Annotated in this window: 54 protein-coding genes and 1 tRNA gene (1 of these 55 running past the window's edge); 23 read left to right on the forward strand and 32 right to left on the reverse strand. The window is 72.8% G+C overall.

The window, feature by feature from the left end; all coding sequences use genetic code 11:
* Positions 1-93: 93 nt before the first annotated feature.
* Positions 94-282, reverse strand: coding sequence for a hypothetical protein (locus tag IF83_RS31835; RefSeq protein WP_078843306.1), 189 nt, complete (start codon positions 280-282; stop codon positions 94-96).
* 275 nt (positions 283-557) lie between these two features.
* Here IF83_RS31835 and IF83_RS0108835 point away from each other — a divergent pair.
* The 7 genes from IF83_RS0108835 to IF83_RS0108860 all read left to right on the forward strand — a co-directional run bounded on the left by IF83_RS0108835 (position 558) and on the right by IF83_RS0108860 (position 3,982).
* Positions 558-631: transfer RNA gene (locus IF83_RS0108835), tRNA-Gly, on the forward strand.
* A gap of 138 nt (positions 632-769) precedes the next feature.
* Entirely contained in the window at positions 770-991 is a 222-nt protein-coding gene (locus IF83_RS33665; protein ID WP_158711018.1) for a hypothetical protein, read from the forward strand.
* Entirely contained in the window at positions 978-1,238 is a 261-nt protein-coding gene (locus IF83_RS34255; protein ID WP_051722605.1) for a type II toxin-antitoxin system VapC family toxin, read from the forward strand. Before IF83_RS33665 ends, IF83_RS34255 begins: the two co-directional genes overlap by 14 nt.
* Positions 1,239-1,712: 474 nt before the next feature.
* Complete coding sequence (locus IF83_RS34260; RefSeq protein ID WP_208605857.1) at positions 1,713-2,018, forward strand: ApeA N-terminal domain 1-containing protein; 306 nt, start codon at positions 1,713-1,715, stop codon at positions 2,016-2,018.
* Positions 2,015-2,548, forward strand: a complete 534-nt coding sequence (locus IF83_RS34265) for a HEPN domain-containing protein (protein ID WP_051722607.1) — start codon at positions 2,015-2,017, stop codon at positions 2,546-2,548. Before IF83_RS34260 ends, IF83_RS34265 begins: the two co-directional genes overlap by 4 nt.
* Positions 2,549-3,368: 820 nt before the next feature.
* Positions 3,369-3,722: a DUF6247 family protein gene (locus IF83_RS0108855; protein WP_030543522.1), complete on the forward strand. Its 354-nt coding sequence runs from the start codon at positions 3,369-3,371 to the stop codon at positions 3,720-3,722.
* Positions 3,719-3,982 carry a hypothetical protein gene (locus tag IF83_RS0108860; protein ID WP_030543523.1) on the forward strand — a complete coding sequence of 88 codons (264 nt, stop codon included), beginning with the start codon at positions 3,719-3,721 and terminating at the stop codon, positions 3,980-3,982. Before IF83_RS0108855 ends, IF83_RS0108860 begins: the two co-directional genes overlap by 4 nt.
* Positions 3,983-4,419: 437 nt before the next feature.
* On the opposite strand, the gene IF83_RS0108865 is transcribed toward IF83_RS0108860, so the two are convergent.
* Positions 4,420-4,950: a hypothetical protein gene (locus IF83_RS0108865; RefSeq protein WP_030543524.1), complete on the reverse strand. Its 531-nt coding sequence runs from the start codon at positions 4,948-4,950 to the stop codon at positions 4,420-4,422.
* Positions 4,951-5,509: 559 nt separating this feature from the next.
* A complete protein-coding gene (locus IF83_RS0108870; RefSeq protein ID WP_030543525.1) occupies positions 5,510-5,833 on the reverse strand; it encodes a helix-turn-helix domain-containing protein in 324 nt (107 codons plus the stop codon).
* Between the two features lie 182 nt (positions 5,834-6,015).
* Between IF83_RS0108870 and IF83_RS0108875 the strand changes: the two genes are divergently transcribed.
* Positions 6,016-6,219 carry a ribbon-helix-helix protein, CopG family gene (locus tag IF83_RS0108875; protein WP_051722608.1) on the forward strand — a complete coding sequence of 68 codons (204 nt, stop codon included), beginning with the start codon at positions 6,016-6,018 and terminating at the stop codon, positions 6,217-6,219.
* A gap of 101 nt (positions 6,220-6,320) precedes the next feature.
* Positions 6,321-8,231 carry a TerD family protein gene (locus tag IF83_RS0108880; protein ID WP_030543527.1) on the forward strand — a complete coding sequence of 637 codons (1,911 nt, stop codon included), beginning with the start codon at positions 6,321-6,323 and terminating at the stop codon, positions 8,229-8,231.
* Positions 8,232-8,620: 389 nt separating this feature from the next.
* On the opposite strand, the gene IF83_RS0108885 is transcribed toward IF83_RS0108880, so the two are convergent.
* From IF83_RS0108885 to IF83_RS34650, 6 genes are all read right to left on the reverse strand, one after another.
* Entirely contained in the window at positions 8,621-9,661 is a 1,041-nt protein-coding gene (locus tag IF83_RS0108885; RefSeq protein ID WP_030543528.1) for an NAD(P)-dependent alcohol dehydrogenase, read from the reverse strand.
* 207 nt (positions 9,662-9,868) lie between these two features.
* Complete coding sequence (locus IF83_RS0108890) at positions 9,869-10,330, reverse strand: MerR family transcriptional regulator (RefSeq protein ID WP_030543529.1); 462 nt, start codon at positions 10,328-10,330, stop codon at positions 9,869-9,871.
* 141 nt (positions 10,331-10,471) lie between these two features.
* A complete protein-coding gene (locus tag IF83_RS0108895) occupies positions 10,472-11,416 on the reverse strand; it encodes a DPP IV N-terminal domain-containing protein (protein WP_158711019.1) in 945 nt (314 codons plus the stop codon).
* A 136-nt stretch (positions 11,417-11,552) separates the two neighbouring features.
* The gene (locus IF83_RS0108900) at positions 11,553-11,885 is read right to left on the reverse strand and encodes an SCO4225 family membrane protein (RefSeq protein ID WP_030543531.1); all 333 of its coding nucleotides are present in this window, start codon (positions 11,883-11,885) and stop codon (positions 11,553-11,555) included.
* Between the two features lie 256 nt (positions 11,886-12,141).
* Positions 12,142-12,822, reverse strand: a complete 681-nt coding sequence (locus tag IF83_RS0108905; RefSeq protein ID WP_030543532.1) for a response regulator — start codon at positions 12,820-12,822, stop codon at positions 12,142-12,144.
* The gene (locus tag IF83_RS34650; protein ID WP_037679313.1) at positions 12,819-15,509 is read right to left on the reverse strand and encodes a histidine kinase; all 2,691 of its coding nucleotides are present in this window, start codon (positions 15,507-15,509) and stop codon (positions 12,819-12,821) included. Before IF83_RS34650 ends, IF83_RS0108905 begins: the two co-directional genes overlap by 4 nt.
* A gap of 359 nt (positions 15,510-15,868) precedes the next feature.
* Here IF83_RS34650 and IF83_RS0108920 point away from each other — a divergent pair, with 359 nt between their 5' ends.
* Positions 15,869-16,318 carry a DUF5707 domain-containing protein gene (locus IF83_RS0108920; RefSeq protein WP_030543533.1) on the forward strand — a complete coding sequence of 150 codons (450 nt, stop codon included), beginning with the start codon at positions 15,869-15,871 and terminating at the stop codon, positions 16,316-16,318.
* Positions 16,319-16,381: 63 nt separating this feature from the next.
* Here IF83_RS0108920 and IF83_RS0108925 read toward each other — a convergent pair whose 3' ends face one another.
* Positions 16,382-18,622, reverse strand: coding sequence for an MMPL family transporter (locus IF83_RS0108925; protein WP_051722609.1), 2,241 nt, complete (start codon positions 18,620-18,622; stop codon positions 16,382-16,384).
* 111 nt (positions 18,623-18,733) lie between these two features.
* Here IF83_RS0108925 and IF83_RS0108930 point away from each other — a divergent pair, with 111 nt between their 5' ends.
* Together IF83_RS0108930 and IF83_RS0108935 are read left to right on the forward strand one after the other, a co-directional pair.
* Positions 18,734-19,465: a response regulator transcription factor gene (locus IF83_RS0108930; protein ID WP_051722610.1), complete on the forward strand. Its 732-nt coding sequence runs from the start codon at positions 18,734-18,736 to the stop codon at positions 19,463-19,465.
* Complete coding sequence (locus IF83_RS0108935) at positions 19,462-21,063, forward strand: sensor histidine kinase (RefSeq protein WP_051722611.1); 1,602 nt, start codon at positions 19,462-19,464, stop codon at positions 21,061-21,063. The genes IF83_RS0108930 and IF83_RS0108935 overlap by 4 nt, the downstream gene beginning before the upstream one ends.
* A 60-nt stretch (positions 21,064-21,123) precedes the next feature.
* Here the strand turns inward: IF83_RS0108935 and IF83_RS0108940 are convergent, their stop codons facing one another.
* The 4 genes from IF83_RS0108940 to IF83_RS0108955 form a co-directional block, all read right to left on the reverse strand.
* Entirely contained in the window at positions 21,124-21,540 is a 417-nt protein-coding gene (locus IF83_RS0108940; RefSeq protein WP_030543537.1) for a YeeE/YedE thiosulfate transporter family protein, read from the reverse strand.
* Positions 21,540-22,328, reverse strand: a complete 789-nt coding sequence (locus IF83_RS0108945) for a YeeE/YedE family protein (protein ID WP_030543538.1) — start codon at positions 22,326-22,328, stop codon at positions 21,540-21,542. The genes IF83_RS0108940 and IF83_RS0108945 overlap by 1 nt, the downstream gene beginning before the upstream one ends.
* Positions 22,325-22,879 carry a hypothetical protein gene (locus IF83_RS33670; RefSeq protein ID WP_158711020.1) on the reverse strand — a complete coding sequence of 185 codons (555 nt, stop codon included), beginning with the start codon at positions 22,877-22,879 and terminating at the stop codon, positions 22,325-22,327. Before IF83_RS33670 ends, IF83_RS0108945 begins: the two co-directional genes overlap by 4 nt.
* Positions 22,880-23,944: 1,065 nt before the next feature.
* Entirely contained in the window at positions 23,945-24,154 is a 210-nt protein-coding gene (locus tag IF83_RS0108955) for a hypothetical protein (protein WP_030543540.1), read from the reverse strand.
* A 502-nt stretch (positions 24,155-24,656) separates the two neighbouring features.
* Between IF83_RS0108955 and IF83_RS0108960 the strand changes: the two genes are divergently transcribed.
* Positions 24,657-25,277 carry a TetR/AcrR family transcriptional regulator gene (locus tag IF83_RS0108960; protein ID WP_051722612.1) on the forward strand — a complete coding sequence of 207 codons (621 nt, stop codon included), beginning with the start codon at positions 24,657-24,659 and terminating at the stop codon, positions 25,275-25,277.
* Positions 25,274-26,467, forward strand: a complete 1,194-nt coding sequence (locus IF83_RS0108965; RefSeq protein WP_030543542.1) for an FAD-dependent monooxygenase — start codon at positions 25,274-25,276, stop codon at positions 26,465-26,467. The genes IF83_RS0108960 and IF83_RS0108965 overlap by 4 nt, the downstream gene beginning before the upstream one ends.
* Positions 26,468-26,546: 79 nt before the next feature.
* Here the strand turns inward: IF83_RS0108965 and IF83_RS0108970 are convergent, their stop codons facing one another.
* The gene (locus tag IF83_RS0108970; protein ID WP_051722613.1) at positions 26,547-28,310 is read right to left on the reverse strand and encodes a cellulase family glycosylhydrolase; all 1,764 of its coding nucleotides are present in this window, start codon (positions 28,308-28,310) and stop codon (positions 26,547-26,549) included.
* Positions 28,311-28,568: 258 nt separating this feature from the next.
* On the opposite strand from IF83_RS0108970, the gene IF83_RS0108975 reads away from it, so the two are divergent.
* On the forward strand, positions 28,569-30,038 hold the full coding sequence (locus tag IF83_RS0108975; protein WP_051722614.1) for an erythromycin esterase family protein: 1,470 nt from the start codon (positions 28,569-28,571) through the stop codon (positions 30,036-30,038).
* 70 nt (positions 30,039-30,108) lie between these two features.
* Here IF83_RS0108975 and IF83_RS0108980 read toward each other — a convergent pair whose 3' ends face one another.
* Both IF83_RS0108980 and IF83_RS0108985 read right to left on the reverse strand, forming a co-directional pair.
* Positions 30,109-31,380: an alkaline phosphatase PhoX gene (locus tag IF83_RS0108980; RefSeq protein ID WP_037679315.1), complete on the reverse strand. Its 1,272-nt coding sequence runs from the start codon at positions 31,378-31,380 to the stop codon at positions 30,109-30,111.
* A 241-nt stretch (positions 31,381-31,621) separates the two neighbouring features.
* Positions 31,622-32,578, reverse strand: a complete 957-nt coding sequence (locus IF83_RS0108985) for a DUF3048 domain-containing protein (RefSeq protein WP_030543546.1) — start codon at positions 32,576-32,578, stop codon at positions 31,622-31,624.
* A gap of 480 nt (positions 32,579-33,058) precedes the next feature.
* Here IF83_RS0108985 and IF83_RS0108990 point away from each other — a divergent pair, with 480 nt between their 5' ends.
* Entirely contained in the window at positions 33,059-33,940 is an 882-nt protein-coding gene (locus tag IF83_RS0108990) for a D-alanyl-D-alanine carboxypeptidase family protein (RefSeq protein WP_037679460.1), read from the forward strand.
* Between the two features lie 48 nt (positions 33,941-33,988).
* Here IF83_RS0108990 and IF83_RS0108995 read toward each other — a convergent pair whose 3' ends face one another.
* Positions 33,989-34,825 (reverse strand): helix-turn-helix domain-containing protein, encoded by an 837-nt coding sequence (locus IF83_RS0108995; RefSeq protein ID WP_037679317.1) that lies wholly within the window; start codon positions 34,823-34,825, stop codon positions 33,989-33,991.
* A gap of 378 nt (positions 34,826-35,203) precedes the next feature.
* Between IF83_RS0108995 and IF83_RS0109000 the strand changes: the two genes are divergently transcribed.
* Positions 35,204-36,124, forward strand: a complete 921-nt coding sequence (locus tag IF83_RS0109000; RefSeq protein ID WP_030543549.1) for an MBL fold metallo-hydrolase — start codon at positions 35,204-35,206, stop codon at positions 36,122-36,124.
* Positions 36,125-36,270: 146 nt separating this feature from the next.
* On the opposite strand, the gene IF83_RS0109005 is transcribed toward IF83_RS0109000, so the two are convergent.
* The 4 genes from IF83_RS0109005 to IF83_RS0109020 form a co-directional block, all read right to left on the reverse strand.
* Positions 36,271-37,206 (reverse strand): hypothetical protein, encoded by a 936-nt coding sequence (locus IF83_RS0109005; RefSeq protein WP_030543550.1) that lies wholly within the window; start codon positions 37,204-37,206, stop codon positions 36,271-36,273.
* On the reverse strand, positions 37,190-37,747 hold the full coding sequence (locus IF83_RS0109010; protein WP_030543551.1) for a sigma-70 family RNA polymerase sigma factor: 558 nt from the start codon (positions 37,745-37,747) through the stop codon (positions 37,190-37,192). The genes IF83_RS0109005 and IF83_RS0109010 overlap by 17 nt, the downstream gene beginning before the upstream one ends.
* Before the next feature lie 44 nt (positions 37,748-37,791).
* A complete protein-coding gene (locus tag IF83_RS35275; protein ID WP_279617215.1) occupies positions 37,792-38,553 on the reverse strand; it encodes a class F sortase in 762 nt (253 codons plus the stop codon).
* A 480-nt stretch (positions 38,554-39,033) separates the two neighbouring features.
* On the reverse strand, positions 39,034-39,897 hold the full coding sequence (locus IF83_RS0109020; RefSeq protein ID WP_030543553.1) for a DUF4397 domain-containing protein: 864 nt from the start codon (positions 39,895-39,897) through the stop codon (positions 39,034-39,036).
* 391 nt (positions 39,898-40,288) lie between these two features.
* On the opposite strand from IF83_RS0109020, the gene IF83_RS0109025 reads away from it, so the two are divergent.
* Entirely contained in the window at positions 40,289-41,281 is a 993-nt protein-coding gene (locus IF83_RS0109025) for an alpha/beta fold hydrolase (protein WP_244176951.1), read from the forward strand.
* A gap of 210 nt (positions 41,282-41,491) precedes the next feature.
* On the opposite strand, the gene IF83_RS0109030 is transcribed toward IF83_RS0109025, so the two are convergent.
* From IF83_RS0109030 to IF83_RS0109050, 5 genes are all read right to left on the reverse strand, one after another.
* Entirely contained in the window at positions 41,492-42,091 is a 600-nt protein-coding gene (locus IF83_RS0109030; protein WP_037679320.1) for an FMN-binding protein, read from the reverse strand.
* A 125-nt stretch (positions 42,092-42,216) separates the two neighbouring features.
* The gene (locus IF83_RS0109035; protein ID WP_107046730.1) at positions 42,217-43,545 is read right to left on the reverse strand and encodes a ferredoxin reductase family protein; all 1,329 of its coding nucleotides are present in this window, start codon (positions 43,543-43,545) and stop codon (positions 42,217-42,219) included.
* A gap of 146 nt (positions 43,546-43,691) precedes the next feature.
* Positions 43,692-44,423 (reverse strand): peptidoglycan recognition protein family protein, encoded by a 732-nt coding sequence (locus IF83_RS0109040; protein ID WP_030543557.1) that lies wholly within the window; start codon positions 44,421-44,423, stop codon positions 43,692-43,694.
* Between the two features lie 211 nt (positions 44,424-44,634).
* Complete coding sequence (locus IF83_RS0109045; RefSeq protein ID WP_030543558.1) at positions 44,635-46,104, reverse strand: FG-GAP-like repeat-containing protein; 1,470 nt, start codon at positions 46,102-46,104, stop codon at positions 44,635-44,637.
* A 279-nt stretch (positions 46,105-46,383) separates the two neighbouring features.
* Positions 46,384-46,749: a hypothetical protein gene (locus IF83_RS0109050; RefSeq protein WP_208605858.1), complete on the reverse strand. Its 366-nt coding sequence runs from the start codon at positions 46,747-46,749 to the stop codon at positions 46,384-46,386.
* A 411-nt stretch (positions 46,750-47,160) separates the two neighbouring features.
* On the opposite strand from IF83_RS0109050, the gene IF83_RS0109060 reads away from it, so the two are divergent.
* Positions 47,161-47,409, forward strand: a complete 249-nt coding sequence (locus tag IF83_RS0109060) for a GntR family transcriptional regulator (protein ID WP_030543560.1) — start codon at positions 47,161-47,163, stop codon at positions 47,407-47,409.
* Positions 47,410-47,454: 45 nt separating this feature from the next.
* Entirely contained in the window at positions 47,455-47,691 is a 237-nt protein-coding gene (locus tag IF83_RS0109065) for a winged helix-turn-helix domain-containing protein (RefSeq protein WP_030543561.1), read from the forward strand.
* Here the strand turns inward: IF83_RS0109065 and IF83_RS0109070 are convergent.
* On the reverse strand, positions 47,664-48,605 hold the full coding sequence (locus tag IF83_RS0109070) for a dihydrodipicolinate synthase family protein (RefSeq protein WP_030543562.1): 942 nt from the start codon (positions 48,603-48,605) through the stop codon (positions 47,664-47,666). The genes IF83_RS0109065 and IF83_RS0109070 overlap by 28 nt on opposite strands.
* A 70-nt stretch (positions 48,606-48,675) precedes the next feature.
* Between IF83_RS0109070 and IF83_RS0109075 the strand changes: the two genes are divergently transcribed.
* Positions 48,676-49,641: a LysR family transcriptional regulator gene (locus IF83_RS0109075; protein ID WP_030543563.1), complete on the forward strand. Its 966-nt coding sequence runs from the start codon at positions 48,676-48,678 to the stop codon at positions 49,639-49,641.
* Positions 49,642-49,802: 161 nt separating this feature from the next.
* Here IF83_RS0109075 and IF83_RS0109080 read toward each other — a convergent pair whose 3' ends face one another.
* From IF83_RS0109080 to IF83_RS0109095, 4 genes are all read right to left on the reverse strand, one after another.
* Positions 49,803-50,273 carry a DsrE/DsrF/DrsH-like family protein gene (locus IF83_RS0109080; protein WP_030543564.1) on the reverse strand — a complete coding sequence of 157 codons (471 nt, stop codon included), beginning with the start codon at positions 50,271-50,273 and terminating at the stop codon, positions 49,803-49,805.
* A 125-nt stretch (positions 50,274-50,398) separates the two neighbouring features.
* Positions 50,399-50,716 carry a TusE/DsrC/DsvC family sulfur relay protein gene (locus IF83_RS0109085; protein WP_030543565.1) on the reverse strand — a complete coding sequence of 106 codons (318 nt, stop codon included), beginning with the start codon at positions 50,714-50,716 and terminating at the stop codon, positions 50,399-50,401.
* A 22-nt stretch (positions 50,717-50,738) separates the two neighbouring features.
* Entirely contained in the window at positions 50,739-52,037 is a 1,299-nt protein-coding gene (gene sqr, locus IF83_RS0109090) for a type III sulfide quinone reductase, selenoprotein subtype (RefSeq protein ID WP_030543566.1), read from the reverse strand.
* A 386-nt stretch (positions 52,038-52,423) separates the two neighbouring features.
* A complete protein-coding gene (locus IF83_RS0109095) occupies positions 52,424-53,101 on the reverse strand; it encodes a peroxiredoxin (protein WP_051722615.1) in 678 nt (225 codons plus the stop codon).
* A 462-nt stretch (positions 53,102-53,563) separates the two neighbouring features.
* On the opposite strand from IF83_RS0109095, the gene IF83_RS0109100 reads away from it, so the two are divergent.
* Both IF83_RS0109100 and IF83_RS0109105 read left to right on the forward strand, forming a co-directional pair.
* Positions 53,564-53,845, forward strand: coding sequence for a hypothetical protein (locus tag IF83_RS0109100; protein ID WP_030543568.1), 282 nt, complete (start codon positions 53,564-53,566; stop codon positions 53,843-53,845).
* Positions 53,842-54,986: the 5' portion of an aminotransferase class V-fold PLP-dependent enzyme gene (locus tag IF83_RS0109105; RefSeq protein ID WP_030543569.1), read on the forward strand. It continues 577 nt past the right edge of the window; the window shows 1,145 of its 1,722 coding nt (coding positions 1-1,145); the start codon lies at positions 53,842-53,844; its stop codon lies off the right edge, out of view. The genes IF83_RS0109100 and IF83_RS0109105 overlap by 4 nt, the downstream gene beginning before the upstream one ends.

Here is a 54,986-nt window from a genome sequence, read left to right on the forward strand (position 1 = left end):
TGACAAACGCGACTACATCTTCAATGGCACTCTGACCGTCACCGCGATCGTCATCTGGCTCCGAGACACCGTCCAAGAGCCATCAGAAACGACCTAGCGCTTCCCCTGCCCCACCGGCACCGAGTGCCGCAGCCGGGCGCAGCGCGGACAGCGCAGCAGCCGGGCGGGCCCGAGCCTGCCGCTGCCGAGGTTCTGCATCGGGAACGAAGCCGTGCTGAAGACGTGCCCTTCGGCACAGCGGACGACGGTGTGCTGCATCGAGTCCTTTTCCCCAATCCCCATGAAGCGTGGACGGACGAAGGCCACATTAGGGGATGGACCCGGCATCGCCGGAGGCGGCTCTCCGCCCCACCGTATGCCCCAACTCCCCCACCCGATAACCGCTCCACACCCACGGCCGGGCTCCCGCACACCCCTATCCCGCCGAACCCCGGACCGCCCCGAACAAGCCGGCCCGGCCCTCTCCCGAACAACGCAAAAGACCCCACGGCTCATACGCCGGGGGTCACGATGGGGTACAGTATGCGACGGTGAGGCGCCTCCAACGGCCCCACCTTGCGGGTGTAGTTTAATGGTAGAACATGAGCTTCCCAAGCTCAGAGCGCGGGTTCGATTCCCGTCACCCGCTCCACACGAAAGCCCCAGGCCGGCGGCCCGGGGCTTCTTTGTCGTCCGGCTCTGCCACAGGCGTGGAACATCTGACGCTCGCGGCGACTTCCGTCGCCGAGCGTTATCGTGGCAGCAGAGACGGCCGACAGGGAGAGTCAGCATGACTGCCGCCCACGACTACAGCGATCTGCATGATCTCATCGAACGCCTTGAACCCGAGCAGGCCGAAGAACTGCGTCGGCATGCGCTGCGCCTGGTGAAGGAACCCCCGGCAAGCCGTTTCCGCGTCCTGCGGAGCTTCGACGGGCCGCCGGAAGATCTGGGTGCCCGGGCCAAGCACATCGCTCGCGAGGAGCTCGGCGAGGCCGATGCTGATCGTTGACACCGGCCCCCTTGTCGCCCTCCTGAACCGCAACGACCCCGACCATCAGAGCTGCGCCGAGCTGCTGGAATCCCACAACGGCGAACTGCTGGTCACGCCCTACGTACTCACCGAAGCCTGCTACCTGCTCGCCAAGTACGTCAGCCCGGACGCCGAGATCAACCTCATCGAGGCCGCCGCCGCTGAAGACCTGATCCAGGTCCCCACCGAACGCCACGATCTTTTCCGCATGGCGGAGCTTATGTAGCAGTACCGTGGCTTCCCTCTCGGTGTTGCCGACGCCTCGGTGGTCGCCCTCGCAGAGCGCCTCAAAGCACCCGCCGTGGCCACACTGGATCACCGCCACTTCCACGCCATCAGGCCTCTTCATGTGCCGGCGCTGACCCTTCTGCCATGAGACCGGGTCGCACTGCGCCGCGCCGGATGCGTGCCAGAACGGTTGGAGAGCCACGGTCAGCAGTGGTCGTGAAGTGCCGGAGCCAAGACGATACGGGGAGCGTTGTCCCGCAGGGCGAGGCAAAGGTGCCCGGACTGCGTCTCAATGGCCGGGCGACCGACGGGAGCGTGTGGGTTCGCCCAAACTTGTCGTCCGTCGAACTACGAGAAGCTTCATCGCACCGTGGAGCCGCGCAACTGGCGGACACGGCCAGCAGATTGGAAGAGGCTTTGATTCTCTGTGAGTCCCAAGAGACGCAGGGGGATACTTTTGGCGAGTAACCCGTTGAACCTTGACGAGGTCCGCGAGTGGTCAGGCATTTGGTGGCTACCCGACAACCCTGACCAGCCGTTGCCCGGTGTCCTCCGATACTCGCCGGACAACGGCCTGGTGCTTTCGCTGATCGGCGCGTTCGAAGACCGCATCATGTCGACGCCCTCTCCTGGCCTTACCGTGTTCCACGAGGGGAGCCGGAACTGGGACGTCATCCATGGCGCTGCCGAGCAACAGGAGATCTCCCTCCTCGACTGTTTCCCGAAGGGCGGGAAGCGAACAATCGGCGCACGGGTGAAAAGCCTGCTACCAGCATGATCCTGGGCCTCCGCTACGCGCCGGCCCGCTACGTGGAGAACAACCTCCTGACGGCAGTGGGAGCCGCCGAGGTGCTGCACCGCGGTCTCCGCATCGACGAGAAGCCGTTTCCAAGGACGGAATTCAAGACGATGCGCGACGCCATGCTCGAGCAGGTGCCTGAGAGGCACCGGGAGAGGTTCAAGGGAGTCATCCGCAACGACCCAACGCTCCGGGACCGGCTGTACGCCCTCGCCGCGCGTCCCGACCAGGACGCGATTGCGCTTCTCATCCCAGACGTGGACCGGTGGGCCGAAAGGACCACTCGGGCCCGCAACGACCTGACGCACGAGGGAAAAACGCCGAATCACTGCATAGAGGAGCTAATTGCCGTCGTGGAGGTGACCACGGCAGTCATCATTCTCAATCTTCTGCACGAACTCGGCCTGCCTGCTGAGCGGCAAAGCGGTATCGTCCGGGAGCATCCCCAGCTCAGAGCGACCGCCAGCACTGCTCGCGAATGGCTGGTCTCGCCCGATGCCGTCTCCTGAGCCGCAGCGTGGCTGACGCCCTCAACCTTGCTGAGATTTCAGGTAGTCACCCGCTGTACTCCTCCTACACCGTGTTCCAGTCTTCAGGGTGGGAGGTGAGCAACAGTCGGTGCTGCCGCTTGGCGTGCTGTCGTACAACGTCTCCGCCCCGAAGGTGGAGGTCGGCTCGTATCTCGTAGCGGATTCGGAGGCGTTTGAACTGGTGGGGCCAGGCCGGGCCCCCGAATCAAAGTCATTGCAGTTCAGAGGCAGGGCAGAGGGTTGCAGTTCGGGTTGCATTCAAGGGCGTTCATACTGCCGACCCGCTACCCCTGCGCCGCAGGTCAGAAGGCTGACGAACCCGTCCGAATGCCCGCACGAACAGTTGGAAAGCGCGTGGGTCGTGCAGCTCTCTCCTTGGCTGGAGCCGTCGTGCCCGATGCGTGCCCGTTGGGGCAGCGAACCTGGGTCAACCACGGTCAGCAACGAGTGGCATCACAGCCACTGAATCGGATCGTTCCAGCAGGTCAGGCGCCATTTTGCCGCCCAAGCGCCCGGTGATTCCCAAGCTCAGAGCGCGGGTTCGATTCCCGTCACCCGCTCCACGACGAAGCTCCAGGTTGACAACCTGGGGCTTCTTTGTTGCCCTGCGCTGCCGCATCTCTCCGTCAGCCCACGATGCCGACCAAGATCCGGCGAAACACCATCGCACTTGAAGCAAGACGGTCGAGAGGCGTCAGGTGTCACGTAGCCGGCGAAGGGGGGCGTAAGCTCAACCCAGCGACCGCAACAACGGCCAGGCTCAGATGATCGCGTAGACCGCCGCCCAGGAGACGTTCCGATGACCGAACAGCCTTCTGCCCCCGACGGGCCCCTGATCCCCATGCCGGCGCTCACCCCGGCAGCCCTCCGCGCGGCGGTCGCCCAGATCGCACCCGCCCAGCTGCCTGCTTTCGTTGAGCACCTCGACCGCGCGGTCGAACAAGCCGCCGCCCAGAGCACCATCGCTCCCCTGCGTACCTTTCTGCAGTGGTGGGGGGAGTTCGTCGCTGTCCAGCGCTACCCGGCCCGCGCCGCCCGCCTGCACGAACTGGAGGCGTTGGCGGAAGAGGCCACCGACCGCGAGACCCTTCGCTCCACACTCTCCGAGATCCGACAGATCACGGAACTGGCCCACCACGAGATCTCCGCGTGAGCGATACCTGGACCTGGGACTACGACCCCGACGCCGAGCACGTCGTAGGCGGTCTGCCGTACGAAGTCGTGGCCGAGGTAGAGCGCTTGGCTGAGCAGCTGACGATCTTGGGCCGGGACGCGGTCAACGTTGGCCGCGGAAATCCACACGGGGGAGGCCTGCGGACCCAGGACGTCTTCGGGGGACGGGGCTTCTTCATGTTCCTGGCACTGGAACGCCTTGAGCTGGTGGTGATCACTCGCGTCACATGGCTCGGCTGATCAGTCGCTGCGGCGCCGGCTCGCCACGGGTGAGAGCCGCAAGGGCCCGGGGTCACAAGTCCGCCCGAGTTGCTTCCGGTCGCAAAGATCGGAGCACGTGCCCGTGTCGGCATCGGTGGTTCTGGCTGGGGGCGACGTGAGCATGGGTCGGTCTGAGCGTTGGTGGACGACGGCTCTCGTAGCTGTGGCGCTGACAGGCATCGTGTCCGCCCGGTGTGCCGTCTCCGCAGCGTGCCCGGTCAAGCGGGGAGCCACGGGAAACACCGAGTGATGCCAGCGAACCGGCACGCGAACAGCCCTCGACCGAGGTACCTGGTCAGGGGCCGTTTCACCTGGCGGTGGGTGTGGGATGTGAACCCACGGTGACTCGCGCCACGACGGTTTTTCAACCGCTGGTGGCAAGGGCACCTCGTTTCAAGGCTCCGTCGGCCAGATGGCTAGGAGACGCGTATCTGCCGATCGCCAAGGACGTCCGATGCCGCTGCGCGGAGGCCTTTGACCGCCTGGTACAAAAGGTACTCCCGCTCGGCGGCGAGTGCGAAGTCCGCGGCCTTGCGGGAAGCGTCACCCGCATGGGCATCACGCACCATTCGGCGCATGACCTCGGCCAAATCGTCGGCCGCGTGCACCGCGCGATAGAGCGCCTGCACCACGGATTGCGGACCTTCGAGGATGACGAACTCGGCAGCCCGGTGAACGCCGCGGACCTGGGCGCGGAAGCGCTCCATATTGTCGTCGACCTCCCGCAGGTCCGGGGGGTCTGCCCGCAGCGCGTCGCGCACAGCATCCAGGGCCACATCGCGGTCGTACAGCGCCGCCAGGTAGTTCGCGTAGGCGTCCCGCCGGTGCTGTCGGCGCCATTGAGCGAACTGCGAGCGCGCAGCCGCCCGCCCAGTGACCATCGCGGAGCCGAGGGTGGCGAGTGAGCCCACGGCGGCGCCCAGCAGTGCAGTCAGTCCAGCATCCATGGGCCAATTCTGCCGATGCCATCGGCACAGCACCGAAGTACAGCAACTACAGCAACTACAGCAACCGAGCGCACCCAGCAGCGCCCCTGGGAGGCACCCGAGCGGCCTGTTTGTCCTTCACTGACCACTCCACATAGAGCTACGGATCAGAGGGCGTGCCCGATCCGTGCCCGACAGGTCGGTAAACCACGGACAACAGCGGGTGCCAGGGAGAGCCCAAGACTTCGCCCTGACACCCGTTGCCGCTGGTCGGGTCACCAACTAAGCCCAGAGGGCCGGTGATTCCCAAGCTCAGAGCGCGGGTTCGATTCCCGTCACCCGCTCTACGACGAAGGCCCAGGTCGCAGACCCGGGGCCTTGTTTGTTGTTCGGGTGAGCTATGCCACGCCGATGAAACCCATAACTGCGAAGGGGCCGACCTCATTGCGTGCCATCGCTGTGGAAGACCCAGCCTCGGGACCCACCGAAGGGAACGCTCTCTTCCGCATCACGCAGCCTCAAGCCCGGCCCCCTACGACGCGCAGGACGCCGTCCTCGGCGGACCGGGCGGAGCTCGGCTTCAGGCAGCGTGCGGAGTGAAGGTGACGTAGGAATCGCCCTCGTCGATGGCCAGGTTCAGGGTGCCGTCGAGTGCCTTGGCCAGGCGTCGCAGCAGCGGGAGAGTGGGCACGGTGTCGCCGCCCTCCATCCGGGATACCTGAGGCTGCGTCATCCCGGCCCGCTCGGCCAGTTCGGACTGGGACAGTCCGAGCTCGATCCGGCGGTCGTAGACCGCCTGTCCGAGATCGCCGGCCAGCCGCGCGTCGACGTACTCCTGGTCATACTCCACGACCTCGCCCGCAAGCTGCCGGGTCCGGCGCGTCCTCCACGTGCTGTGGTTCATCAGCTCTCCTTGCGCCGATCGTAGGTGTGCTCGGCCCGGCCCCTCCTGCCGGATCCGCGCCCGACGGGCCGGTCAACCACGGTCGGCAGCGAGCGGCGAGGGGAGTCCCATGGGGCGCCCCGAGGACTTCGCGGCTGGTCAGTTTTCGGAAGGGCTGGTTATGGCTGAGGCACCATAGCCACATGGCTCTGAAGAAGAAGACCGTCATGGTCGACGAGGAGGACCTCGCGCTGATCAAGCAAGCAGCCGCGCGAGAGGGACGACCTGCATCGGAGTACTTTCGTGAGGCGCTTCATCTCGTGGCCCTGCGCACCCGACGCCGGTACGAGGACTGGGACATCCCGAGCCTGGACTTCGGCGGTGGTTCGGACCGGCTGAGAGCCTGACGCCAAGTGAGTAGCAGGAGTCCTCTCATCAGCTTTCCGGGCGAGTGCAATCCGCCCATGCAGGTTGAAGGAGAGCCGCATATCGGATCATCCTTGGCATCATGAGTCTCGTCTCCCCCTCCTTCGACGTGCCCACCACGGGTGACTACGCTTACGACTGGGCCCTGGTCGATGTGGAGACCTCGGGGCTCATGGCCCGGCAGGACCGGGTGCTGTCCATTGCGGTGATCACGGTCGGCCCGGACGGTGAGCAGACCGGGGAGTTCTCGACGCTCCTCAACCCGGGGTGCGATCCGGGCCCGGTGGACGTGCACGGACTCACCGTCGAGCGGCTGCGGGGGGCACCGACCTTCGACCAGGTCGCCGGGCGGATCGGAGCGATGCTCCAGGACCGGGTCCTGGTGGCCCACAACGCCCAATTCGACTACGACTTCCTGGCCCACGAGTTCGCCCGTGCGCGGCTGTGGCTGCCGGTGTCGCAGCGGCTGTGCACCCTGGCGCTCAACCGCCAGGTGGATCCGCCGACGGAGGACATGAAGCTCGGCACCCTCGCCGCCCACTACGGCATCCCCCAGCAGCACGCTCACGACGCACTGGACGACACCCGGGTGCTCGCCGGAATCCTGCGGGCGTCGCTGAGCGCGGCGGCCCGGCTTGATCTGCCCTTGCCACTGGTGACCTGCCCACCACGGGCGGAGTCCCAGTTCACGCCGAAACCGCCGAAGACCCCCTGTGGCTACCGCAATCCGGGACGTCTGACTCCCGGTGGGCCGCTCCGGCAGGGAATGAAGGTCGCGATCACCGGTGAGACCGCCCACGCTCGGGCGGAGCTCGTCGGGCGGGCGGTCGCCGCCGGACTGAACATGATGACCTCCGTCAGCCGGCACACCAGTGTGCTGGTCACCAACGAACCGGCATCCGGTTCGGCGAAGGCCCGGCGCGCGCTGGCCGAGGGCGTACCGGTCATCGACGAGCACTCCTTCCTGCGGCTGCTGGCCGACGTACAGCCGGGGGCAGCGCATGAGGCGACGGCTGCCAAGGTCAACGCTCCGGTCGCCGGGCCGGATGCGGAGCGGGCCGGTCGCCTGGAGCCGGCGTCCCCCACAGCCTCTGCCGCGACCGCCCCGGATGCAGCCGATCCCCCCGCGGCCTCACCCGGTGTGGCAGTCCCCGCTCCCCGCCGGCCGGATCCCTCCGCCGGCACCGTGGACAAGCCCTTGGCGGGACGCCGGGTGCTGGTGCTCGGTGGTGGCCATGCCGATGCCGTGGCAGCTCGTACCCGGGTCGTCGACCTGGGCGGTTCCGCAGCGGTCAACCTGTCCGCCGGCGTCACCGACGTCGTGCTTCTGCCCGGAGGGGAGGGCGACCGCCGCATGCGGCGCATCACCGCACTCGCGCTCCCTGTGCACAACCTGCGGTGGCTCACCTCTCCGACCGCAACGGACCGGAACGCGGTGGCGCCCAGGCCTCAGGAGCCACTGGTGCTACCGAGGGGCGGCGTCATCGACCTGCCCATGCCCCACGGAGGGCCGGCGCCCGAGTGGTACGTCACCGCCGGATGGGCCCCGCAATCCGACTGCGAGATCGACATCGTCGCCTTCCTTCTCGACGAGGACGAACAGGTCACCTTCGACGAGGACTTCGTCTTCTACGGAGCCCCGGAGAGCCCTGCCGGGACGGTGCGCCTGCTGACCGGAGGCCCTGCCGAACAGACCATCGCCCTCGACCTGGCGTCCCTGCCGCCCGCGACGCGGAAGGTCGTCGTCGCCGCGGCCATCGACGGTGCCGCCACCTTCGGAACGGTCGGCGCGATCCAGATCGGTGCGGCCCCCGGCAGCAGCGGGGCCCCTCTCGCCCGGGCGACCCTGGACGCCGCCACCACCGAACGCACCATGCTGCTCGCGGAGATCTACCGCAGGGGCCCGGTCTGGCGCCTGCGCGCCGTCGGCCAGGGCTACGACCATGGCCTTGATGCCCTCGCACGCGGATATGGGGTCGACGTCGCCGACTGAACGGTGCCGGATGCGGACGTCTCGTCCGTGCCCGGCTGTGCCCGATGGGGCGCGGGAGCGGTCTGCTGGTTCGTCGCGGCGGTGCTCGGCCGGCCTGTTGCGGGGTGGACGACTGATCTCAGGCGCGGCCCAGGTCGTAGGCCCCGGCCCGAACCGTTTCCCGGAACGGGTGGGAAGCGTGTGGGCAGGTGAGGAGGGGGGTGGGGTTGCGGCTTCCGGCATGGTCCCGAGGTGGCTCCCGGGGACCTTTGTGCCCACCCCCCTTGACCGCGGACCTCGAAGGTTCTCTGGCCGGTCTCACTCTGCCGGGGAAGCTAGCAGGCGGCACTGACATCGATCCTGAAAGTCAGGTCCCGTGGACGCGAGAGCGCCGGCTGCCGGTGGGTCGGTCAGGCGAGGGTCTTGGTGTCAATGACGAAGCGGTAGCGGACGTCGGAGGCCAGCACCCGCTCGTAAGCCTCGTTGATCTTGTCCGCGGGGATGATCTCGACCTCGGCCCCGATGTTGTGCTCGGCGCAGAAGTCGAGCATCTCCTGGGTCAGGGCTATGCCGCCGATCATCGACCCGGCGACGGAGCGGCGGGCGCCGATGAGCGACATGACGTGGAGGCTGAGCGGCTCGCTCGACGCGCCGACGTTCACCAGCGTGCCGTCGAGGTTCAGGAGGCCGAGATGGGCGCCCAGGTCGATGCCCGCGCTGACGGTGTTGATGATCAGGTCGAACCGGCCCGCGAGCTGCTCGAAGGTCTCGGGGTCCGAGGTGGCGTGGTAGTGGTCGGCGCCGAGGCGGAGCCCGTCCTCCTGCTTCTTCAGCGACTGCGACAGCACGGTGACCTCGGCGCCGAGGGCGTGGGCGATCTTGACGGCGATGTGTCCCAGTCCGCCGAGTCCGACGACGGCGACCTTCTTGCCGGGGCCGGCGTTCCAGCGGCGCAGCGGGGCGTAGGTGGTGATGCCCGCGCAGAGGAGCGGTGCGGCGGCGGCCGCGTCGAGGCTCTCGGGGACGGAGAGGACGTAGTCGGCGTCGACGACGACGTGGGTGGAGTAGCCGCCCTGGGTGGTGGTGCCGTCGCGGTCGGTGCCGGCGTAGGTGGGGACCATGCCGTGGACGCAGTACTGCTCGTCGCCGTTGCGGCAGTTGGCGCACTCGCCGCAGGAGTTGACCATGCAGCCGACGCCGACGCGGTCGCCCGCGCGGTGCCTGGTGACGGCGGATCCGGCCTCGGTGACGATGCCGACGATCTCGTGGCCGGGCACGACCGGGAAGGGCTGCGGGCCCCAGTCGCCGTTCACGGTGTGGATGTCGGAGTGGCAGATGCCGGCGTACTGGATCTCGATGAGGACGTCGTTGGGTCCGACGTCGCGGCGCTCGACGGTGGTGGGGGCCAGGGGCTGTCCGGCGGCGGGGGCGGCGTAGGCGTTGACGCGCATGTGGGGGTCCAATCGTCTGTGGTGTGGTGGGGGGAGAGAGGTGTGAGTGCGGGCGGGGCGGGTGCGGGGCGGCGGACGGCATCCGGGCGGCTTCGGCGTCGGTCGGCGTCGGCGCTCGCTTCGGCGTCGGCGCTGGCTCCGGCGTCGCGTCGGCGTCACCGTTGTCATCCCGCGCCGTCGCGGTCCGGCGGTGGGCGCGCGGGCGGGCTACGGCTTCCCGGCCCGCTTGAGCTCGTCGGCGAGCTCGCGCGCCGCGGTCGACAGCGTCTCGGCGCGGGCGTCGTCGCCCGCCTGAACCGCCTGCCAGTAGTCGATCTTCACGCGGACGTAGCGCCGGCGCAGAGCGATGTGCTCGGCCTCACGTGCCAGACGCCGCTCCTGCTCCGCGAGCAGTTCGATCTGCTCGCCCGCGGCGGAGGGACCCAGCTGCCCGTTCGACATGTACTGCCGCATGTCGCTCACCGACATGCCGGTGGCGGCCAGGCACGCGACCCACATCAGCTGGTGCAGGTCGTCCTCGTCGTACACCCGGTGCTTGCTGCTCGCGCCGCGGCTGATCGGGCCGATCACCCCGATCGACTCGTAGTAGCGCAGCGTGCTGGCCGGGAGACCGGTCAGCGCGGCCGCTTCCTTGATCGTGTACGTGTGCTGGGCGGTTCGTGCGCTCACTTCATCGACCGTAGGAACTTCGAGTGCTTCAAGTCAAAAGGCCGCGTGCGGTCGCGTCCGGCCGTCCCGGGCCCGGCATCGGCGGACACCGGGTACGGGACAGCCGGCCGCGGGCGCTCGGGCCCGCGGCCGGCGTCCGGGCTACTTGGTGCGCCAGTCGGTGGGGATCACGGCCTGGGCGGTGAGGACCCGCGGGTTCCTGCCGTCGGCGGCGTCGACGGCGTAGGTGCTGCGGGTATAGGCGAAGTCGTCCATGGCGGAGAAGGCGATCCGGGTGCCGTCCGGAGAGAAGACGGGGCCGCGGATGCCGCTGAGCGGGGTCGTCCAGCCGCTCTGCAGTTCGGTGACGGCGCCGGTCGCCACGGCGACGACGCTCAGGCCGTACTCGGTGGTGTAGACGATGCGCTGCCCGTCGGGGGACCAGTCGACGGGTCCGGACAGCGCGTTGCCGGCCGTGCTGATCTGGCGCACCTGCCGGGTGGCGGTGTCCATGATCCAGACGTCTCGGCTGGACTTCCAGCCGTCGGGCGTCTCCTGGCTGGTGGTCCTCACGAACGCGATGCTCCGGCCGTCGGGCGAGAAGGTGCCCGCGCCGCCGGCCGTCGTGAGCACCTCCTGTCCGGTGCCGTCCGTGTTGACCCACTCCATGCCGCGCGGGCTGCTGTAGACGATCCGCCGGCCGTCCGGGGACCAGTCGGGCTGCCCGACGTACGGGGACCCGCCCATCTCGGGCTGAACGCCCTGCACCAGAACACGCTGGTCGCTGCCGTCGGTGTCGGCGACGACCAGGTTCCGGGCATACATGCAGCCCTCGTCCTGGGGGATGCAGGTGTCGTCGCGCTGGATGTACGCCACGGCGGAGCCCTTCGGGGAGACGACTCCGTCCTCGGCGTTCTGCGCGAAGGGGCCGGTGACGTCGCCGCTCACGGGGTCGAGCGCGGCCAGGGCGGGGGAGCCGGAGGAGTAGTCGGTGGCCGTGATCCAGCCGGCCGCCGGCTTCTCTCCGGCCGCGGCGGTCCCTGCCATCGGCAGGCCGGCGGCGGCGACGGCGAGCCCCACGGTCAGCACGGTATGTCTGAAACGCACGTAGATCCTTCCTGGGAATCCGGGAGCCGGCTGTCCCGGCTCCCGGTGCAGGAGCGAAAGTGGATCAAGAAACGTCACCCCCGGGCCCGGGCGCCCGCGCAGCCCGCGTGGGTCACGTGCGTTCAGGTGCCGGTGCTCAGTGCGCCGGGTCCGGGCGGCGGCCGCGGCGCAGCACCCGGGTGCACCAGCCGATGATCGCCGCGTTGGCCAGCGCCCCGAAGAGGATCGCCACGACGAGCATCGCGGCGCTCTCCGGCAGGAACGTCATGACGAGGCTGCCCGGGGCGGTGGCGAGGATGGGGATGACAGCCGCCATGGACTCGCCCGTGTCGTCGGTCACCGACACCACGAACGCCCACACGACCAGGGCGGCGCAGAGCGCGAGGTAGGCGAGGCCGACGAGACCGAAGGCGTGGACGGCGCCCCGGAGGGGACGGGGGACGGATCGGCCGGGACCGGTGTCTGCCATGGGATGAACTCCTTGCGGACGGGGTTACGGAAGGCGTGGTGACGGGGACGTGGTTGCGCGGGCGGGGTTGCGGACGGCGTGGCGATGGCAGTGGTTACGTCAGACGCGGTCACGCGGTCACGCGGTCACGCGGTCACGCGGTCACGCGGGTCCGGTTGCGGTCGGCCCGGTTGCACGGGCCCGGTTCCGCCGGGCCCGCTTGCGCACGGCCCAGTCGCGCGCGGCCCAGTCGCGCGCGGGCTCCGCCCCGCCGTGCTCAGAGGTGGGTGCCGGGCGGGTTCGGGCGGGCGAGGCCGAGGTCGTAGGCGAGGATCGTCGCCTGCACGCGGTCCCGCAGCCCGAGCTTGCGGAGCACCGCGTTCACATGGGACTTCACGGTGCCCACGGTGATGCCGAGCTGCTCGGCGATCTCCGCGTTGGTGAGGCCGGACGCGACCAGGGTGAGGACGCGCCGCTGGCCGGCGGTCAGACTGTCCAGCTCCGGGGTGCTCCCGACCGGGGCCGCGGAGCGCCCCCCGGACGCGTAGTGGCCGATGAGACGGCGGGTCGCGGACGGGGCGAGCACGCTCTCGCCGGACGCCACCACCCGGATGCCGTCCAGCAGTTCGGCGGGGCGTACGTCCTTGAGCAGGAAGCCCGAGGCGCCGGCGCGCAGCGCGTCGAAGACGTACGCGTCGAGGTCGAAGGTGGTCAGGACGAGGACACGGGGCGCGTCCTGGCGGCCGGTGATGATGCGGGTGGCGGCGATGCCGTCCAGTTCGGGCATGCGGACGTCCATGACGACCACGTCGGGTGCCAGCTCCTCGGCGAGCCGTACCGCGGCGGCGCCGTCGGCGGCCTCGCCGACGACCGTCATGTCCTCCTCGGCGTCGATCACGGCGGCGAACCCCGCCCGGACGATGCCCTGGTCGTCGACGACCAGCACCTTGAGGCTCATCGTTCCCTCTCCTCGTGGTCCGCCGCGGCTGCCAGCGGCAGCCGGAGACGGACGGTGCCCTGCGGGCCGGTGGTCAGGGTCCCGCCGAGTGCCGAGACCCGCGTGGTCAGCCGCTCCCGTACGCCGGGGTCGGCGGCGCGCGGCACTCCGGTGGCCGTGAGCGTCAACCTATCCTCGTCCGCGTCGAGTTCGAGCACCGCGGGCTCGTCGCCGACGGCCGCGAGCACCGTCTCGGCGGCGTGGTAGGCGGCCAGGTCGACGGCGGTGGGCAGCCGTTCCGGCACGCGGTCGGTCAGCCGTATCTCGACCTCGCGGCCGGTGGCCCGGAGCTGGTGGGCCAGCAGGTCGAGCGCCTGGAGGGTGGGCTGCGGCCGCAGCTCGGGCCCGGTCTCGCCCTCCCGGACGGCGTCGAGCAGGGCGCGCATCGCGGCCAGGGCCTCGCGTGCGCGTTCGGCGGTCGCGTCGAGCCGGCCCGCCTCCGCCTCCGCGACCATGTCGGCGGTGCGCGTGAGGACGGTGGTCTCCAGTCCGGCGGCGATCCTCCGGCGCTCGGCCCACGCCTCCCGTACGGCCTCCTCGGTCCAGGCGGCGAGGCGTTCGTCCCGCGTGGACCGGGCGGCCCGGTCGCGCCGTCCCCGCAGGGCCCCGGCCCGGCGGGCGGCTGCTACCGCCAGGGACGCCGCGGCCGTCGTCACCGCGACAACCGCCCAGACGGGGACCGTCGTGCCCCGGTCCAGGACGGCCGCCGTCGCGGCCGCCGCGTGCGCCGCCACGGCGGCGAGCGGGAGGGCGGCCGGTACGGGGCGGCGTGGGCGGGCGCCGGTGGTGGCGGCGGACGGGTCGTGGATCGACGAGCCGGCAGCGGACGGGCTGCCTGCGGACGGGCTGCTTGCGGACGGCTGGCCTGTGGACGGGTCACCTGTGGATGTGTCGCCTGCGGGCACGTCGCCCGCGAAGGCACCGCCAGCGGGTGGTCCGCCTGCGGAGGCGCCGCCAGCGGGTGGTCCGCCCGCGAAGGCACCGCCAGCGGGCGGTCCGCCCGCGGACGCGTCCACCGCGGACGGGGCGGCGGCTGACTCCCCGGTGACCGGCGAGCGGGTGGCCGATGCCCCGGTGACCGACGAGCCGGTGGCCGACGCGTCGGCAGCCGTACGGGCCGGCCGGGGGAAGCGCCGCCGGCGGTCCCCGGCCGGGGACCGGCCGGCCGCCGTACGGGCCGCGTCCGCCGCGAGCGCCGCGCAGGTGGCCGGCAGGCTCATCGCGAGCGGCAGGACCACCGGACCGGTGTAGCCGCCCGCGGCCATCGCCACCGGCCAGAGCGGGGCCAGACCGAGCAGGACCCCCTGGGCCGTGCGGGGCGCGCGGCGCAGCCACAGCAGCGCGACCGCCTGGGCCGCGACGAGCAGCGCGAAGAACACGCCCGCGGACACCCGCCCACCGGGCTGCAACGTCTCCGACCGGATGACCAGCACCGGCAGCAGCGGCTGTACGACCAGGCCGGCGGCCGCCGTCAGCTGCGCCACGCGATAGCTCCGCGGAACGGACCGCTCCGCCGGGGCCGCGGTCCGGCCGGGCAGGACCGCGCGCACCTCCCAGCCGCCCGCCGCCGTCGGGCCGGTGGTGAGGGTGCCGCCCGCCTCCCGCGCCCGCGACCTCAGGAAGCCCTGGCCGCGGCCGCCGCCGAGCCCGGCACCGTGCGCCACCGCACCGGCCGGCGGTGCCGCGCTCGTGACGACGACGTCCGTGCGGGTGTCGCCGTACCGGACCAGCACCTTCGTATCCGCGCCGGGGGCGTGCCGTGCCACGTTGGTCAGCGCCTCGCGCACGATGCCGTAGGCCGCGTCCGCGAGGACGCCGTCCGGCAGGGGGTCGACCTCGCAGTCCACCCGCTGGTCCAGCCGCCGGAAGCCGGCGACCAGGTCCAGCAGCCGCTCCCCGGGTGAGGGCACGTCCTCGCGGGAGGGCGCCGGCGCCCGTACCGCGCCGAGCGCGCGGGTCACCTCCCGGCCGGTCCCGACCGCGAACTCCAGCGCTTCACCGGTCAGTTCGGGGCGGCGTTCGCGCAGTCCGAGGGCCGCTCCCGCCGTGACCACCACGGCCGTCAGATGGTGGGCGCTGACGTCGTGCAGCTCCCGTTCCATGCGGCGCCGCTCGACCGCCGGAAGCCGGTGGCGCTCGGACTCGGCCCGGCGCAGCAGGAGTTCGGCCGTCTTCCGCGCGCGCCGGGCCCGCCGCACAAGAAGGCCGGCGCCGCACGCCGCGGCGTACAGCACGGAGGTCAGGACGAGGTCGAGTCCGTCGCGGTCGCTGAGCCCGTGCAGGCTGAGGCCATACAGAAGCTGCCAGGCCGCGAGCGCCGGCACGCACAGGACGGCGGTGAAGGTGTCGCGTTCGGTCGCGACGGTGAACAGGGCCAGCGCGACACCCGCGGTGCCGAGGACCGCCATCGCCCCGGGGGGCAGTGGCCCGGCGCCCAGCGCGCAGGCGCCGGCGACGACGACGAGGGCGACCACCGGGCGGGCACGGCGGAGGGCGAGTGCGGCCGTGACCACTCCGGCGACCAGGGCCGCCACGAGCAGGGCGGACGCGGCCGGGACGGCCCCGCGCACCAGCGGCGCCCCGGGCCACACCACGGCCTGGGCGCAGGTCAGCAGGACCGGGAGCAGCCGGCCGTCGTTTCGTTTCATGGCGAAACAAGGCTATGGGCGCAGGTGAGCGGTCCGGCTCCGGCTGAAGGCGGATTCCCGTCTCTTACCCGGGTTGCAGACTCTCTGCCCGCGGTTCCACGCGGCCGATCGTCCGGCGGCACGAGGACGGGGCCGTCCCCCGGCCATAGGCTCGTTCCCATCGAGAAGGCGGTCGGCCACCGCTTCCACGACCACCCGCGGAATCCGTTCCACAACGGTCCCGCAGCGCAGCAGTTCCGCGGCAGGGTTTTCCGTGCCTTTCTCTTTCCGGGCCTCTCCGGGCCTCTCCGGGCCTTTCCGCGGCACCGGCGCTTTCCGCCGACACATCAAACTCTCCGACGAATTCAGGGGGATCTCCCATGTCCCAGCGCATTCTCATCACCTCGCTCATCGGCGCCGTCGCCATCGGCGCGGTGGCCGCCGGCGGTATCGCCCTGGCCTCGGCCCCCGCGGAACCGACCGTGGAGAACGGCTCGGCCCGCTACGCGGCCCCGTCCGGCAGCGGCGCGGGCTCGTTCACCTTCACCGCGGACGTGACTGAGGACTCGGGCATCGACGGCCTCAAGGTCGTCGTCTGGCCCGCGAGTTCGCAGCTCGACCCGACCGAGGCGGAGATGCGCCACGTGGAGAGCGCCGACTGCCGGAACGCCTCGGGCGGGACCGCCCGCTGCACCTACACCCTGAGGATCACGAAGAAGGACACGGCCGGCATGGCCGAGGGCACCTGGTACGTCTCGGCACTGGCGACGGCCGGGGACGGGGACACGACCTTCGCGCCCCGGGCCGCCACCTTCGAGGTCACCCGCTGACCTGGCCGGTGGCCGGCCTCCCGGGGAGGTGCCGTCGGCCTGCCACGGCACGGCCCCCGGCCCTCAGCCCCGTTCCGCCGCCGCCGGGACGCCCGGCTCCGGCACGGCCGGCGGCTCGCCGCCCCGTACCGGAGCGGGCTCCTCGCGCTCCTCGCGGAGCGGCGAGGGCTCGACCCGCAGCAGCCGGGCGATCCCGGCGGGCAGCCACCAGTTCCACTTGCCCATCATGGCCACCGCGGCCGGCACCAGCAGTCCCCGGACGAGCGTCGCGTCGATGAGGATGCCGAGCGCGACACCGGAGGCGAAGATCGTCACGTCCAGCTCTCCGCCGGAGGCCATGGAGGCGAAGGAGCAGAAGAGAACCAGCGCGGCGCAGGTGACGAGCCGGCCGGTCCGTCCGACACCGCCCACCACCGCCGCCCTGGTGGATCCGGTGCGGTCGTACTCCTCCCGCATCCGCGCCAGGATGAACACCTCGTAGTCCATCGAGAGGCCGTACAGGAAAGCGAAGATCGTCACCGGGACGAAGGTGCCGATGGAGCCGTCCGGCTCGATACCGAACAGCGCCTCGGTGCCCCAGCCCCACTGCCACAGAACGACCATCGCGCCGAGCACCGCCCCCAGCGAGAGCAGATTCAGCAGGATCGCCTTGAGCGGAAGGAGCAGCGACCGGAAGGCCCGGGCCAGCATCACGAACGTCACGAGGGACAGGGCCGCCAGCATCCAGGGGAAAGCGCCGTAGGTGACGTCGACGTAGTCGATCTGCTGAGTGACGTTGCCGCCGACCAGGACTCCGTCCGGCACCTGGTCGATCACCCGGCCGATGGTGTTCTCCCCGGCCGCGGAGCCGCCCTCGTCGCCCGGAAGCACGGTCAGTACCGCGGAACCGTCCCGGCGCCACTCGGCGCCGTCCGGCGCGGCCACCGCGTGGACCCCTTCCGTGCCGCGGAGCGTGTCCGCCACCGCATCCGCGTCCGTGCCCCTGGGGACGTAGACGTCGAACGAGGTGAGGGCACCCGACGGTACGCCGCTGCCCGTCAGTTCGGTCAGTCCCGCACGCCCCGCGCCGGAGTCGGCGAGCCGGTCCGTGGTGGGCACCGACAGATTGAGCCCGAGGGCAGTGGCCGACAGAGCGAGCAGGGCGGCACCGCTCACCGCGGCGACCAGCCACCGGAAACGCACCACGCGCCGGGCGACCGCGGTCCAGAAGCGCCCGGCGGACGCCTCCCTCTCCAGTCCTCCACGGGGCGCCCGGCCTGCCTCCCGGCGGCGTGCGAGCCGGCGGCCGGCGGAGCTGAGCAGCAGCGGCAGCAGCGTCAGGGAGACCAGGGCGCTCGCCGCCGTGACCATCATGCCGCCGACGCCGAGGCTGCGGATCAGAGGGATCGGCAGCAGCACCATGGTGACCAGGCCGATGGCTACGGCGCCGGCCGAGAAGACGATGGCACGCCCCGAGGTGGCCATGGCCCGGCGCACCGCTTCGTCGCCGTGGTGGCCGGTGGCCTCCTCCTCACGCCATCGCGTGACCAGGATCAGCGCGTAGTCGATCGCGATGCCGACCCCCAGGAGCGGCAGCATGATCACGGTCGTCTCGTGCACGGCGATGAAAGGGCTCGCCGCGAGCAGCCCCAGGAACGACACCGGCACCGCCACCAGGGCGGTGAGCAGCGGCACGAAGGCGAGCGCGGAGCGGAACACGTGGAGCAGCACGATGATCGCCGCGCCAATGGTGACCACCAGCTTCACCGGCACGTTGAGGCCGCCCGCGTCCGAGCCCGTCGCGAGCGTATCGAGACCGGTGACCCGGATCTCCGAACCCGGCGGCAGTTCGTCCCGCATCGCGTCGACGAGCAGCGGGCCCAGTTCCGGGGCCTCACCGAGAGCGCTGCCGGGCAGTCCGCCCTGTTCCACGGGACCGCCGAAGACCAGTCCGAAGGTGGTCCTGCCGTCCTCGCCGATGAACGCCCTGTCATGGGTGTTCGCGTACGAGGCGACCCGCGCGTCGGCCTTCTCGGCGGCCTGGTCGAATGCCCGGCCGAGCGCTTCCTCGGCCGCCCGGCTGTCGGCCCGTTGTCCTTGGGGCAGTGTCACCACGGGGACGAACGGACGTTCGTAACCGCCGTTGCCGTAGGTCTCCATGATCTTCTGGTTGGCCTCGTAGCCGGGCAGGCCCGGGTAGGCATTGCGCTCGTCCATGTCCGGGATCAGCAGCCCGATGGCACCGCCGCCCGCGAACAGCAGCAGGATGACGAGCATCCGTACGCATCGCTTCCGTCCGAGGACGAAGTCGCAGAGTTTGTTCATGCCTCCAGGCCATCAGAGGGTTCTTCAGCGGCTCCGGGAGCGTTCTTGGAGATCTCTGTGAATCGCCTCCCGTCCCCTCGGAACGCCCGGGCCCGGGGTGACACTTGCGAGGTGACTTCAACGACGCTGCGGATCCTGGTCGTCGATGACGAGCGCTACCTCGCGGACCTCGTCGCCACCGCTCTGCGCTACGAGGGGTTCGACACCGCGGTGGCCGGGTCGGGAAGCGCCGCCACCGCGCAGGTGCAGGCGTTCCGTCCGCATCTCATCGTGATGGACGTGATGCTGCCGGACGGCTCCGGGATCGACACCACCAGGAAGCTGCGGCGCGCGGGATGCGAAGCCCCCGTGGTCTTCCTGACCGCCCGCGACGCCACCGAGGACAAGATCGCCGGGTTGACGGTCGGCGGCGACGACTACGTCACGAAGCCCTTCAGCCTCGAAGAGCTGATCGCCCGTATCCGCGCGGTCCTGCGCCGGACCGCGCGCCCCGAGGAGCGCACCAGGCTGACGTTCGCCGACCTCGAGATCGACGACGAGGCACACGAGGTGCGCCGGCACGGTGTACCGGTGGTCCTGACGCCGACCGAGTTCAAGCTGCTCCGCTTCCTCGTCGCGCACGCCGGCCGAGTGCTGTCGAAGCGCCAGATCCTCGACCACGTATGGGAGTACGACTTCGGCGGCAATGACGCCGTGGTGCAGACCTACATCTCCTATCTCCGCCGGAAGATCGACGCCTTCGCGCCCGCGCTGATCCAGACGGTGCCGCGGATCGGCTATGTCGTACGGGTCCGGGACCCGGATCTCCGGGAAGCGAATCTCCGGGAAGCGGACTCCCGATGACGCTGCGCACCCGGCTGGTCCTCGTCCTCTCCGGGCTGCTCGGCCTCGGCATGGTGATATCCGTCGGCGCCACTTTCGGGGCCCTCCAGGACTGGCGCAACGACCAGAGCGACAAGGTGCTCGCGGCGGCGGCGCAGCGGCTGCACGACGATCTCACCGAACGGCACGGAAACGGTGGCGGGTCGCGGCTCGCGATGCCGGGGAACGACCGGGACCAACTGGCCGCCGTGTGGGCCGCATCGGCCGGGCAGGGCGACATCCCGTCCTTCTTCCAGATCAGAACCCCGGACGGAAGGGTCCGGCAGACGGCCGGCTTCGGGGCCCGTCCGGAGCTGCCGCGCACCCTTCCCCCGGCGCTGCGGCCGGACCGGCCGGCGGAGGGGAATCCGTCCGGAGGCGTCTTCCACCGGGTGCCCGGAGCCGACGGCGACACGGACTGGCTGCTTCATTCCTCCCGGCTCCCCGACGGCTTCCTCCTGGTGGGCATGAGGACCGCCGGCGCGGACGAGCTCATCTCACGCACCGCCGTGGTCGCGGCCACCTCCGCCGTGGTCGCGCTGCTCGGCGTGACGCTGCTCTCCCGTCGTGCCGTGCGGCGCGGGCTGCGGCCGCTGGAGTCGATCGCCGCGACGGCGTCGGCGATCGGCGGTGGGGACCTCGCCCGCCGAGTGCCGGAGGCCGGGCCGCGCACCGAGGTCGGCAGGCTGGGCCGTGCCCTGAACGCGATGCTCGGCCAGATCCAGTCGGCCTTCGAGGAGCGGCGGCGGACCGAGGACCGCCTGCGGCGCTTCGTCGCCGATGCCTCGCACGAGCTGCGCACCCCGGTCGCCACCATCCGGGGTTACGCGGAGCTGTTCCGGCGCGGCGCCGCGCACCGGCCGGCCGATCTCGCGCAGGCCATGTCCCGGATCGAGTCCGAGGCCCGCCGGATGGGCTCCCTGGTCGAGGAACTCCTGCTTCTCGCCAAGCTGGACCAGGGTCTGCCCCTGGCCGGGGAGCCGGTCGACCTGAACTCCCTCGCCGCGGAGGCCGTCGACGACGCGAGGGTGCTCGCCCCGGGCAGCCCGCTGTTCTTCGAGCCGGGCGCCGACGGGCCGGTGATCGTACGGGGAGACGCGGACCGGCTGCGGCAGGTCCTCGCGAATCTGCTGGCCAACGTACGCCACCACACTCCGGAAGGAACCGAGTCGCGGGTACGGATCGGCCGGAGGGACGGGTGGGCCGTGATCGAGGTGAAGGACAGCGGACCCGGGCTGGACGAGGAGCAGGCACGGCACGTCTTCGAGCGGTTCTACCGCGCGGATCCCTCGCGCGCCCGGTCGCGGCATCCCGGCGGAGGCCCGCCGGAGGGCTCCGGACTCGGCCTCGCGATCGTCGCGGCCGTCGCCGGCGCCCACGGAGGCGGGGCCGAGGTCGACACCGGCCCCGGGAAGGGCGCGGCCTTCCGGGTCCTGCTGCCGGTGGCCGCGGCCGACGGCCGACGCGATGAACGGCCCCGCGCGGCCGCCCGGTGCCGGAGCCGACCCGCTCCGGAGCGGGTCGGCTCCGCGCGGATGTGGCCGGCGGAGCCCACCGGGAACGCTACGGAGGAGTCGTGAGCGTCCCCTGTCCGCCGGCGACTCCGGCCCGGGAGGCGGGCTCTTGCGACGCGGAACGGATCACACGCCGCAGGAGCCGCTGTCGAGCTGGAAGTAGCGGGCGTTGGCCCAGCGGCAGAGCCGCATCCCGACGACGACACCGACGAGGGTGACCACGGCGGGCAGGTACCCGCTGGAGACCTGGATGATCGGGATGGCGGGGCAGCCGCCCGAGATCGCCCAGCCCGTACCGAACAGCACCGCGCCGGGGACCACCCCGGCGTGGATGCGGCCCGGGGTGCGGCGCACCCGCAGCAGGAGGAACACGCACACGATGATCCCGACGGCGCCGGCGAAGGCCAGGAACATGCGCAGGTCCTGGAAGGTGAACATGCGGTTCAGTTCGGCGTAGTCGCCGAAGCCGATGTTGGTGACGGTGTAGCCGAGACCCAGTCCGGCGACGATGTTGGCCAGCAGAAGGCCGCCCCGGGTACGCATCAGATCACCTTCCACAGCAGGAACGACACCGCGGCGGCGGTGCCGAAGAACACGGCGGTCGCGACCATGCTGACCGGCCGCAGCCGGCCGCAGCCGCTGAGCCCGTGGCCGGAGCTGCACCCGCCGGCCAGGCGCGTGCCGAAGCCGACCAGGATGCCTCCGGCGAACAGCACGGCGGTCATGGTGAGCGGGTTGTCCGTCACCAGGCTCTGGAAGCCGGGGCCCATGTCGAAGCGGAACTCGAACCGCCCGGAGGTGTACGCGGCGATCCATCCGCCGATGAGGATCGACAGCAGCAGAGCCGCCTGGGTGACCACCGGTGCCGGGCGGGGAGCCGCGGCCGGGGCCGCCGGAGCCGGCTCCGGCGCGGGCTCCGGCTCGGGTGCGGCGGCCGGGGCCCAGGGGTCCGCCGGGGGCTGGGGATACCCGTGGCTGCCCTGGTAGTTCCCCTGGGAGTACGGGGCGTAAGGGGAGTACGGGTCGTTCCCCTGCGGGTACGGGTGGTGCTGCGGCGCGGCGTGCGCTCCGGCGCCGGCGCCGTACGGCTCGGCGGGCGCCGCGGTGGCGGTGCCGAAGTGCTCGGCGGTGGCCGCGGCGAGCGCGTCGGCGAAGGCCTGGTCGTCGGTGAACTCTTCGTCGAGCTTCTCGAGTTCGCGTTCGCTGCGCCAGTGCAGCACGCGGTCCCACGCCGACGACACACCGAGCGACCGGTCGGTGGTGAGGGTGTGAACGACGGTGACCAGGGCGAGCCCGATGGCGCCCGCCCACCAAGGCCAGTAAGGACTCATGCGGGACCTCTCATCCATTCCATCAACCGCGCCCACCGGCCGCGCTTCTGGCCGGTGGCTTGCCGCGTGTGCCGGGCCCGGCGGTCGGGCTGCCGGGGTGCCCGCCGGGGCGGCACCTCGCCCGGCCGGGCCGGCTCCCACTGGGGTGCCGGTTCGAACCGGGCCGTGGTCTCCGGTGCCGCGACTCCCCGGCCGTACGGCTCGGACGGGTGCGGGTGCGGCTGCTCCTGTGCCGGCCGGAACCAGGAGTCCGTCTCCGGAGTCCACGGATCACGCCTTAAGGGCTGGGCCTGCTGCGGCGGCGAAGGCTGCTGGGCCTGCTGCGGCGGCGGGGGCTGCCGGTACGGCTGCGCCTGGTGGGGCGGCTGCTGCTCCGGGACCGCCTCTCCGCACGAAGCCGCCGTGTCGGCGGCACGGCGCAGGTGGTGTGCGTGGCGTCCGTTGGGCAGGAGGCTGATGGGCACGCGCTCACCGGTGAGCGACGTCTGATAGCGCGCACAGGACCGCCACTGGTGCTCGCTGTCGCAATAGTGGTCACGCCAGCTCTGCATCCCCGCTTTGAGCAGCGGAAAGAGAGGGCACCCCACGGCGTGTGTGCAGCCCACGTCGCTCCCTTCGGGATCGGGCGTACCGCCCCCTTGGGGGATGGTTGCCGTCCTCGGTATTTGTCGTTGCCGTACCCGGCCGACCGACGATTTCGGGCCTCCGGGGAATTCGGGCACGGCGCTGTCGTGACCCTCCGTCACCACGCTCACGCGCGACCCAATCACTTTTTCTGCATCACGAGCAAGTGGCGATGGTACGACACCGCCCCGATTCCCGGCCAAGCAGGTATTAGGAAACCCCCCTGGGTATTCTTTCCTACACGCCGGGGGGTATCCTCAAGAAACGCCGGGGGGTATTCGACCGGACACCGGGACGGTGAACGCCATAGAGCCAGACAAATACATGACGGACACGCCCCGCCCGTTCACGCACCGATGCGCGGATCCGGCGAAAACCCAACTATTCGCATTTCAACGAGAACGCCTCATGGGGAGTTATGTGTCAACGCGCCATCTGTCCGACCTGCCGGAAGGCGACCTATACGGGCTGCGGGAGGCACGTCGAGCAAGTTCTCGCCGGCGTCCCGGTGTCCCGGCGGTGTGCATGTGAGCCGGCGAGCGGCGGACGCACGGGCGACCGGGGGCCGGTGACGGCCCCCCGCACCGGTCCCGGACCGGGCGAGCCGCCACCGCCGTCCCACGCCTCCCGGCGGGCGGGTGCCGCCGCGCACCGGTCGCAGGGCGGCTGGTGGGCCCGGCTCGTCCGCTGGGCGAAGGGACCGGCGTGAGGTGACGGTCCGGGGAGGCCACCCGCCTCTTCGGGCCCCCTTCCGCCCTCGGGGCCTCGCCACTCCGGGCCCCGGGGCCTCCCGCTCCGGAACGCCGCCCAACACCACAAAGCTCCTGGCAGACGCGGATGTTCTCGGATGAGAACACGTCTGCCAGGAGCTTCGTCGTCGCGTACGGCCGGCCCGCCGCCGGCGGGGAGCCCGCGCACCGGGCCGCCGGACCCGGTCCGCGTCCGGCGGCCCCGGCCGCTCCCGGGCGGGGCGGCCGGCGTTCAGGACACGGTCAGAGGGAGATGCTGACGCCGGCGTGGGCGTACTGGCCGACGGTGTTCAGGGCCTGGTCCTTGACCGCGTCGACCTGCGCCAGGACGTCCGCGCTGCTGACCGACGCGGAGCCGGCGTAGAAGCTGACGTCCGGGCTCAGGCCACCGGAGACGTTGTCGAGCTCGGCGTCGGAGAGTTCGGCGGTCTCGACCCGGGGAGCGGAGTTCATGATGAGTTTTCCCTTCGTATGGACTGTCCACAGTGGGGGGTGGCCCCGCTCGGCACAGAGGGCGGGCCTCGGCACCACAGGCGCGCGGCATCCATTTCGGGAAATACTCGCGCGACTCCGGCGGCTGCCGAGGATCAAAGCACGGAGATCCGCCGGGCATCCAATCGCGTGAGACTCCCGTCACAGTACTTCCGCGCAAGAGTTGTCCATTCGTGGAGACGAACGCACATATCCGGGCCGAGTTCTTCACATACCGGTGATACCGAGAGCAGGTCCGGCCTTGACGCCTCGATATGGAGCGAGACATTCCGCATAAACGGACCGCCTTGCGGCGGGCCCTCGCGCCAATCCCTCACACCTCGTGCCGCGGCTGCGTATTCACTGTGCAGATTTGCTGAAACCGGGATACCACCCCGCGCCTGCCGGCCGGCCGCCCCGGCGCCCGCCGGGTGATCCCCCTCCACACGTCGCGGAAACCGCGCGCGCGAGGTAGCTTGGACGAGTGTCCAAGGCGAATGACCAAACAACAGGGCCCACCGCACGTCCGACCGCCGCCGCGCGGGGCCGGGAGGTGCGGCGGAAGCTGCTGGCCACGGCCGCCGTGCTGATCAGCGAGGCGGGCTGGAACGCGGTCACCACCCGGACGCTGGCCGAGCGGGCCGGTGTGCGGTCCGGGCTGGTGCACTACCACTTCGAGTCCCTGCCGGCCCTGCTCCGGCAGGCCGCGCTGGACGCGATGCGTCCCGCCCTCGACGAGGCCGTCTCCGTGTTCACCGCCGCGCCCACTCCGGCCGACGGTGCCGAGGCGCTGCTGGCGGCCCTGGACCGGTACACCGGACGGGACCCCGAGTCACTGCTGTTCACGGAGGCGTATCTGGCGGCCACCCGTGACGAGATGCTGCGCGCGCGACTGGCCGAGATGACCGGACGCTTCCGGGCCCGGCTCGCCGCCGGCGCGGAGCGCGCGGGGCACCGGGACCCGGAGGCCGCGGCGACCGCGCTCATGGCCGTCCTCGACGGCTTCCTGCTCCACAAGGCCCTGGACCCCGGCCTCTCGGCCGCGCGGATCACCCCCCTGGTCCGCGGGCTCATGACCGACCCCTCGAAGGGAGAACCACCGTGAAGGCGCTCATCTGCGGAGCCGGCATCGCCGGGCTGACACTCGCCGCGCGACTCCTCGACCACGGCTGGGACGTCCACCTGGTGGACAAGGCCCCCGGCCCGCGCGGGCAGGGCTACATGATCGACTTCTTCGGCCCCGGGTTCGAGGCCCTGACCGCGATGGGCCTGGAGCCCCGGCTGAGGCAACTCGGCCATCCCGCCTCCGAGTTCCGCTACGTGGACGGGGCGGGCCGCCGCGTCACCGGTGTGGACTACGCCCGGTTCCGCAAGGCGGCGGGCGGCGGTCTCGTCAGCATCATGCGCCCCGACCTGGAGCTGCTCCTGCGGGAAGCCGTCGCAGGCCGGGCGGTGCTCCAGTACGGCACCACCGTCGAACGCGTGGCGGACGACGGCGCGTCCGTGACGCTGTCGGACGGCACCCGGACCACCGCGGACCTCGTCGTGGGGGCCGACGGCATCCATTCCCGGATCCGCTCCCTGGTCTTCGGGCCCGAGCGCGACCACTTCCGCTATCTGGGCATGCACACCGCGGCCTTCGTCTTCGAGGACGAGGAGGTGTTCCAGCGGGTGCGCGGCCGGTTCGCGCTCACCGACACCCTCCACCGGCAGATGGGGTTCTACGGACTGCCCGGGGGCCGCGTCGCCGTCTTCACCGTGCACCGCACCGGGGACCCGGCGCTCCCCCGGGACCCGCGCGAGGCGCTCCGCCGGCAGTTCGGCGGCCTGGGCCCGCTGGTCCGGCGCGCCCTCGACCGGTGTCCTCCCGGTGAGGAGGTGTACTACGACCAGGTCGCCCAGATCCACGCGCCCCGGTGGCGGAGCGGCAGAGTGGTGCTGCTCGGCGACGCGGCCCACGCGGTGTCCCTGATCGCGGGTCAGGGGGCGTCCCTGGGTGTCGCGGGGGCGTATGTGCTGGCCGAGCGGCTGCGCGCGGCCGGGCCCGCCGCGTCCGCCGGGTCCGTCGCCGCGGCGCTCGCCGAGTACGAGCGGCGCTGGCGCCCCGTGGCGGACGCGGTCCGGGCGGCGGCGCGGGGCCGGGTCGGCGCGTGGTTCCTGCCCACCTCGCCGGCCCGGCTCCTGCTGCGGCGCTGGGGCCTGCGCGCGATGAACGTGCCGGGCCCGGACCGGCTTCTGGCGGGCGCGCTGTTCCCCGCCGCCCGTTCCACCGCGGTGGCGCGGGCGGGCGAGTGACCGGCCGGGCGAGTGAACCGGCCGGGCCGGGGCGGAAGGGGCACGGGCGGCCCTCCGCCCCGGCCGGCGCGGGCGGAGGTCAGGCCGTGGTGCCGGTGACCGTCGTTCCGGAGCGGGTGACGTAGTAGGTGACCGTCGCGCCGCTCCAGTAGTGGAAGGTGAGGGTCACCCGGGCCCCGTCCGCGACCTCGGCGAAGAACTCGGAGGTGAGGACGGTTTCGCCGGCGCCGTAGTCCGGTGCGAACGCGCGGTCGAACTCCTTGTACGACGTCCAGTTGTGCGGACCGGCGTTGCTGCCGTCGGCGTACCGGGCCTCCATGGTGGCGAGTTGGTCACCGCGGAAGTCGGTCGGGACGGCGAAGGAGTCCGTCGTCCCGGTGGCGTTCCGCAGGACCGGGGTGTCATGGGTGATCAGGTCGATCCGCCACGGGACCCCCTGCGAGAACCGCGCCGAGAGCTCCGCGTTGGTGCCGTAGTCCCGCCCACCGCTCAGCCGGGCGAGTGCCGTGGCCTTGAGCGTGAGCCGGTCGCCCTCGACGGTGTAGTCCGTGCCGCGCGCCAGTTCGGTGGTGCCGTGGTACAGCCCGGTGAACGCGGTGCCGTTGGGGTTCAGCGTGAGCGTCTTGTCGGTGACGGCCGCCGACCGGGCGCTGAACACCTGGTCGGACGAGGCCGTGCCCGAACGGGTCGTCCAGCTCGACCGGATCTGCCCGTACAGCTCCGGGTCGTTCCACTGGAAGCCGGTGCGCTGGAAGTGCTGGCCGTTGTCCCACAGCATGGTGGTGATGTTCTTCTCGCGGGCCCGGTGGCCGAGGTACTCGAAGAACTTCAGCTTCTCGCCCTGCTGGATGGTGCCGGTGTGCCGGTCGAACCCGAGCAGCCCGTACTCGCCGAGGATCACGGGGATGCCGCGGGCCACGAAGGTGCTGTGCACGCGGTCGAAGGCGTCGGTCAGGTCCTGTTGTGCCGTGGCGTCGAAGCGGGTGCCGCCCGCGACGTTGACGCTGAACGGCCAGTACCCGTAGTAGTGCACCGTCGCGGCCAGGCCCGGGTCGTCCAGGGCGTCGATGGTGGCGGCCAGTTCGTCCAGCCGGGCCTGGTCGGCCGAGGTGTGCAGGGTGGGCAGGACGAGCAGCCGGGTCTCGTTGCCGCCGCCGGAGCCGCGCACGATGCGGTGGAACGAGGTGTTGAGCTCGTCCAGCAGCTCCGCGTTCTCCGCGTCGCCGCCCGAACCCCCGCTGAACTGCGGTTCATTGACGCTCTCGAAGACCAGCCTGCGCGAGGAGTCCCGGAACGTGTCCGCGAGCTGCGTCCAGAGGGCGTTGTAGCGGGCGAGGACGCCGGCGCGGTCGGCCGGCATGTCCGCGATCCACTGCCAGGAGTCGTGGTGGATGTTGATCATGACGTGGAAGCCCTCGTCGAGCGCCCAGCCGGCCACCTCCTCGACGCGGTCCAGATAGTCCGCGTCGAGGGTGTACCCGGGGGCCGGGCCCTGGTGCCCGCTCCAGGTCACCGGGATGCGGATGCTGTTGAACCCCTGGTCCCGGACGTTGCCGAGCAGTTCCCGGGTGACGCGCGGGTTGCCCCAGGAGGTCTCGTCGCTGCCGGTGGCGTCGAGCGAGTTGCCGAGGTTCCACCCCGGCTGCATCGCGGCGGCCTGCGCCATCGCATCGGCCGGGGCCCGGACTCCGGGTGCCGCGGCGGGTGCTCCGGGGGTCGCCGCCGAGGCGCCGGTGCCGCCCGCGGCCAGCATGCTCAGCCCTGCCAGCAGGGCGACCGCCCATCTCGCCGGTCCGCGGACCCACCCGCGGACCGCTTCCGTGGTGTTGCGTAAGACGTTCATCGTGCTCCTCGTCGGCGCGTGCGCCGCAGTGGGGGAAAGGAACGGAACGTGCCGGGGCCGGCCGGGGCGGGGCGGCCGACCGCCGCTTCGCCGCGATGCTGGCAGCGCCACCCCGGGGGCGCAAGAGCCCCCCGGGGCGCGGTCCCGTGGAGGGTGCCCGGGGGTGCCGTCACCCCGCCGGGGTGGTCCCACGTACACCCCTGAACCGGGGGGTCCGGCGGTTGGTGGCGCCCGGGGTGGGGACCGGAGGCTTGGGGCATGACTTCACGACGCATCCGCAGGGCGGGACTCGTCCCGGCCGCCCTGCTCCTCTCGCTCGGAACGCTCGTCTCCGCGGCTCCCGCGCACGGGGCGGCGGCCTCGCCGCGGACCGCCTCCGCGCAGCACTCCGTATCAGCGCAGCAGTCCGCCTCCGCGCGGCAGGGCACCTTCGCCCCGGCCTCCGCCTCCCGTCACGGGGAGGAGCGGCGTGTGCTCCGCGCCCTGGAGCGCGCCGCCCACCCGCTGCGCTCCACCGGCCCGTACGGAGACACGCGGGACCTCCGCGCGCTGAGCCGCGCGGTGGGCGACGCCCGGGTGGTGGGGCTCGGCGAGGCCACCCACGGCTCGCGCGAGTTCCTCACCATGAAGCACCGGGTCTTCCGCCACCTGGTGGCGGAGAAGGGGTTCCGCACCTTCTCCCTGGAGGCTCCCTGGAGCACCGGGACGCGGCTCAACGACTACGTCCTGCACGGCAAGGGCGACCCCCGGCGGATCATGGACGAGGAGTTCCGGGGCGTCTACAAGCTCATGGACAAGGCCGAGTACCTGGAGCTCTTCGCGTGGATGCGGGCCCACAACCGCAGCCACCCGCACGACCCGGTGCGGTTCATGGGCAACGACGTGGGCCACGCCGGCCCGGAAGCCTACGACCGCGTCACCCGCTACGTGGCCGAGGCCCATCCGCGGCTGCTGCCGCGCGTCACCGAGCTGTACCGCGGCCTGCGCACGGCGACCTCACCGGGCACCGATATGGACGAGTACCCCGCCCTCCCCCTCGCCGAGCGCCGGGAGCGCGCCGAACGCACCGGCCGCGTCCTCGCGCTGCTGGAAGGGCTGCCCGCCGGCTCCGGCGACGCCGCCGACCGCCGGGCCCGGGCCCTGGCCGTCCAGCACGCCCGGGTCATCGACCAGATGACCCGGCTCTACGCCTTCGACCTGGCGGACAGCGAGCAGATCGCGGCCGCCATGCGGTACCGCGACCGGGTCATGGCCGGCAACGTGGCGTGGTGGCAGCGGCACACCGGCGACAAGATCCTGCTGTCCGCGCACAACACCCACGTCGCCTACGACAGCTTCGACCCGGCCTACCCCAAGACCCAGGGCGCCTTCCTCCGGGACCGGTTCGGCCCGCACTACGTGAGCATCGGCTTCACGTTCGACCGCGGATCCTTCCGGGGCTTCGACTCCGAGGCGGGGCCGACCGCTCCGGAGGAGACCTTCGCCGTCGGCGCCGCACGGCCGGGTGGCAACGAGTACCTGCTGGACCGGGTCCGCCACCGCGACTACCTCGTGGACCTGCGCACCGCCCCCGCCCCCGCCCGCGCCTGGCTGGCGGAGCCGCGCCCCACCCGCAACATCGGCGCCGGCTGGCCCGTGCCGGAGCAGGACATCGCCCTGGGCGGGGCCCACGACGTCCTCGTCCATCTGCACCGGGTCACGGCGGCCACGCCCCTGCCCGCCACCTGATCCGCCCGGACGCGGAGGGTCCCCGCCGGACGCCCGGCGGGGACCCTCGCTCCGTTGTGCGGCGGGGCCGTCAGCGGCGGCGGGTGATCTTCCACGTGCCGTCAGCGAGCGGCTTGTCGGGGTGCTGGACGCTGAAGAAGAGCGTCTTCGGGTCCTTGCCGAAGTAGATGCCGCTGATCTCCGCGCCCGGGTCCTTCAGGGAGGCGAAGAGCTCGGTGGTGTCGGCGGCGCCGTCCCGGTCGCGGTCCCGGCCGGCGACCCAGATGTCGCTGGCGTAGTTGTCCTCGACGATCCACAGCCGGCCGTCGGGGCCCTCGGCCAGGTTGTCCGGGCTCTTGAAGCCGGTGACGCCGGCGGCACGGTCCTCGACGGGAGCGTTGACGCCCGCCTGGACGAACGCGGAGAGCACGTTCTTGCGCAGGTTGACCGCGATGACGCGGTTCTCGCTGGTGTTGGCGACGTACAGGGTGTCGCCGATGATCTCGACGTCCTCGGGGCGGCCGAACTCGGTGGCGTTCACCGCGTTGGAGGCCGCGTCGGCGTCGGCGACGACCTGCTCCCGGTCGAGCGGCACCCAGGTGAAGGCGCCGGTCTTCTCGGCGTACGTCTCCGGGTTCCACTTCTGCGCGGCGTCGGAGAGGCCGTTGATCTTGAGCGCGTGGAGGCGGCCCTCGGAGAGGTCGCCGCGGCGGGTGGGCACGAACTTGTAGACCGAGCCGCCGTTGAGCTCGTCGATGACGAAGACGGTGCCGTCGGGGAGGACGTCGATGCCCTCGTGGCGCAGGATGCCGAGCTCGCGGCGCTCCTCCACCCGGGTCACCTCCGTGCGGTCCTTCCGGTCCAGGAACAGCTCGAAGACCCGGCCGCCGCTGGTCTCCTCGGTGACCAGCAGGCTGCCCCAGGGGGTCCAGCGGATGCCGTCGAGCCGGCGCCAGTCCGCGCGCTGCGCGATGACCTTCGCCTCACCGGTCTTCAGGTCGACGACGGAGACGGCGCCGTTCGAGGAGACCTCGTGGGTGCGGTAGAGGTAGCGGCCCGCCCGGTGACCGGTCTCGTTGACCGTGTTCATGTCGGTGAGGTCGTCGGTGCCTCCCCCGTAGATGTCGAGGACGGTCTCGTCGGCGACGAGCTCCTGGCGGAAGCCCCCGGGGGCGGACAGCGGCTCGGACCAGTCGGCCGACATCCGGTCGTAGGCGGAGCTCTCCAGCGGCCGGAACGCCATCGGCCCGCCGTGGGAGCGGTCGTCGGCGGAGGCGGGAGCGGCGGAGAGCAGACCGAGGGGGAGGCCCATGCCGAGGGCGAGGGCCGCGGTGATGGCGCGGGTACGGCGGGTGCGGCGCATGGTGTGCGTCCTTCTGTGGGTGACCCTGATGTGCGGGGTGGCTGCGCCGGACGCTAAGAGGGCTTCGTGAACACCAGGCCCTGCGCCGGTTACCTCCGGGGGTATCGGACGGTGAACGTTGCCCTGTCCGGAAACGACCGGCCGGAACCGCCTGCCCCGCCCCGCCCGGGGCGGTCCCGGGGACTTCCGGCCCGGGGCCGTCCGGAGACGCGCTCCGCCCCGTCGGCGGTTCCGCCGCCGGTCAGTCCACCGGGGCGAGGACCACCCAGACCGGGCCGCGGGCGAAGGGGAGGCGGCGGCCGTCGGTGTCGGTGAAGGCGGTGCCCGTGGTCGCCGACGGGCGGCTCCACTCGGCCTCGTACTCGCGGCCGTCGCGCAGGACCAGGGCGCGGCCGGAGCCCACGGTCTCCGTGTAGGGGGTGTTGTTGCCGGAGCGGTCGCCGTAGTCGGAGGGGCGGACCGTCACGTACTGGACGACGACCGTGGCCGCGCTCAGCCGGTCGCTGCCGTTCGTGCGGGCCGGCGAGCCGTCCATGGAGACCAGCCAGCGCTTGTCGGACGCGGACCAGGTGAAGGCGAAACGGGCGGCCGGGAAACGGACGGTGCGCTCCGCGGCCTTCCGGCCGCCGGCCGGCGCGGGGCCGAAGCGGAAGCCGATGTCGCGGGGCGCCGAGGCGCCGGACGCGGCGCGCAGGGCGCGGTCGGGCCGGAGATAGAGGTTGTGGGGCGCGGGGCGGCCCGGGTCGCGGACGTACCCGTCGGTGAGCTCGCCGGGCGGCAGGGCGATCAGCGGGGCGGCCTCCACCACCGGGCGCAGCTTGCTCTGCACGCCGGAGTAGGCGAGCGCCGGGGTTCCGAACTGGCGCAGCAGTTCGAGATCCGACTCGCGGGCGCTGCGCACCGGGCCGAGGGATTCGGGCATCTCGGAGGCGAGGACCGCCAGTATCCGGGTGAGGCCGGCCTCGACCTGCTCGACGTAGACGATGTCGGCCTTGTCCAGGCCCGTGTGCGGCCGGGCGGCCCGCACGTTGTCGATCTTGACGGCGAGGACCTTCTCGCCCGCGCCCTGCTCGCCGGTGAAGGGCGAGCGTCCGTCGCCGTCCCCGTCCCCGCCGCCGTCTCCGGTCTGGCAGGCCGCCGCCAGCAGCGACAGTGCCGCTGTCAGCAGTACGGTCCGTCGCGATGCCGTCCGCTCCATGGCTGCCGCCTCCTCGTCCGCGTTCCCCGCCTGCCCGCTCGCCCGCGTAGTCGCCCGCGTACTCGACGAGTGTGCCTGCCGCGCCGGTGAACGGCATCGGCCCATCGGGGTGAAGAAAGGGCCCGGACCGCCCTTTTCGGGTCGGCCGGGCCGTGGTGCGCGCGGTGCAGGGCCGGGCCGGTCCGGTGCGTGGTCACCGCGCGGGGGCACCCCCGGTGGGGGCGGCCCGGTGGGACCGTATGAGAATCCACTCCCCGGGCCGTACATACTTCGGCCGGTCTCGTGAGTCATGAGTCATGGAAAGAGCGGAACAGCGCTCGCCCGGCTGTCCGCCGCTGACAAGTTCCCGCCGTCTCAGGCCGATTCGGAGCGTATGAAGTGAGAACCCTCGAGAAGGGCCCGCGCTCGCGCGGAGCTGGTGCGCCCTCGCTCGCGCGCAGACGCCGGGCCGCCGCCGTCGTCGTCACCGCCGGCGCCGTCCTGGCCGTACCGGCCGTGGCCACGCCCGCGCAGGCCGCCCCGTCGGGGCCCGCCGCGCCGTCCGTCGGCGCCAAGGGCGCGTATCTGGTGAACCAGGCGGACGGCTCCAGGATTTACAGCAAGTCCGCCGACACCAAGCGGCAGATGGCCAGCACCACGAAGATCATGACGGTTCGTGTGGTGCTCAGCCAGACCAATCTGGACCTCGACCGCAAGGTCACCGTCCAGCAGGCCTACCGCGACTACGTCGCGCGCGAGGGCGCCAGCACGGCCGATCTCAGGAAGGGCGACAAGGTCACCGTCCGGCAGCTGCTCTACGCGACGATGCTGCCCTCCGGCTGCGACGCCGCGTACGCCCTCGCGGACACCTTCGGCAGCGGCACCACCCGGTCCGCGCGGGTGAAGTCGTTCATCGGGAAGATGAACAAGAAGGCCGAGACCCTCGGCATGACCAACACCAAGTTCGACTCGTTCGACGGCATATCGACGACCGGGAACAACTACACCACCCCGCGCGACCTGGCGAAGCTCGCCCGCAGCGCGATGAAGTACTCGACCTTCCGCACCGTCGTGAAGACGCAGAAGACCGTGCGCTACGCCAAGACGAGCACCGGCGGCACCCGCACCTACACCTGGTACAACACCAACAAGCTGCTCGGCTCCTACTCCGGCGCCGTCGGCATCAAGACCGGCACGGGCACCGCCGCGGGACCGTGTCTCGTCTTCGCCGCGACCCGCGGGGGCAAGACCCTGGTCGGCGTCATCCTGAACGACAGCAACCGCTACACCGACGCCGCGAAGCTGCTGGACTACGGGTTCGGCAGCAGCACCGCGTCACGGATGAAGCTGCGTCAGCTGCCCTCGGGCGCCCAGCAGGACTGACCGGGGCCGGGCCTGCCCGCCGGACCGCTCCGGTGGGCGGGCCCCTGGTCAGTCCCGGTGCCGCCCGTCCGGGGCCCCGCGGAGCACGGCGCGCAGCCGGCCGGGGGGAAGCCCGGCGGAGCGGCGCACCGCGTGCGTCAGGTGGGCCTGGTCGCTGAAACCGAGTTCGGCCGCCAGCAGCCGCAGGTCCGTCTCCCCCTCGCTCAGCCGGTCCAGCGCACGGGCCAGCCGCAGCCGCTCGCGGTAACGGGTGAGCGTGACACCGGTGACAGCCGTGAAGACCCGGCTGAGGTGGTGCGGTGAACAGGCCACCGCGCGGCTGAGGGCCTCCAGCCGGAGCCCGGGGTCGGCGCAGAGGGCGGCGCGGGCGTCGTCGACGATCCGCTGCCGGGCGGCCGCGGTGGCGGGACGTCCGCTCATCACCCGCCCCGGGGCGATCTGCGCGAACACGGCCGCGGCCAGGGACACCGCGCGTTCCCCGAGCCCGAAGGCGTCGTCGCGGGCGGAGCGTGCCCGGGTGAGCAGCAGACGGTGGCGGAGCGCGAGTTCGGTGGTGACATGGGCCAGTCCCTCGGGGACGGCCGGGTCACCGCCGAGCAGCCCCGCCACGCAAGGCTCGGAGAGGACGATCTCCGTGTAGACGTCGCCACCGCTCGGGTGCGCGAACTGCTGTTCGGCGCCGGGTCGTTCGACGTAGACGGTGGCCGGGTCCAGCAGGCGCTCCGCTCCGTCCACCCGTCCGCGGACCAGACCACGCCGGACGAGGACCAGGCCGAAGACCTCCGCCGGCCGGACCTCCGTCCAGCCGCGGGGCGGGTCCGCGCAGCACACGTCCGCGACGTACACGTCGTCGGTGTGCAGATACCCGTGCCGTTCCACCGCCACGTCCGGCACCCTACGCGCCGGCCGGCCGCCGGTGTGAGGACTTGCCCCGGCGGACGCCGATCGCGCAAGGAACTACAAGCGCGGGCGGTGGCGGCCGGGCCACGCTGCACCGAGCGGCGCCCGGGAGGCGGGCGCCTTGCTGCCGCCCTCCGTGTGCCGCGGAGCGGGCGGAAGCGCGGACGGCTCGCACGGACGGGAGATCGTGGCATGCGCGGAGACGGGGGCGCCGGGGGGCCCGGACGCGTCAGGGGGAACGCGGAACGCGGAGGGCGCGGAGGGGACGGGGAAAGCGGGGGACACGCGGACGGCGGGGACACCGGCACGGCGCGCCGGGCGGCCGGCCCCGGCGGCGTCCGGGAGGGTGTCGGCCGCCGGGGCATGCTGCGGGGGCTGGCGGCGACGGGAGCGGCGGCGCTCGCCGCACCGGTGGTCGCCGGTGGTGCCCCGGCCGTGGCCGCGTCGCGGGTGGTGAGCCGCTCCGCCGGCCCGTTCGAGGTGCTGGCGCTGCTGGACGCACGCGGCACGTTCCCCGGCAAGCTCCGGGACCGGTTCAGCGGGGCGGCGGAGGAGGACTGGCGGCTGGCGGAGCGGCTGGATCCCGGGTCCTTCGGGCCCGGGGGGACCTGGCGGCTCGACTTCCGCTGCTACGCGGTCCGCCGCCCGGGCGGCCGGATCACCCTGGTCGACACCGGGATCGGTCCCGCGGGCAGCCCGGCGGCCGGCTGGGCGCCCGTGCCGGGGCGGCTGCCGCGGGTGCTCGCCGAGGCGGGCATCGCCCCGTCCGACGTGGACTCGGTCGTCCTCACGCATCTGCACGAGGACCACTACGGCTGGGCCGTCGGCCCGGACGGTGCTCCGGCCTTCCCGGAAGCGCGCTACCTGCTGCAGCGGAGCGAGACGGCCGCGCTGGACCCGGCCGACCCGGCCATGACGTACGTGGTGGGGCCGCTGCGCCGGTCGGGGCAGCTGACCGAGGTGGAGGGCGCGGTGCGGCTCTGCGGCGGCGGACGGCGGGGCGGCGCCGTCCATCTGCGGCCGACCCCCGGTCACACCCCCGGGCATCAGTCCGTGCTCGTGGACGGCGGGCGCCGGCGGATCGTGGTGACGGGTGATGTGCTCGTGCACGCCGTGCAACTGGCGGCCCCGGCCGTGGCGTACGCCTTCGAGCAGGACCCGGCCACCGCGCGCGCCAGTCGCGAGCGGTTGCTCTCCGAGGCGCACGCGAGGGGCTCGCTGCTGGCGACGGCGCATCTGACCCGGCCCTTCGTCCGCCCGGGGCCGGCCGCCGCGCTCTCCTGAGCCGCTCGCACGGGGACGGCCCGCCAGCGGCATGGGGACGGCCCGCTCGCACGGGGACGGCCCGGCGGCGCCCGGGCGGCGCCTGGGCCGGAGCGTCGCCGACTCGACCCCGCCGACCGGCCCGGGGCGCCGTGCCCGGCCGGGTCTCAGCCGGGGATCTCCGGTGCCGCGGAGTCCCCGCTGCCCCCGGCACGGGAGGCCACGGACTCGGCTGCCACGGACTGGACCGCCACGGACTCGGGCCGCGCGGTCTCCGCCGCCACGGAACCGGCCGCGACCGAACCGGCCGATTCGGGCCCCGGCGCCACGGAACCGGCCCGGGCGTGGTCGGCGGACGGAGGCTCCGCGCCGGAGAGCTGAACGGGAGTGCTCTCCGGCGCGGTGGCGTCCATCGCGGGGAGCGCCATGGCAAGGCCCTCCGCCACCACGGCGCCGCCGGAGCGGCCCGCGCCCCGCTCCGCCGCTCGGATACGGCTCGGCCTGCTCGGGACCACCCCGGCGGCGACGGGGCGCGGTGCCGCACCGGTCAGGCCGAGTTCCGCCGCGATGCCCGCCCAGAGCGCCGGCGGCGGCGCGGCGGCACCGTCGTCCGGGGGGAGACTCCGTGCCGCCCGGACGATCCGGCGCAGTGCCGCCAGGGTGTCGGAGCACCGCGCGCAGTGCTCCGCGTGCCGCTCGGCCGCACGCAGTTCAGCCGCGTTGGCTTCCGGCGTTTGCGGTTCCGACGCTTGCGGTTCCGACGCTTGCGGTTCCGACGCTTGCGGTTCCGACGCGTCGGCTGTGTGCGTGGGTGCGTCCGTCCCGGACGCGGTTGCCGGGGCGACAGTGGCCGGGGCGACGGCCGGGGCACCAGGGGCGGCGGGACCGGCGGCCGGAGCGGCGGCCGGAGAGGCGGGACCGGCGCTCGGGGCGGTGGGACCGGTGGCCGGAGCGGCGGTGGCGCCGGGGGCGGTGGCCGGGGCGCCCGGGTCCGGCGCGAGAGCGGACGCGCCCGTGGGCTGGGCGGCCGGTCCCGCGCCGGGGGACGACCGTTCCGTGAGGGCCAGTTCGGCCAGCAGGGCCGGGTCAGCGTGCTCCGTCACCGTCCGTCTCCATTCGGGTTCTCAGCCGGCCCAGACTCCGGCGGACATGGGCCTTCACCGTCCCCAGCGGCAGGTCGAGCCGCTCGGCGATCTGCACCTGTGTGAAGTCGTGGTAGAAGGCGAGCCGCAGGATCTGCTGCTGCGGCTGCGGCAGGGCGCGGAGTTCGTCCGTCACCAGCACGCTGTCGACGATGCCGTCCACCGGGTCGTCACCGGGCCGGTCGACGACCGCGACCGCGGCCCGCCGGGTCTTGTCGCGGTGGTTGCCGCGGGCGTGCAGGGCGTCGGCGATCCTGCGGCGCGTGATGCCAATCAGCCAGCCCGGCAGGGAGCCCCTGGCCGGCGAGTAGCCGGCGCGTCCGCGCCAGGCGCTGACGAACACTTCCTGGGTGACGTCCTCCGCCTCGCTCGCGTCGCCGAGCGCGCGGCCGGCGAGCGTGTGCACGAGTCCGGCCCAGCGGCGGTACGCCTCCGCGAGGCAGGCCTCGTCGCCGCGGGCGAAGCCCTCGGCCAGCTCGGCGTCCGTGCGGGTTCCGGTCACGGGGCGACGATAGGGAGCCGTCCGCCGCGATCCTCCGCACCACGTCAGCCGCTCACCCGGGTGGCGGTCACGATCAGGTTGTTGCGGTAGCCGCCCTGCTCGCGGTCGTACGGCAGCGTGCAGGTGATCAGCGTCAGCACCGGGGGCCCGGTGCGGCGGAACAGCTCGCCCGGCAGCCGGTCGCGGTCGCGGACCTCCCGGGAGGACACCGTGTACCGGACCTCGGGCGCGCCCTTGCGGCGGACGACGACCTCGTCCCCCGCCCGTACGTCGTGCAGCGCGGCCAGCGCGCCGAGCCGGCCCGTGCGCGAGTCGACGTGGCCGACCAGGACGGCGGAGCCGGCGGGGGCGCCGGGGGCCGGCCCGTACCGGTACCAGCCGGTGCCGCCGGCGTCACCGGGCACCGCGACCGTGCCGTCCCTCGCCAGGCCGACCGGCCGCACCTCCGCGTCGACCCGCAGCCGGGGGATGCGGAGCCGGACCGGCGGGGTGGCGGCGAACGCCCCGTGGGGCGGATCCGCCCGGGCGGATCCGCCTCGGGCGTCCCGCGAACGGGCGGGGGGTGCGCCGGTGTCGCGGCCGCCGCCGTCCTGCGGGCTGCCGGTGCCGTCGGCGGCGCGACCGGCGGACCGGCGGTCGCCGAAGCCGGGCGGGGGCGCGCCCTCCCGGGTTCCCGGGCCCGGCACGGCCAGCAGCGTCGCCACCACCACGATCGCGGCCATCGCCGCGACGGCGGCGGCCGACAGCCAGGGGCGGAGCCGGCGGGAGGCCATGGCCTGCCGCACCGCCGCCCACGCTCTCCTCACCGCTTCTCCCGCTCCGGTCCTCTCTCTCGTGTCACGCGTACCGGCTCTCGTCCGGGGGCTCGTCCGGGGGCTCATCCGGTGGTCTCTCCTCGTGTGGAGTTCCGCTCGGGCCACTGCCCGGGGCAGCCGGGCTACGGGGGCATGGGGCTACGGGGCTACGGGGGCATGGGGCTACGGGGGCATGGGGCCGCGGGATTGCCGGAACACGGGTCGCGAGGCCGCGAGGCCGCTGGGGCGGGGCCGGCTCGCTGGGGCGGGGCCGGCTCGCCGCGCCGTCCGGTCCGCGTGGCGCGGACGGCCGCCCGGCGCGCGTGCGCACGCCGGGCGGCCGGCCCTCCTGCTCGGCCCGTCCGGTCCCGTCACCCGGTTTCCCCGGGCCGCCCCGGGACCGTCCGCGCACCCGCCCGCCGGAGCCGGAGCCCCGGGCGGGGTCCGGCTGCCGGGGGCTCCGGGGAAACCGGGTCGGGAACCGCCCGGCGCTCAGCCCCGGGAGCGGCTGCCGCGCCAGGCCGTACGGGTCAGCAGCACGCCCGCCGCGGCGAGCGCGCCGGCGCCGGACCAGGCCGCCCAGGCGGGCGTGCCGTTGGTGTTGTCGGCGCCGGCCTCCATCAGCGTGTCGCTCTGACCGCCCTTGACGCCGTCCGGGGCGGTGTGGAGACCGCTGAAGGTCTGGGTCTTGAGCGCGAGGTTCTTGTCCGCCGCGCTGCCCCAGGCGTAGACGACGTTGCTCGTGCCCTCCTTCAGATCGAGCTTGGCCGGGCCGATGACGACGTCTTCCGTGCCGGCCAGGGTGACGTCGGCGTTCACACTGCCCGCGGGCACCGTGGCGGTCGCTTCCTTCGGGTTCTCCAGCGCCTTGACCAGCGGGGTGCCGTCGGCCCGGACGTCCACGGCCGGTGCGGCCGCGACATGACGCACGGTGAGCCGGGCCTTGCCGGCGGGCACCTTCGACACGTCGTTGACGAAGGCGGTGAGGGTGGGCTTGCCATCGGCGGTGAGGTGGGCGGCGACGGTGGCGTTCGCCCCGGCCGGCACCTCCACCGTCTTCTGGATGGCGGGCTCGCCCTCGGGGTCCGCACCCGCCTTGAACACCTCGATGTCGTAGCTGCCCGGGTCGAGAGCCTGCGGAGGTGTCAGGGTCCCGGGCTTGAAGTCCGGCAGGAGTTCCTTGCCGTTGGCGTACACGTCGACGGTGAGGCCCGGAACGCCATGGAAGACGGATACCTGTGCCTTGCCCTCCCCGGTCTGTGCCGGCCCGGCAGCCTGGGCGGGGGCGGCGGAGAGTCCGAGGGCGCATATGCCCACCGTGGCCGCGATCGCGGCGGCACTGCGGCAGTTCCTCATCGAAATACCCCTTCACGACGACGCTCCGTCCGATTGCGGAGCATTCATCCTTATTTCGGGTTGAGCGTCCTGTTCGGATGCAGGGGGGGCGGATCTTTTCGGGGGAGCTTCTCCCCCGGGCTTCCGCCGGGGGTTTCCGAGGTGGCTTCCGCCAGCGTTTCCACATGTCTTCTGGCACGGCTTCCGCCCGGGCTTCTCCGGGGGCTGCGGAGGCTTCTCCCGGGGCATTCCGCGTCTCACTCGTTCGCCCTGTCCGGGGCGCCGGGCCCGGCCGGTTCGGCGAGGCTCGGGCTGTCACCGCGCCCGCACGCACGGTCCGCGCACCGGTCCCGTACCGGCCGGCGCACCGGCCGGCGGAGCGCACCGCACCACCCAGGAAGTGAGATCCGCCGTGCCCCTGTTCCCGCCCGCTTCCCGTACCGGCCGCACCACCCGCTCCCGGCTCCGCCGCGCCTCCGGTGCCGCGGCCCTGATCGCCGCCGCCCTCCTCGGCACCGTGGTCCCGGCGGCCGCCGGCTCCCCCCGCGGCGGGGACCGCGGCGACGCCGGGGAAACCGCCCAGCGCCCGGAGCACCGGGACAGGCCCACCGTGGTGCTGGTCCACGGGGCCTTCTCGGACGGCTCCGCGTGGCGCGGCGTGATCAAGCGGCTGAAGCACCGGGGCTACCCCGTGATCGCCCCGGCCAACCCGCTGCGCGGCCTCGCGGGCGACTCCGCGTACCTGGCCTCCGTCCTGCGCGCCATCGACGGGCCCATCGTCCTCGTCGGCCACTCCTACGCGGGCGCGGTGATCTCCAACGCCGCGGCGGGTGACCCGGACGTCGAGGCGCTGGTCTACATCGCGGCCTTCGCGCTCGACGTGGGCGAGAGCACGGAGACGATCAGCGAGGCGTTCCCCGGCGGCGAGGTGTCGGAGGCGGTCGTGCCGGTCCCCTACACGCGGCCGGACGGCGGGACGGGCACCGATTTCTACGTCCGGCGGGACCGGTACCGCGAGGTCTTGATGGCGGACGTCCCCCGGCACAAGGCGGCGCTGATGGCGGTCCACCAGCGGCCGGTCACGCTGGAGGCGGTGACCGACGTGTCGCAGGCTGCGGCCTGGCGGACCATTCCCTCCTGGTTCCTCGTCGCCCGTGAGGACCGCGCCCTGTCACCGGCCGCCGAGCGCTTCATGGCCCGCCGCGCCGGCTCCCGCACCGTCGAGATCGACGCCCCCCACTTCGCCCAGGTGTCCCACCCGGGCCCGGTGACCCGGCTGATCACCGATGCGGCGGAGCACACGGCGCGCGCCACGCGCCTGCCCGGACGGGGCGAGGGCGGCGACCTGGGTCACTCCGGCGGCGCGGGCGACCGGGGCGGCGTGGCGCGGACGCCGGTCGCGTAGCGCCGGGGCGACCGGTGTGCCGTCGGCCCCGCCGGAGGCGCCTGCGGAGCCCTTCCCGGGGGCCGGCCGGCGGCGGACCGGGAACGGACCGGGGATGGGGCAGCCGCGGACCGGGAAGAAGACGGTGCCCCCGGCGGGGCGGGCGGGACGCGCCGCGGCGGTGCGGCCGCGCCGGGTCCGCGCCGGGTCCGCGCCGGGTCCGCGCCGGGTTCAGAGTCCGGCCCGGTCCAGGGCGCTCTGCAGGGACTGCCGGTATCCGGTGCTGGTGTACGTGGCGCCGGACACCGTGTCGATGTCCGCGCTCTGCGCCTCCAGGGTCCGCTGGTTGAGCTGGGGAATGGCGGTGGAGGAGATCTGCTCGCTCCGCGGGTCGCCGGCGGGCGACTGCAACGCGGTCGCCGCCGTGATCCTGCTGCCGGTCAGGGTGATCCGCACCTGTACGGGGCCGTGCTCCGTCTGGACGGTGGCGCCCGTGACGCCGCGGGGGGCGGGTGCCGCCGTGGTGGTCTCCGGGGCGGCCGGGGCCCTGCTGGTCCGGGCCGGGGGCGGCGCGGTGGTACGGGGCGCCGACCGGTTCGGGGACGGCTCGTCCGACGCGCGTCCGGTGCTCTTCGACGGCTTCGCCGAGGCGGAGGAGGGGGACGGGGAGGGCGCCGCCGGTGAGGCGGCCGCCGTGGACGGGGTGACGGGGGCGCCGGCCCGGGCGAGAGCCGGGTCCCGGTCCGGTTTGAGGGCGAGCAGCGCCACGATGACGGAGACGGTGCCGGCCACGGCCAGCACGGTTCTGCGGTACGGATGTCTGTATCTCACGGGCAGTTGACACCTCCGGGGCTCACCGGTCCGGGCCCGGCCCAGAGGGCCGGCCCCCCCGGGGCGCAGCCTGGGCCTGGGGCTGGGATTGGGGTTGGGGCTGGGGCTGGGGCTGGGGCTGGGGCTCAGAATGCGAAGGACTCGTGGTGGATGCGCCGGTCGGGGACCCCGGCCTCGCGGAGCGCCGCGTACCACTCCTCGGTCAGCCCCGGCGGCCCGCAGAGGTAGACGTCGTGCCGGTCGATGTCGGGGAGCAGCTTCCGCAGGGTCCGGGCGCTGATCGCGGGGCGCCTGCCGTCCGGGCCGTTGACGGCGTACAGCAGATTGGCCCCGCGCCGGTCGGCGATCACCTCCAGTTCGCCGCGGAGCGCCAGTTCCTCCGCCGTGCGGGCCCGGTAGAGCAGCGTCAGATCACCGGGCGCGCCGGGCAGCGTCTCGAACAGCGCCCGGAGCGGTGTGATGCCCGCCCCGCCGGCCAGCAGCAGGACCTTGCCGCCGCTCCGCCGGGCCGCGGTCAGGGCCCCGTACGGTCCCTCGGCCCAGAGCCGGGTCCCGGGAGGGAGCGCGGCCAGCGCGGCGCTGTGCCTCCCGACCGCCTTGACGGTGATCCGCAGCAGGTCGGGGCGGGGCGGGGCCGACAGCGAGTACGGGTTCGCGGTCCACCACAGGCCCCGGGTGAGGAACCGCCAGCGGAAGAACTGCCCGGCCTCGGCGCCCAGCCGGTGCAGCCGCCGGCCCCGGATGAGCACCGAGACCACGCCGGGGGCCTCCGGGACGACCGAGTCGACCCGCATCCGGTGCCGCAGGTTGAGCCGCAGCGGGACGAGGACCCGGTACCAGAGCAGCAGCGCGCCGGCCCCGGCGTACAGGGCGTACCAGGCCGTGCGTGCGGCGGGGTCGCCGGCGAACTCGGCGCCCGTGGAGAGCTGGTGCCAGAAGGCGAGGAAGACGGCCGCGTAGGTGAGCAGGTGCAGGTAGTACCAGAGTTCGTAGCGCATGCGGCGGCGCAGGGGGCCGGCGGACAGCAGACCGGTCAGGAGCAGGAGGAGTGTGCCGGCGGCGGCCTCGGCCATGTCGGGGTACCCGGTCACGACGGAGACGGTCTGCGCCACCAGGCCGGTGCCCGCCTGGCGTGCGTAGCCGTACAGGGTCAGACCGACGTGGGCCGCGGTCAGGAGCAGGGTGTAGCGGCCGCTGGTCGCGTGCCAGCGCGCCACCCGGTCGGAGCCGACCCGGCGTTCCAGGGCCGGGACGCGTGCCATCTGGACGATCACCAGGGCGACGGCGTAGCCGGCCAGCAGTCCGGTCATGCGGCCCGCGTTCACCGCCCATCCGGAGGCCCCGGAGACGGCGGGGGTGTTGCGCCACCACAGCCACAGGACGGCGGCCGCGCCGGACCAGGCGAGAAGGAGCAGGGGTATGGCGGGCGAGCGCCGGGGACGGATGCGGCGCATGGCCTGCCGTCTCCCCGCGCGGCTGTACTGGATCGTCGTCACGGACATTCTTTCCCGATGCTGCGCGTGGGGGGCGCCCGGGCACCCTACCCACCGGCGTGCCCCCCTGGGCAAGAGGCGGACGGGCCCGCGTGCGGCGGTGGCCCTCAGCGGTCGCGCAGCCGGGCCACGGTGTCGCGGAGTTCCGGCAGCCGCTCGTACAGCGCCTCGCCGGGGCAGCGGGTCTCGTAGCTGTCGCGGTGGCCGGATATGACGTGGAGTACGGCCTTGTCGCCCTTGTCGAACCGGGCCTCGTCGTTGGTGGAGACGAGGCGTACCGTGCCGCGCGGGTCCGCCTGGGGGTGCAGCTGCCAGGCGGCGACCTTCGCTATGCCGTCGAGGAGGGCCCGCGGCACCACCGTTCCGGTGTCGAAGGTGCCCAGAGCCGCTATCCCCACGGTGTGCGCGTTGAAGCCCTTGGTGTGCGCCCCGCGCACGGGGCGGGCGCCGCTGCCGGCCCGGCCCTCGTAGACGGTGCCGCACCGGTCGACGACGAAGTTGTAGCCGATGTCGTCCCAGCCCTCGCCCTTGACGTGGTCCGTCTGCAGGGAGCGCAGCATCTCCGGGACGTCGGCGCAGTCGTAGCCGTTGGGGTGCCCGGTGTGGTGGAGGAAGACGGCACTCACCACCCCGGTGTACTGGGGGCGTTCGCGCACCAGGTCCTCGTCCGCGTCCCAGACCTCCCGGCTGACGATCGGGGGGCGGGGGGCCGCGGGGCGGACGGCGGCGGGCTCGGGCCGCTCGGGCGTATCGGACCGTACGCCGGCGTCCCGCACCACCAGCAGTGCCAGCGGCAGGATGACGGCGCCCGTACCGAGGGCCAATCGGCGTGACCACATGGGACCAGCCTGCGGGCAGCACGGCCGGGCTTCTCGGGAGGCTGCGCCGTCTGGGTGAAGCGACCGGGTCTGACCTGCCGGTTTTCCGGGACGGGCTGGGACGCGGCGGGACGGGCCCCCGGACACGGGCCGGGGCCCGGTCGGTGACGACCGGGCCCCGGATGGTGCCGTGCTGTGCTCTGCCGTGCTGTGCAGCGGCCGGACGGTCCGCTCAGCCGGCGAAGTTGATGCCGAGGAGCGGCGAACCGGAGGCGGAGACCCCCACCGTGGAGGTGTAGATGGAGACGCCGCTGCCGCCGATCACGGAGCCGTTGGACTTCAGCGCGTACACCGCGCCGTTGCCGCCGTTCTCGCCCATGGCGCCGACCGTCAGGTCCGCCTTGCCGTCGCCGTTGAGGTCGGCGAGGTGGACGTCGGAGCCGAAGTAGTCGCCCTCCTCGTTGGAGTTGGGGACGCCCGACGTGTTCTGGTGGAACATCTGGGCGCCGGCGCCGGTGATCCCGGAGCCGTCGGCCGCGCCGTACAGCACGGTGACGGCGCCGGTGCCGCCGAAGCCGTCGAGCGCCTCACCGGGCGAGCCGACGGCCAGGTCGAGGTGGCCGTCGCCGTTCACGTCGCCCAGGTCGAGCTCGGCGCCGAAGGCGTCGTAGCTCTCGGAGCCGCCGGGGACTCCGGGGCTGTCCTGGGTGATCGCGGTGCGGTCGCTGTCCGGGCCGTTGGCGGAGCCGTTGACGATGAGGACCTTGCCGCCCTTCGACGCGCCGGGCACGCCGGAGTCGGCGTCCCACTGCATGCCGATGACGATGTCGCCGTAGCCGTCGCTGTTGGTGTCACCGATGTCGGTGATGACGCCCGCGGCCAGCTTGGAGCTGCCCGTGAGGGTGAGGCCGGAGGCGGTGCCCGGCAGGTAGTAGTTGGCGTTCCAGTGGTTCTCGCCGTCGGACGACTCGTTCTCGAAGCCGTCGGCCACGAGGTCGGCGATGTTGTCGCCGTTGACGTCACCGGAGTGCAGGTTCAGCGGGCCGGTGTCGGAGCCGCTGAGCATGGCGGGACGGACGGAGTAGACGCCGCCGGTGGTGCCTGAGGTCTTGCCGAAGCCGCCGCGGTAGACGCGGATGGTGGCGGAGCTGGAGCCGATCGCCAGGTCGGCCTTGTCGTCGCCGTTGAAGTCGGCGCCTTCCAGGGTGTAGCCGAAGCGGTCGTGCGCGGTGGACGCCGGGTCCTTGACGGTGGTGCCGCCGGACAGGCCGCTCGCGGAGCCCCAGACGATCTGGACGGTGCCGCCGTTGACGTCGTCGCCGACCTTCTCGTAGGGCGCGCTGACCGCGAGGTCGGTGTACCCGTCGTTGTTGTAGTCGGCGGCCGCCGTGTCGGCGCCCCAGCGGTCGCCCTTCTCGGAGACGCCGGGGACGCCCGCGCTGTCCTGGCTGAGCACGGTGCGCTTGGCACCGGAGATGCCGTTGGCCGAGCCGTAGAGGACGACGACCTGGCCGGCGTCGGCCCGGCCGTTCACATAGGCGCCCGGAGCGGAGACCGCGACATCCAGGTAGCCGTCGCCGTTGAAGTCGGCCGTCGGACGGGCGCCCTCGGCGGCCGCCGTGCCCGCGCCGGCCGCGAGCAGGCCGCCGGTCAGCGCCGCGACAGCGGCGGTGGCCAGGACCGTACGGAAGTGCTTGTGCATGCGGGGTTCTCCTGTGCATGCGGGATGCGCGAGGCATCCGCAGTCGAGTGGGTGCCGAACCGCGCGCCCTGCCCGGGGATCCCCTCGGCGGGCGGCAGTTGACGCAGAGAAGACCCCGGGTGAACTCGAAGGGTTGTACGAGAAAACGAGACGCCCCGTAAGTCCTTTTCCGCCCCTGCGGCACCACGCGGCGCGACGCGCGCGGGGACCCGGACACGCGAGGGCCCGGCCGGGGCGTGGGGCGGCTTCCCGGCCGGGCCGCCTTCGGGGGGTGCGTCGTCAGCGGCCGATCCGACCGCCCCTCAGCGCCTCACCGACATGTTCGCTCAGGGACCCGGTCAGCGGCCCGTCGAGCGGCAGCGGATTGCAGGGCAGCCGTTCACCGCGCGACCGCGCCACGCGCAGCACATCGGTCAGGCACTCCACGAGGCGCCGCGCCACGTAGGTCAGTTCACCGGTGCTGAACTCCTCGCCGGAATCGAGCATGCCGCGCGCGAGACCCACCACCGCCTCGGCCGCCGCCACCTGCTGCGCCTCGATGTAATCGGCCAGCCGGGACAGCGGGCCGTCGGGATTCCCGTCGGGGACCATGGCCGGCTTTCCCTCCGGCCCGTTCCAGGGGAGCCTGCGCAGTGCTTGGCTCATGCGGTCAGCTCCCCGTAGTCGATCCCGGCGCTCACCGTCACGAGGGCGGTACGCCTGTCCCGCCGCGGGCGCCTCGCCTGGGCGCGGCGATACGCCAGCACGCAGGGGCACGCCCATGGGATTCCCTCGCCGTGCGGTGGCTCGGCCCCGAGCGTGGGCGGCGGGGCCGCCCGTGCCGCCGCGAGGGGTGTGAGCGGCGCCCGCCGCTTGCCGCTCGGAGGGAAGAGAAGCCCCAGGAGCCAGGGGATTAGGGTTCGCACTGTCGGTCACTCCTACCGTGATCGGCCACGCCCCGGGGCAGTTCGCCGCTGCCGCCGGGGTCCTTCGCGCCCGATGGTACCTGCTTGTATCGCTACGTATGCAGACGTATCTCGAAGAGCGCACACAAAGATAGACGCGCACGCTTGTCCCATGGACCCGGATGCGGAGATCGACCACGGCGCGCCACTGACGCCGTACCGGCAGCTTGCCGAGATCCTGCGTGCCCGCATTGCGCGGGGCGACTGGAAGCCAGGCCGTGCCATTCCTTCGGAAACACAGTTGGTGCAGGAGTACGGCCTTGCTCGATCCACGGTCCGGCGGGCGCTGGAAGTGCTCAGTGCTGACGGTGTGATCTTCGTGGTCCCGCAGCGTGGCCGGTACGTGAGCGGACCTCGCTAGAACCGCAGGTCGCGAAGAACACTTCGGCACACTGGGGTTTGCTGTATGGAGATCGACCGCACGCGCGCGGCCTGGCCGCAGATCGCCGCTGAGATCATCCGGCGCATCAGGTCCGGGGAGTACCCGCCGGGCACGAAAATCCCGAGTGTGGTGCAGATCGCCAATGAGTTCGACGTGGTGAACTCGACCGCTCAGCGAGCCATGGAGGCGGTCCGGCGGGAAGGGCTCACGCGCAGTGAAAAGGGCATGGGTACTTACGTGGTGGACGAGCTCCCACGCTGAGCCAGAACACCCCGGTAGGTCCCGGCGGTGGCCAGGGCTGCCGCCTGCCGGACGGAATCGGCGGAGGCGGCCAGCAGCGGCAGCCGGACGGCCGGGCTGGGGATACGGCCCTGGGCGTGCAACACCCCCTTGATCACGGTCGGGTTCGGCTCGGCGAAGAGAGCGGCGGACAGCCGGGCCAACTCGGCTCCCAGCCTGCGGGCCGGTCCGGCGGCGTCGCGCTGCCACAGCGAGATCAGCTCGGCGTAGTCGGCGGTGCGGACATTGGCCGACGCCAGGATGCCGCCACGGGCGCCCGCCGCGAGCAGGGGCGAGATGACGACGTCGTCGCCGCCGAGCACCGCGAAGCCCGGGGCCGGGGAGCCGAGCAGTTCCATCGCGGCCGCGTCGATCGCACCGGTCGCGTACTTGACCCCGACGACCTCCGGCAGGTGCCCGAGCGCGTTCAGCGTGCCGGTGCCGAGGGACTGACCGGTGCGGTACGGGATGTCGTAGACGACCAGCGGCAGACCCCCGTGCTCGGCGAGCGCCGTGAAGTGCGCCAGCGCTCCCGCCTCGCCGGGCCGGGTGTAGGGCGGCGTGGGAACCAGCGCCGCGTCGACGTCACCGCTCCGAGCGAGCTCCCGCAGTGTCGTGATGGCGGCGGCGGTGTCGTTCGTGCCGACGCCGACGATCAGCGCAGCTCCGTGTGCCCGGCAGGCGGCCGAGCAGATACGGACCACGGCCCGCTTCTCCTCGGTGGTCAGCGTGGCCGCCTCCGCGGTGGTCCCCAGGGCGACGAGTCCCCGGGCCCCGCCGGCCGACAGCGCCTCGTCGGCGAGGCGGGCGAGGGCGTCCGGGGCGAGGCGCAGATCGTCGGTGAACGGCGTCACCAAGGGGACGAACAGGCCGGTGAGATGCGCTTCGGGCTTCATACGCCCAGCCTGACCGGGGGGACCCAGTAGATCCAGTTCACGTTTCTTCGGTTTTGCATAAGCTCTCCTTATGCTCGATGTCCGACGTCTGCACCTGCTGCGCGAACTGGACCGGCGCGGCACCATCGCGGCCGTCGCCGAGGCGCTGACTTTCACGGCCTCCGCCGTCTCCCAGCAGCTGAGCGTGCTGGAGCGCGAGGCGGGCGTGCCCCTGCTGGAACGAAGTGGCAGACGGGTGGTGCTCACCCCGGCGGGCCGCACCCTCGTCGCCCACGCCGATGCCGTCCTCGAACGCCTCGAACTGGCGGTCTCCGAGCTGGCCGGGGCACGCGAGGGCATCCGCGGGCCGCTGCGGATCGGGACGTTTCCCTCCGGCGGCCCCGCGATCGTGCCCGCCGCGCTGGCCGAACTGGCCCGGCGGCATCCCGCGCTGGAACCGATGGTGCAGGAGATCGACTCGGCGCGGGTCTCCGACGGCCTGCGCGCCGGCGAGCTCGACGTGGCCCTCGTCCACGACTACGACTTCGTGCCCGCCTCACCGGACACCACGGTCGGCCAGGTACCGCTGCTGGAGGAGCCGATGTACCTGGCCACGGGGGGCGCCACGGATGGCGCCACCGACAGCGCTCCCGCCGCCGGTTCCGCCGCCCGTGGCGGCACGCTGGCGGAGCTGCTCGGACCGTGGGCCGCGTCACCGTGGATCACGGCCCGGGACGGCACGACCGGTCACGCGATGGCCGTACGCGCCTGTCAGGCGGCCGGATTCCAGCCGCGCATCCGCCATCAGGTCAACGACTTCCGTACGGTCCTGGCGCTGGCCGCCATCGGGCAGGGGGCCGGGTTCGTACCGGAGATGGCCACCGCACACGCCCCCGAGGACGTGGTCCTGACCCGGCTGCCCCTCTTCCGCCGTTCGAAGGTGGCCTTCCGCGCGGGCGGCGGCAGCCACCCGGCGATCGCGGCGTTCGTGGCGGCGGCGCGCACAGCGGTGGGCGCCATGGGCGGTGCCTCCTCACGGGTCGCTTCCGTGGGTTGAGACGCGGATCTTGTGCTCGGAGAGATCTCGGTCGGCATGGTGCCTGGAGTGCGAGCCGGGAACCGGGACGCACAAGCCCGGAAACGCGGGGCCCGGCCGGGGCGTGGGGGTCGCGTCCCGACCGGGCCGTTCTCGGGGGTGAGTGTCATGGGCGGCTGCCCTCAGGTGTAGATGATCTGGGCGCCTGCGGCGAGGTTGTAGAAGTCGCCGACGGTGATGATGCCCTGGACCTCGTCGATCAGGTCGTCCTTGTCGAGGTCGAAGAGGTCCACGGACGCCTTGCAGGCGTAGAGGCCCGCGCCCGTGTCGCTGATCATCTCGATGAACTCGGGGATGGGCGGGATGTCGAGCTTGGCCATCCGGCGCTCCATGAGCCGGGTGAGCATGTCCGGGGCGCCGGGGAGGGCGCCGACCACGGTCGGGAGGTGCAGCCCGGGGTTGCCGACGGTGGCGAACTTGATGTGCTCGTAGCGCTTCTTCGTGATCGCGTCGAGGCCGAAGAAGGTGAAGAAGAGATCGGCCTCGATGCCTTCGGCCCGGGCGCCGTTGGCCATGATGAGGGCCGGGTAGATCCCCTCCAGGGATCCCTTGGAGACGATGATCGAGACCTTCTCCAGCGTGGCGGTGGTCATCGCGGACTCTCCTGAGTCGGTGGGCCGTTGGGCCGGTGTACGGGTGGGTCGGTGGGACGGGCGCGGTTGGGCCGTGCCCCCTGGCCGCGCCGGCGGGCCGTGGCGCCGGCGCGGCGGTCCGGGGGTCAGATGCAGCCCTTGGGCTTGGGGATGCCGGCGATCTTCGCGGCGGTCTTGGCCGGGCCCTTGGGGAAGAGCTGGTAGAGCTCCTTGACGCCGACGCCCGACGCCTTGCCGAGCACCCGGACCGTGGGGCCGGTGCCCTTCTCGGCGTACTCGGCGCGCATGAAGGCGATGACGGTCCAGTGCCGGTCGGTCAGTTCGTCGATGGCGTGCTCCTTGGCGATCTCCGGGGCCATCTCCTTCGTCCACTGGTCCGGGTCGGCGAAGAAGCCCTCCTCGTCGAGCACGACCGGGGTGCCGGCGTAGGTGGTGGTGGTCATGGCGGTTCTCCGTTCGAGGCGGTCAGGCGGCGGGGTGGGCGGTGTCCGCGGGCTTCGCGGGCGCGGGCCTGGTCTTGCCGTGCTCCGGCATGGCCGAGCCGATGCCGGGGAGATCGCGGCCGGGCAGCAGGCTGTGCCAGTAGAGCCATTCGAAGGCGAGCTTGCCGAGGTGGTTGGCGCGCGACTCCTTGAGGAGCGGCAGGCCCACGGCGGCCGGGAAGTGGCCCGGCAGCGGTTCGGTCTCGTAGTTGAAGTCGATCAGCAGCGCCTTGTGGAAGCCGGTCTCGATGAAGCAGTTGGTGTGGCCGTCGTAGGAGCCGTCCAGCGGCTCGCCCGCCAGGTGGCGGCCGATGTTGTGGACGAGCACCTCGCCCTCGAAGTGGGCCACGGAGCCGGCCTTCGAGGCGGGCAGTCCGGCGGCGTCGCCGATCGCGAAGACGTTCGGGCGGGCCTTGGACCGCAGGGTGCGCTGGTCGACGCGGACGAAGTTCAGTTCGTCGCCGAGGCCGGGGGAACGGCCCACGTACTCGGCGCCGCCGTGCAGCGGGACGACCACCGCGAGGTCGAACGGCACCTCCGTGCCGTCGTAGGAGACGAGTCGGCCGCCTCCGCCGGGGCCGGTCTCTACCTCGTCCATCTCGACCGAGCCGAGATTGAAGTCGGTGACGAGGTCGACGCCCTTCTCCTTCAGCAGCCCGCCGAGCGCCTGGGCGGCCACCGGCTTGGTGAACGCGCTGTCGAGCGGGGTGACGTAGGTGATCTGCACCTTGTCCCGGATGCCGCGCCGCTGGAAGTACCAGTCGGCGAGGAAGGAGAACTCCAGGGGTGCGACGGGGCACTTGAGGGGCAGGTCGGCGACGTTGACCACCAGCCGGCCGCCCTCGAACTCCTCCAGCGCCCGGTGGAGGGCGGTGGCGCCCGGCAGGTCGTAGAAGGTGTGGACCTGCTTGCCCCAGGCGGGGCCGGTCAGGCCCTCGGTCTCCTCGGGCAGCAGGACGGCGCCGGTGGCGACGACCAGGACGTCGTAGCCGAGCCAGTCGCCGTCGGTGAAGCGGACGCGGTCCGCTTCCAGGTCGACCCGGTCGATCTCGGCCCGGCGGTATTCGACGCCGTCCAGCAGCTGCCGTCCGCGGGGGCGGACGAGGGCGTGGGGTTCGGCGAGGCCGAACGGGACGAACAGCAGTCCGGGCTGGTAGACGTGTTCGTCGTTCTGGTCGACGACCACGATCTCGTACTCGCTCCTGTCGTACATCCGCCGCAGCCGGTTGGCCGTGAGCGTGCCGGCGGTGCCGCTTCCGAGGATCACGATGCGCCTGTTCATGCCCCCACTGTCGTGCGGGGGCCGAGGCGCGGTCAGGGGCCTTTGGTCCCCGGCCAGTTACCCATAGGGGTATATCCGGAGGCGGTCGGTCCCGGTCGCCGCACGGGCACGGGCACGGACACGGGGCGGGGCGCCGGGCACTGCGCGGGCACGGGGCGCGGCCACGGGCGGCACCGATGCCGACAGGCGTCCCGGGGCGGGGCCCGGCGGACGCGGCAGCAGGGCACGCAGGGCACGGATACGGGCCACGGGGCACGAGCGGGCACGCATGCGGCCCGGCGCCCGGGGCGGGAGCCGGCGGACGCGGACGCAGGACACGGCGCGGGGCCCGGCCGTCGGGGGAACGGCCGGGCCCCGCGGGTCGTGCGGATCGTGCGGCGGCCGGGTCAGCCCTTTTTGCCGGGCTTGGTCGCGAGGTACCAGTCGGCGAGCTTCACGCTGTCGTCGGTGAGCCGGGCGTCGAGTTCGTCCTGCGTCCTCGGGGCGCCGACCACCACGTCGTCCCCCGGCTGCCAGTTGGCCGGGCAGGACACCTGGTCGCGGTCGGAGGTCTGCAGGGCGTCGAGGAGGCGCAGGATCTCGGGGATCATCCGCCCCGCGTTCATCGGGTAGTACAGCACCGCGCGGACGGTCTGCTCCGGGTCGATGACGAAGACCGCGCGCACGGCGGAGGTCCCCGAGGTGTTCGGGTGGAGCATGCCGAAGGCGTGGGAGACCTTCATGTCCAGGTCGGCGATGATCGGGAAGGGGATGCGCACCCCCTGCTTCTCCTCGATGGCCCGGACCCAGGCGAGGTGGCTGAAGACGGAGTCGACCGAGTTGCCGAGCAGCGCGGCGTTGCGGGCCGCGAAGTCGTCGGCGAGCTCGGTGAAGGCGATGAACTCGGTGGTGCAGACCGGGGTGAAGTCAGCGGGGTGGCTGAAGAGGATCAGCCACTTCCCCGCGTAGTCGGTCAGCTTGAGGGTGCCGTGCGTGCTGTCGGCCTCGAAGTACGGGGCCGGGTCGCCGATGAGGGGGAGCCGCCCCTCGGTCGCGGCCGGCGCCTGCTGCTCGGAGACGGTCATGGTCGGGAACTCCTTCGGAGAACGCGGAGACGGCATGCGGGAATCCGGGCGGGACCGGAAGCGTTCCCCGGGTACGCTCCAGCCCTTCCCTGATACGGGGGAGGGTATTTCCACCCCGGGTTCGGGGGCAGGGCCGAACGGCCCTTCTCACGGTACGCCCGGCCCCTGCCCGCGGCATTCCGGCCGGGGTCCACTGGAGGCTGCCGCGGTCGCCGCGGTTCCCCTCCGGAGCCCGGCGGAAAGCACCGGCGAACCCCGGCAAGCGCGGGCTCCCCAGACCTCCGGATCCGGTCCCGCCGGCCGGGCCGGGGGGTGATTCCGGGCGCGGCAACCGGTTACCCGGACGGTGCACCGACAGCAGCCGGCACCGGCCGGCCGCACGGCGCCCCGGGCACCGGTGATCCGGCGCACCCGGGGGCGAAGCGCGGGCGGTCCACCGGCCCGGCGGAAGGAGACGTGACCATGACCCGCGACACACCCGGCGCCACCGCCCCACGGCGGTCCGCCGCCCCACGACAGCACACACCACCCGCACAGCGCTCCGCCCCGGCGCCGCGCGCCCCCTCCAGATCCGCCCCCGTCGGCGACGGCGGCGGCAGCAGGGGAGCACGCCCCGACGGCGGCGTCACCGCCCACGCCGAGCGGACACCGGCGGCGACCCGCCCCTCGTCCGTCGCCTTCTACGCACCCCACCACCACGGCCCCGGCCCCGCGCACGGCTCCGGGCAGGAGCTCCGGCCGTGACCGCCACCACCCCCGCCCGGCCGTCCGGGCCCGCCGGCGCCCCGGCGCCCAGCACGCCCCTGCTGGAGCGCGTGCGCCGGGGGATCATCGGGGACGACGAGGTGCTGGACGGCCCGTACGGCCCCCGCCGCCTGGTCTACGCCGACTACACGGCCTCCGGCCGGTCCCTGGACTTCATCGAGGACTTCGTCCGGGACCACGTCCTCCCCCGCTACGCCAACACGCACACCGAGAGCTCCAGTACCGGCCTGCAGACCACCCGCCTGCGCGAGGACGCCCGCCGCGTCATCCGCGACGCCGTGGGCGGCACCGACGACGACCTGGTGATCTTCACCGGGTCCGGCGCCACCGCCGCCGTCAACAAGCTGGTCGGCATCCTCGGCCTGCGGGAGCAGCCGAGCGCCGCGGTGCTGCCCGCCGAGCGGCCGGTGGTCTTCGTCGGCCCGTACGAGCACCACTCCAACGAGCTGCCCTGGCGCGAGTCGGTCGCCGACGTCGTCGTCATCGGCGAGGACGCCGACGGCCACATCGACCCGGCGCGGCTGGAGGAGGAGCTGGTCCGGTACGCGGACCGGCCGCTGCTGATCGGCAGTTTCTCGGCCGCCTCCAACGTCACGGGCATCCTCACCGACACCGGCCGCATCGCCCGCCTGCTGCACGCCCACGGGGCACTGTCCTTCTGGGACTACGCGGCGGCCGGCCCGTACGTCCCGCTGCGCGTCGCCGAGAGCTCCCCGGGCGCCGGGGACCACAAGGACGCGGTCTTCCTCTCGCCGCACAAGTTCGTCGGCGGCCCGCAGACGCCCGGGGTCCTCGTCGTGCGGCGGGAGCTGGTGCGCAATCCGGTACCCACCGCGCCCGGCGGCGGCACCGTGGCCTTCGTCGGCCCGCGGGGCCACCGCTATCTGGACGATCCGGTGGTCCGCGAGGAGGGCGGCACCCCCGCCATCGTCGAGTCGGTCCGCGCCGGGCTCGTCTTCGCGCTCAAGCAGGCCGTCGGCACGGAGCTGATCCAGGCACGCGAGGAGAGCCACTGGAGTTGTGCGCTGGAGCGCTGGGAGCGCCACCCCGCCGTCGAGATCCTCGGCAACCGCCGGGTGCGGCGGCTGTCGATCGTCTCCTTCCGGATCCGGCACGGCGA

Source organism: Streptomyces albus subsp. albus (assembly GCF_000719865.1).
GTDB lineage: Bacteria > Actinomycetota > Actinomycetes > Streptomycetales > Streptomycetaceae > Streptomyces > Streptomyces albus_E.

What these genes read in the sequence shown, in the direction of transcription:
- IF83_RS0108905 (WP_030543532.1), bottom strand. Translation starts at nt 12,822, where the DNA reads ATGAGCCTCAAGGTGCTGGTCGTCGACGACCAGGGCATCGTCCGGGCG.
- IF83_RS0108935 (WP_051722611.1), top strand. Translation starts at nt 19,462, where the DNA reads ATGACGCTGCGCACCCGGCTGGTCCTCGTCCTCTCCGGGCTGCTCGGC.
- IF83_RS34255 (WP_051722605.1), top strand. Translation starts at nt 978, where the DNA reads ATGCTGATCGTTGACACCGGCCCCCTTGTCGCCCTCCTGAACCGCAAC.
- IF83_RS0109035 (WP_107046730.1), bottom strand. Translation starts at nt 43,545, where the DNA reads ATGCGCCGCATCCGTCCCCGGCGCTCGCCCGCCATACCCCTGCTCCTT.
- IF83_RS0109020 (WP_030543553.1), bottom strand. Translation starts at nt 39,897, where the DNA reads ATGAGGAACTGCCGCAGTGCCGCCGCGATCGCGGCCACGGTGGGCATA.
- IF83_RS0109000 (WP_030543549.1), top strand. Translation starts at nt 35,204, where the DNA reads ATGCTGCGGGGGCTGGCGGCGACGGGAGCGGCGGCGCTCGCCGCACCG.
- IF83_RS33670 (WP_158711020.1), bottom strand. Translation starts at nt 22,879, where the DNA reads ATGCAGAGCTGGCGTGACCACTATTGCGACAGCGAGCACCAGTGGCGG.
- sqr (WP_030543566.1), bottom strand. Translation starts at nt 52,037, where the DNA reads ATGAACAGGCGCATCGTGATCCTCGGAAGCGGCACCGCCGGCACGCTC.
- IF83_RS0109065 (WP_030543561.1), top strand. Translation starts at nt 47,455, where the DNA reads ATGGAGATCGACCGCACGCGCGCGGCCTGGCCGCAGATCGCCGCTGAG.
- IF83_RS0109085 (WP_030543565.1), bottom strand. Translation starts at nt 50,716, where the DNA reads ATGACCACCACCACCTACGCCGGCACCCCGGTCGTGCTCGACGAGGAG.
- IF83_RS0109070 (WP_030543562.1), bottom strand. Translation starts at nt 48,605, where the DNA reads ATGAAGCCCGAAGCGCATCTCACCGGCCTGTTCGTCCCCTTGGTGACG.
- IF83_RS34650 (WP_037679313.1), bottom strand. Translation starts at nt 15,509, where the DNA reads ATGAAACGAAACGACGGCCGGCTGCTCCCGGTCCTGCTGACCTGCGCC.
- IF83_RS0108970 (WP_051722613.1), bottom strand. Translation starts at nt 28,310, where the DNA reads ATGAACGTCTTACGCAACACCACGGAAGCGGTCCGCGGGTGGGTCCGC.
- IF83_RS33665 (WP_158711018.1), top strand. Translation starts at nt 770, where the DNA reads ATGACTGCCGCCCACGACTACAGCGATCTGCATGATCTCATCGAACGC.
- IF83_RS0108865 (WP_030543524.1), bottom strand. Translation starts at nt 4,950, where the DNA reads ATGGATGCTGGACTGACTGCACTGCTGGGCGCCGCCGTGGGCTCACTC.
- IF83_RS0108940 (WP_030543537.1), bottom strand. Translation starts at nt 21,540, where the DNA reads ATGCGTACCCGGGGCGGCCTTCTGCTGGCCAACATCGTCGCCGGACTG.
- IF83_RS0108855 (WP_030543522.1), top strand. Translation starts at nt 3,369, where the DNA reads ATGACCGAACAGCCTTCTGCCCCCGACGGGCCCCTGATCCCCATGCCG.
- IF83_RS0108975 (WP_051722614.1), top strand. Translation starts at nt 28,569, where the DNA reads ATGACTTCACGACGCATCCGCAGGGCGGGACTCGTCCCGGCCGCCCTG.
- IF83_RS0109080 (WP_030543564.1), bottom strand. Translation starts at nt 50,273, where the DNA reads ATGACCACCGCCACGCTGGAGAAGGTCTCGATCATCGTCTCCAAGGGA.
- IF83_RS0109100 (WP_030543568.1), top strand. Translation starts at nt 53,564, where the DNA reads ATGACCCGCGACACACCCGGCGCCACCGCCCCACGGCGGTCCGCCGCC.
- IF83_RS0108955 (WP_030543540.1), bottom strand. Translation starts at nt 24,154, where the DNA reads ATGAACTCCGCTCCCCGGGTCGAGACCGCCGAACTCTCCGACGCCGAG.
- IF83_RS0108920 (WP_030543533.1), top strand. Translation starts at nt 15,869, where the DNA reads ATGTCCCAGCGCATTCTCATCACCTCGCTCATCGGCGCCGTCGCCATC.
- IF83_RS0108980 (WP_037679315.1), bottom strand. Translation starts at nt 31,380, where the DNA reads ATGCGCCGCACCCGCCGTACCCGCGCCATCACCGCGGCCCTCGCCCTC.
- IF83_RS0108880 (WP_030543527.1), top strand. Translation starts at nt 6,321, where the DNA reads ATGAGTCTCGTCTCCCCCTCCTTCGACGTGCCCACCACGGGTGACTAC.
- IF83_RS0108870 (WP_030543525.1), bottom strand. Translation starts at nt 5,833, where the DNA reads ATGAACCACAGCACGTGGAGGACGCGCCGGACCCGGCAGCTTGCGGGC.
- IF83_RS0108985 (WP_030543546.1), bottom strand. Translation starts at nt 32,578, where the DNA reads ATGGAGCGGACGGCATCGCGACGGACCGTACTGCTGACAGCGGCACTG.
- IF83_RS0109095 (WP_051722615.1), bottom strand. Translation starts at nt 53,101, where the DNA reads ATGACCGTCTCCGAGCAGCAGGCGCCGGCCGCGACCGAGGGGCGGCTC.
- IF83_RS0109040 (WP_030543557.1), bottom strand. Translation starts at nt 44,423, where the DNA reads ATGTGGTCACGCCGATTGGCCCTCGGTACGGGCGCCGTCATCCTGCCG.
- IF83_RS0108945 (WP_030543538.1), bottom strand. Translation starts at nt 22,328, where the DNA reads ATGAGTCCTTACTGGCCTTGGTGGGCGGGCGCCATCGGGCTCGCCCTG.
- IF83_RS0108875 (WP_051722608.1), top strand. Translation starts at nt 6,016, where the DNA reads ATGGCTCTGAAGAAGAAGACCGTCATGGTCGACGAGGAGGACCTCGCG.
- IF83_RS0109050 (WP_208605858.1), bottom strand. Translation starts at nt 46,749, where the DNA reads ATGAGCCAAGCACTGCGCAGGCTCCCCTGGAACGGGCCGGAGGGAAAG.
- IF83_RS0109075 (WP_030543563.1), top strand. Translation starts at nt 48,676, where the DNA reads ATGCTCGATGTCCGACGTCTGCACCTGCTGCGCGAACTGGACCGGCGC.
- IF83_RS0109045 (WP_030543558.1), bottom strand. Translation starts at nt 46,104, where the DNA reads ATGCACAAGCACTTCCGTACGGTCCTGGCCACCGCCGCTGTCGCGGCG.
- IF83_RS0108900 (WP_030543531.1), bottom strand. Translation starts at nt 11,885, where the DNA reads ATGGCAGACACCGGTCCCGGCCGATCCGTCCCCCGTCCCCTCCGGGGC.
- IF83_RS31835 (WP_078843306.1), bottom strand. Translation starts at nt 282, where the DNA reads ATGGGGATTGGGGAAAAGGACTCGATGCAGCACACCGTCGTCCGCTGT.
- IF83_RS0108925 (WP_051722609.1), bottom strand. Translation starts at nt 18,622, where the DNA reads ATGAACAAACTCTGCGACTTCGTCCTCGGACGGAAGCGATGCGTACGG.
- IF83_RS34265 (WP_051722607.1), top strand. Translation starts at nt 2,015, where the DNA reads ATGATCCTGGGCCTCCGCTACGCGCCGGCCCGCTACGTGGAGAACAAC.
- IF83_RS0109060 (WP_030543560.1), top strand. Translation starts at nt 47,161, where the DNA reads ATGGACCCGGATGCGGAGATCGACCACGGCGCGCCACTGACGCCGTAC.
- IF83_RS0108885 (WP_030543528.1), bottom strand. Translation starts at nt 9,661, where the DNA reads ATGCGCGTCAACGCCTACGCCGCCCCCGCCGCCGGACAGCCCCTGGCC.